Here is a 57,671-nt window from a genome sequence, read left to right as displayed (position 1 = left end):
GGCCTGATTCACCAATTGATCGTGGGAGCCGTCGTTGGATTTTTCCAATTTCCGGATGAAAGACAATCCCGTTTGATTTTGATGATGTGGATCACGACCGGCGCGTTTATGAGCTTCTTGGGTTTTCTTCCTTCGATTTTGATCTTATTCTACGGTCCGCAACCTGCGGTAGTCGCCACCTTGATTACCGAAACCGTTGCGATCGGATTTCTATCCCTCCATATCTTTTTGTCCGGTTACAAGACGCACACAAAACCGGTGAAGATTGGATTCTTCTTCAGCTTGGGATTTACAATGGTCCTCGCGGGATATCTCCTTTCTTTGAAATTCTAAAGGATAAGAATGGGGACTTCTCTCAATGGGACGTCTTCTCCTCTTTCCAGAGGGGGAAGAAAAAAGGAATTCGCAGAGGCTACCTTCCTCTGCATTTTGAGGAATCGTTTCTCTTAGAGATGTAAAAAATCTGTCCTTACCGGCATTCGGAATCTCTCCTGAAAAACAGTCGTAACAACGACAATTCTTCCGTGAAAGTCGCGCGCCCCCACCCTCATCGGGTGGAGGAGGCGGGCTCGCGGGAAAAAGTCGCAAGACTTTCCTCTATCAGAAAAACAGTTCCTTTGCAAGTAAAAACCTACGGCGCCTTTCTGTAGGAACTCCTACAAAAATCTCCTGGATTCCCAATCGCCTCTCGCTCGCCGGAATCGTACTACCGATTCGGGGAGGAATGATTTACCAACTCCGTTGGAAACCAACGGCTACGCTTCGCGGCCTTTTGGCAACATCCTCCCTTACGAGGAGGAATGATTTACCAACTCCGTTGGAAACCAACGGCTACGCTCCCGCGGCCTTTTGGCAACATCCTCCCTTACGGGGAGGATGATTTACCAACTCCGTTGGAAACCAACGGCTACGCTCCGCGGCCTTTTGGCAACATCCTCCCTTACGGGGAGGATGTTGGCTCGAAATACGCGAGGTTTTCAGGTCCTTCGTGGATCACGATTCGATCGACCTTGCCTCCGGCAGAGTGAACGCTTTCTTTGAGATAGTGGTAAAACCAGCGGGCGATATTCTCGGAAGTTGGATTGATCTTCTTAAATTCTTCCAAATCATTGATGAGAATATGATCAAGCTTTGCAACGAGTTCTTTGAGCTTTTGTTTGGAAGTCAGGAAATCAAAGCTGATCCCGTCTTCGCCGATGTTCTTTTTTCCGGAGAGAAAGAGTTCCACTTTCCAGGAATGACCGTGGATCGGTTCGTCCGATCCGTCCGGAAAATACCGATAAAGGTAATGAGAGGATTCAAATCTTTCCTCGATACGAATGTAAAATCTTCCGGTTTCTTCAAAAAACATAGCTCTTGACTTTCTTTCCCAGGTCTATATATTGGAAGCTACTGCACTGGAGAGATCGTTTCTTTTTCGAAGCGGAATCCCAGCCGGTCGATTGTGCCGTTTTAGCAGGAGCAAAATACTTCGCGAAAAAGTTTCCCTGCGAGTATTTTAGTGATAGGAGATATGCAATGACAGAAGTGGTCAAGCCAAGATTTTATAAAGAAATGACTGTGGGTGAAGCCATGTCCGTTCACCCGGAAGCCGGGCTCGTTTTTTCAAGCTATCATTTGGGCGGATGTTCTCACTGTTCCATCAACGAACTCGAAACCATCGAGCAAGTTTGTATGGGTTACGGTGTGGAAGTGGAAGTTCTTGTGGAAAGCCTGAACAACCTCCTCGAAGATTCCGAAGACTAAGATTGTTTCCCGGAGATTTTTTTTCCGGGAATTACTTCTCCTCGTTTTCCAAGTTTTCTTCTCCAGAATTTGTCTTTTTTTTCTCGTTCATTCTTCCGTTTTCCTCAATTCGTTCCACTTTGAATTTCTACGCGTCCGTTCTGGAAACGACTCTTTTCGGAAGGATCGATACCAAGACTGGTTCGTTCTTTTGAAATCGACGAGAAGTTGCACTTTTTATAATATTCTTTCCTTTCTATAGTTCGCGCTTAGGATTTGAATTTTGATGAGTGACAGAAATCTATATTCCCGATAGATAAGAATTTAAGTTTTTGATTCTACCTTGAAATTCTATTTTCACTTCCTTCTATGATCACTCAAATTCACCTTTTCAAACGATGGTTCCAATTTCAAAGAATACTCTGGGTTCTCCTGTTTTCGATTTCTTTTTCCACGATCGAAGCTTTTACGATAGAAGTTTTTGTCCCTCTCTGCAACGGAGCACAACTTGCCTGCGGAAAAGGAAAGGCCGGTGATCCTCGTTCTTTGGAAGGAAATTTATATTGGGGAGGCGCTTTCGGAGCGGAAACTTTTTTAAAAAAGGCGTCCGGATTTCGAGTGTTGGAAAGAAAAGACGGAATTTCTTCTTCTCCGATCCTAAGAGATTTAGTGTTAGAAAGAACTCCGAAAAAAGGAGAAACGAAAGTGATTCTTATCCTTCACGCGTATGCGGGAGATAAAATCGACGACGCGTTAGTCGCCTTCTTGAACTCCGCAGGCAACTCGAATTCAAATGCGGATTTAGTCGTTTGGGTGGGTCACGATCGCCTAATGGATCGACTTCCGCCTGAAATCAAAAGGCTCAAATCTGCCTCTTCCAAACCTGCCGTCGTACTTGCTTGCGAAAGCGAAAGGTATTTTGGTCCTGTATTACGTTCGCTCTTTGTTCCTCAGATCGCCATGACAAGGACGTTTATGGCGCCTGAAGCCTATCTTCTTGAAGCGTTAGCCGGCACCGTCGCTAAGTCCGGTCTGAGGGATAAAAAAGGAATTCGATCTTCTCTTGTGGCCGCTTACGCGAAATACCAAAAAATCTCTTTGCGCGCCGCAGGAACCGTTTTCTCAAAGTTGGATTAGAGTGAGAATTTTTCGGATGGAATGTAGTAATAACGGGTTCCCGCTTTTCTAAAATAGTTTCGAATCCGACTCTCCTTTCCGAAGATATCCGAATTTTCCAAAGGTTTTAGTCCTTTCCGGAACGTTCCTTCGTTAAGCTGAACAATTTCGCCTAACGCATCAAATCGATAAAATTCCAGGCCGTCTTCCCGTTTGAGTGCGAGGAGGCTCATCGTCAAAAAACTTTCGGTTCTGTATTCTTCTTCCGAAAGTCCGTAAACGGAGGCGCTCGGAAAAATTCTATGGACAAAACCCTTGTATTCCACAGTATTCTTTCTTCGATCCAGATCCTTGAGAATCGTATAAGAAGAATGATCCGTGATAAAGTAGATCGTCCCGCAACGAAACGTGATGTATTGTTTTCCCTTTTGATTCGTGGAGGACGGAAGTACAACTCCGGAGGTGATCATATCTCCGGGAGAATAATGATTCCCGGCGATTTTTTCGAGACGATTCTTCAGTGTTTCGTCCAGGAACTCCACCGAGTCCGTCCGTTTCATCTTTCCGAGTTGATGAAAGATCCGATCGAATTCGTTTTTTTCGTAACCTTTGTTTTTTACAAAGGAATCCAATTGTTTTTTTAAGGATTTGAGTCGGATCTGAAAGTAAGGAGAATCGTTTTTCCCGGCGAGATTGAACATTTCATCCCAGAGAGTTTCCAATTCCCGGATCTCGTCCTTTTGGTCAAAGGTCTTCTTTTCCACTTCCTCCAAAATGGTTTCGAACTTATGTTTTAGATCAAAGAAGAATCGAGAGTCTTTAACGGGATCCATAGGAGTATTTTTATTATCGGACGATTCGCTGATTTTTCGAGACTTAGAAATTCTCAAAATCCTCGACTGAAATTCGAGCCTGTCTTAAAATACTTCGTAAAGTTCCGATCGCGATTTCTTTATGAACCGGAACTATCGTAGTCAGGGTGCCAACTTCGGTAGCTTTTATGAATTTTATGTGACTTCCCTTTTGAGAGACTTCTCGAAATCCGGCGGCTTCTAATTTTTTTTTGACTTCTCGAAATGAGAGCGATCTAAGCGACACTCACTTCTGCCTGAAATTTTTTGATTTCTGGAAGAATCGTAGCAATCGGTGATTCAAAATGTAATTCCATCGCTTCTTTCAAATTGACCAATGCTTCTTCCTCAGTTTCTCCTTGGCTCGCAATATCCACTTCGAGGCATTGAGCAACGAATAAACCTTCTTCTCGCCAAACGCTTGCTGTAAAGGATTGTTTCATATCACTAAAATAGAAACTGATTTGGGAAAATTGTCCAATCTTTTTCCTTTTGATCCATATCTCCCGATGCGACAACGCAACAGGCCGCTTTCAATAGAGAAAAATCAGTTTGCGTGTTTGCGACTTTTGATCGAAAGAATAATTCCCACCGCCGTCATCGACATGATCAAGTGCGATCCTCCGTAACTCATAAACGACAAAGGAATTCCGGTCACGGGCATAAGTCCGATCACGATTCCGATATTGATCGCCATGTGATAAAAAAGAAGGGCAACGATTCCGGACGCAAGAAGAGACCCGAAACGGTCCTTACTTTCATAACTGATCTGGAGCCCGCGCAAGGGAATGGAAAATAAGAAGAATAACAAGAAAACGGATCCTAAAAATCCTGTCTGTTCCGCCCAAGACGCAAAGATAAAATCGGTGCTCGCTTCCGGAACGTGAGGAACTCTTCCTTCGGTCATTTCCGCGTTCATCAGTCCTTTTCCAAAAAATCTTCCCGAACCGACCGCGGGTTTGGATGCGCGCAGTTGATAACCGGCGCCCTGTTTGAATTCTTCGGGATTTAAGAATGCGGTCAATCGGACGACCTGGTTTTCTCGAAAAGGGACAGTCTTCATCACGACAACGGCTGAAATCAAACTGATCCCCAAGATCCCAAGAGGAATATAATATTGTCTTAATGTTCGGCTTCCTCTCGCGATCCGAATTCCCACCATCACAAGACTCGCGAGGAGAAAGATTCCTCCAAAGGTTAAGAGCAATTTCTGATTGGAAAATATCTTAAAGAAAAATCCGCCTTCCAGTTCCACGACCTGATCCACCACTTCTCGAAGCGCGTTTAACGTCTTCGGTGTGAGGTTCGCGGCCTTCAGATCTTTTCCGTCGAGCGCGAGCCAGATCTTTCCTCCGAGTCGGTTGACCACGGATAAAAGATCGGTCTTTCCCGTTCTCTGTAAGAAGTCGGTGATATCGTTGATAAGAGTCAGCCTGGAATATTCCACGAACATAGGAATCATGAGCGTAATTCCGCCTAACGTCAAAAGAGATCCTATGTGAAGGATGTCCGCTCCTCCGAGAAAGAGCATCGTAAAAAGAATCGGCAAAAAGGAAACGGCGGTTCCAAAGTCAGGTTGCAGAAGAATAAAAACCATCGGAACAAGCACGATTACGAACGGGATCGAAAGAACCGCAATATTCTTCATATCCTTTTCTTTTAGAACCATAAATTGTCCCAGAAGAATCACCGTGGATAACTTCGCAAATTCAGAAGCCTGGATCCCGATCGGGCCTAACTTCAACCAAGAACGCGCTCCCCTTCCGGATGGCAAGTACCCGATTCCCGGAATCAGAGTGATCATCAAAAGAAACACGGTGAAAACGTAGATCACAATGGCATATGCGCCTAACAACTGATAGTTGATCCGAGATACAAAATACATGATCACAAGACCGATGATAAAATAAAAAAGCTGTCTATACCACTTTCCCGGTCCGTCTTCGAAATTGATCTCCTGACTATACAAGGTCAACACACTACAAAGAACTACGATCACGACCGAGATCACCAAAAAGTAATCGATCTTTTCTATGGACTTATCTGGCTTCAAGAGGTCCCTCCTGTCCTGCCGTCGGCGAAGAAGGCGGAGCTACGTCCTGCGATTTTTTAAACGTTCCCGGAGGAAACGCCGCGTGAAACATTTCTCTCGCGACGGGCGCCGCACCTGCGGCTCCACCGACTCCGTATTCAACGAAAACTACGATTAACACTTGTTCGCTGGCGGGGGCGTTTGCGGGCGCGTAACCCACAAACCAAGCGTGGTTGGATCCGGAAGCGCCTCTTCTTCTGGTCTGAGCCGTTCCGGTTTTTCCAGCGATATCGGGAAGAAACGGTTTGTTCAACACGTAAGCCGCCGTCCCGCTTTTTACGACGAGCTTCAATCCTTCTTTGATCGCTTCCACCGAAGACTGATTGATTGGAATGTCCTTTAAGATCTGAGGAGACGTCCGGTTGATGATGGAGTTGTCCACCGGATCCCGAATTTCACTCACGACGTAAGGTTGATAGATTTGTCCTCGATTGAGAAGACCCATGTAAAACATAGCCATTCCCATCGGAGTAGAAGAAATAAATCCTTGTCCGATCGACAAGTTGATCGTATCCCCGTCGAACCACTTCGTTCCGTACGTTCTTTTTTTCCACGCCGAAGAAGGAACGAAACCGGTAATTTCTCCCGGAAGATCCACCTTGGACTTACTATCCAATCCGAAAAGTCGAGAGTAGTTTAGAATCGCATCCGACCCGAGTTTGTATCCAAGATTGTAAAAATAAACCGAACAGGATTTTTGAAGCGCGTGTGCGAGATCGTTCGTCCCATGACCGCCCTTTTCCCAACACATAAAAACCTGATCCGGAACTCCGGCGAACGTGGACTTGAGCACAAAACTTCCATTGCAAGAATACGAAGTCTCCGGAGTATATCCGATCTTGTGCTGGCTTTCCAAAGCCGCAAGTGCGACTAACGTCTTGTATGTGGACGCGGGAGGAAACTTAGATTGAATCGCAAGATTCAAAAAACCGCCGTTGTCTTTGACTCGTTTGAAATGACTGGTTCGATCCGCTTTGTTTTTTCCGGAAAGAATGTTTGGATCGTAGCTCGGATTGGAAGCCATCGCGAGAATTTCTCCCGTCGCAACCTTGATCGCGATCGCCGTTCCCCTACTTCCTTTGAGAGCCTTGTGCGCGGCGATCTGAATATCCTTATCGATGGTAAGAACCAAATTGTTTCCGGGAGAAGAATGTTCTACGACTCTTTCTTCTTCGATATTCCCTTCGGAGCTTCGTTTCTGGATTCGAAAGCCGTCGAGACCTCTGAGTTCGGAATCGTATTCCAATTCCAAGCCGTTCTTCCCGAGGAACTGATACGATTTGATTTCTCCGGTCACAAGATCGTCCCGAGTCGGTTTTCCGATATAACCCGTCACGTGCGCGAGAGCGGGCCCCATCTTGTAGATTCTTCTCGGAGACGGAAGAAGAATGATGTATTTGGATATATTATCGAATACTGATATTCTTTCCTGTTGAGCAGTTGTGATTCCTTCCAAAAGAACGATCGGCTTTTTCGACTTTAGGTTTCTGGAGAATCTGGGTTCGATGAGTTCGTCTTCATAATACGAAATGGGAATCGAAAGGGTTCTCGCGAATTCGTGGATAAACGCTTTTACGGTCGCAGGATCGTATTTGAAAAGAGAAGTGTTTAAGATCGCATCCAAGGAAGAATAATTGGAAACGAGTGCCATCGAAGTTTCCGGCGTGAGAAAGTTTCGATCAAACATCTGTCCCCTCGCGGCGGGCATAATCTCGCTCTTTCGAACGAACTTCTCCGCTTTGAGTGCGTTGTTCGTTCCGTTGAAGATCTGAAGATTGAAGAGTTGAAAGATAAACGCGGCTAACGTAAAAACGACGAGCCCCGAAAAGATATACAATCGAACGCGGAAATTTCTCTCAAGACGGTATTCCGTCGCGGACTGAGCTCCGCCTAACAACTTACGCGTCCCCCATGTGATCCAACTGGTAGATCCAAGTCAGAGCGTAGAAAAAAGCGGGAGCGATGAGCGCGTTGAAGATCGAAGTAAAGAATAAGGAATAACTCATATTCTCATGAAAGAAAAGGGAGAATAGATAATATGTCGCAACTCTCGTGATAAACGTGATGAGCAAAGAATAGATCGTGATCGAAAGATAATTCTCGTGATACGCAGAACGTGCAAACTTTCCGACTAAATAACCGATCAGACAAAACGTCAAAGAATGAAGTCCGATCTTGTACGCGACCACGTTCCCGGAAGTGATTTCTCCTCCGAGTCCCGAGTCCGTCAAAAGTCCTCCGAAAAATCCGATCCAAAGACCGTAGAGAGGGCCCCTTCTCAATGCAAAAAATAAAACGAGAAGAATCATAAAGTCCGGTTTGATCGCGGATCCGATCTCGAAAAGATTCGATCCGTTTAAAAAGTGTGCGATCAGGATTCCGACCGCGATAACGAGTTTTTCTAAGATCATTGCAAATCGTCCTCGCTCGGAGGAAGAGCCGGATTTTTCGGAGCGTTCGTCTGCGTCTTATTTCCGTTAGGCGACATCGGGTTTTTGGAAGAATTTTCTTTGAGAATTTTTTCTTCTCCCGGATAATTGAGTTCTCCGAAGTACGGATTTTCTATCGTGATGTTTTGTCCTTCCGGCCAAGTTTCGAGCCATTTTTCCGGAAGTTTCAAAAGGATCGTCACACTCTCGAGCATTTCAAAACGAACGAATGGTTTGAGATACGCGCTCTTAAAACTTCCGTTCCGCGGTCCTTCTTCCGTGATCACTCCTACCGGAATTCCCGCCGGAAAAACGCCGCCGCCACCGGAAGTATAAACCGGCTTTCCGATTTTACTCAAGGATTCCGTGTATTGAATCATCTCACTCGGTCCCATCGGATATTCTCCGAAGACTCTTGGATCGATGATGATTCCGCTATCGATATAATTCAAAAGAGCTTCCGTTCCTCTTCCGGAGTTTCCGGAAAGATTGGCCCAAAGATTTGTATCGGGCATCGCAACTCCCATGTTGAAGTTGGAGTTGATGAGCGGTTGCACAACAGCCGAGCCACCGGTGACTGCGATTACCTTTCCGACTAACGCTTCTATGATGGCGCCCTTTTGATCCACGGCTCTTGCGGTCACGGGCATATACGGTTTGATTCCCGCGTCGGATCCTTTGTCGATGATGATAGTTCTGTAGATGGAGTTTAAACGAACGGATAAAACTTCTGCTTTGAGACTGGAGTATTTCTGACGACTCTGAAAACGAAGTTCTTTTCGAAGAGTGTCGTTTTCACGATTTGCTTTTTCCAAATCCTGAGGAAGAAGTTTATAATCTTCCATGACCGCAACGCAAGAATCCCTTTCTTTGCGAACGGTTTCAAACGATTCTAACTTATTGTATGCGCCTTTGAAAAATCCACCGAAGGAATCGATGGATCCGGAAACGATATCGCCGACTCTTTGGAAGCTTGCGATTCCTCGAACGATTACGTTACTTCTGAATGTTAGGGAAAGAATGGAGAAAATTACACAAAAGAGGAGTGAGACCGTCTCTTTGCTTCGGCTGAGTTGAAACCATAACATCGAATCTTCTTTTGCACTCCCGGCTTTCGTTCCGGAACGGGAAATCGTTCCGGATTCTTAATCTTGTTCTTTTTGAGAACTTCTTAACGGATTCCCGGTTTGATGTATTTCAACTCGTCGAGATACTTTCCGGTTCCGAGAACCACACAGGTCAACGGATTCTCCGCGCGGAAAACCGGAACCCCCGTTTCTTTAGAAAGATACGTTTCGAGTCCTCGAAGGAGACAACCCCCTCCGGTAAGAACGATTCCTCTTTCCACGATATCGGATGCGAGTTCGGGTGGAGTTCTTTCCAGAACTCGTTTGATTCCGTCTAAGATTTCGTCTGTCGGCTCTTTCAAGGCCTTTCTGATTTCGTTGGATTCTAATTCTAAGGTTCTAGGAAGTCCTGAAATTGCATCGCGACCGCGAACTTCCATCGTCTCCGCTTTCTTTTCCGGATATGCGTTTCCAATCGTAAGTTTGATATCTTCCGCGGTTCTTTCTCCGACGACCAGATTGTATTGGTTTCTGAGATATTTGATGATCGCTTCGTCGAACTCGTCTCCACCCGTACGAATGGATTCTGCGATTACCATTCCCCCGAGAGAGATTACCGCGATTTCAGTGGTTCCACCACCGATATCCACGATCATGTTTCCCGCAGGCTCGTTGATCGGGATGTTCGCTCCGATCGCCGCGGCCAACGCTTCTTCAATTAAGAATATTTCTCTCGCACCCGCTTGTTCCGCAGATTCGCGGACGGCGCGTCTTTCGACCTCGGTGATTCCGGACGGAACTCCGATCACAATTCTTGGTTTTACAAAAGTGGTACGATTGTGCACTTTTGCGATAAAATAACGGATCATCTTTTCCACGGTTTCAAAGTCGGCGATCACACCGTCTTTCATCGGACGGATCGCAACGATCTCACCCGGGGTTCTTCCCAACATCCGTTTTGCTTCCTGCCCTACTGCGAGCACCTTTCCGGTCGCCGCGTGAACCGCAACAACCGATGGCTCGGAAAGAACGATCCCTTGTCCTTTCACATGCACCAGTGTATTTGCCGTCCCCAGGTCAATTCCCATATCATTGGAAAACAGGGCATAGAGATTATCAAATATCATTTCGTGTACCTTTCAACCGCGGAGGTTATTTATCTTTATTATCTGTTAAAACCGGGAATTCCTGCAGAACTTTCCTATTTGAACGGTTTCAATAATTTCAACGGTTGGGTTCCCGGCAACTGCAAAACAAAAAAATGAGAAAACAAATTAAGCTGGATTCGATTTTAGCGGGAAAGCAATCTGTTCAACCATGGTTCAGGAAAAACCTCTCGCCGCCATCGATCTAGGCACCAATTCATTCCACATGATCATCGTTCGGGTTCGGGCGAACGGAACTTTCGAAGCCGTTGCCCGAGAAAAAGAATCGGTACGTCTAGGCAATCGTCTGCAAGAAGGCGGCGGAATCGACTCCGAATCCTTTAAGCGTGGGATCGATTGTCTCAAACGTTTTAAGGTTCTCGCGGAAAACGCCGGAGCCGAGATCAGAGCGGTCGCAACGAGCGCGCTCCGAGAAGCTTCCAATCAGGAAGAATTCTTAGAAGCCGCCTATCAAGAAGCCGGTATATCCATCGATGTAGTGAGCGGTTACGAAGAAGCCCGTTTGATCTACTTCGGAATCCTCCAAGGCATTCCCGTTTTTGATCGTAAGATCATGATGATCGACATCGGCGGAGGTAGCACGGAAGTGCTCGTCGGACACAGAGGAAACATACTCTTTTCAAAAAGTTTTAAGTTGGGAGCCATCCGCCTCACGGAAAAATTTTTTAGAGAAGAAACGTTGTCCAACTCGGATATCCGAAAGTGCAGACTTCATATCGAAGAAATGCTCCTTCCATTTCGAAAAATTCTCCGAGATTTAAAACCGGATCTTGTTGTGGGTTCTTCCGGGACGATCCAAGCGATCGCAGGAATGATTCTTGCATCGAGAGGGGAAACGGAAGAAATCTCTTTGAACAACTTTGAATTCTCAACTCCTGAATTTAAGAAGATAAGGAACCTCATCTTAGAAGCGGACACTTCCAAAAAAAGGGCTAAGATTCCCGGTTTGGACATAAAACGCGCGGACATCATCGTAGGTGGAACTCTGATCCTCGAAGAAATCTTCGACCTCGCAAACGTACAAAGTCTTACGGTTTCGGAATTCGCACTCAGAGAAGGAATCGTCTATGATACGATTCGAAAATGGGAGCACTTCGAAAATACGGAACATTCCAAACACTTGGATGATATCCGTCAAACATCCGTTCACAACTTTATGCGCGCCTTTTCCAGGGACGAAGAATACTCAAGACACGTCGCAGAATTGAGCCTTCAGATTTTCGATCAGTTGAAAGGACTTCACAAACTCGGACAAGAACAGAGGGAACTTTTGGAAGCGGCTTCCTTGCTCCATGAGATCGGACAATCGATCTCTCATTCGGCGTATCACAAACACAGTTATTATATGATTCGAAATTCGGAAATGCTTTTGGGATTTACGTTTTTAGAAATTGAAATCATCGCTCTCACCGCGCGTTATCACAGAAAGAATACACCTCGAATCAAACACAGGGAATACAGCAGACTTTCGGAAAAGAATCAAACCCTCGTAAGACAACTCTCCGCGATTTTAAGAATCAGCTCCGCGCTGAATCGAAACCGAGGAGGACTTGTTCCGAACGTGATCTGCAAGATCGAAAAGAATCGGATCCGATTCTTGTTAAAAACGAGCAAGGGTTACGATCCTTCTTTGGAAATCTGGGCCGCCGAAGAACAAAAGTCCGCGTTCGAGGAAACCTACGGTTACTCGGTGGAATTTGCTTCGGCGCCTTAAACGAATGATCAAAGTAAGAATTTTGAAATTAGCTTTTACAAAAAAGAGAACTTTCTATAAAAAATAAGGATCGAAGATTGTTGGAATTTATATGAACCTCAAGCACGCGTCACTATTGCTTCCGCCTCTTTCCTTATTCTTGTCCTGTCTTCTGAGTCTCTTATTCATCGAATTGAGGGTATCGATTTCGGGAAAACAAAGTTACGTTTTTCTAAAGTGGAATTTGGTCTTAGCGTTGATCCCGGTTTGTATCGCCTACTTTCTCCTGTTCTATTATAAAATTCGCAAGAGATCGATCGATCTGATTTTTGTTTTCCTAATTTTAGTCTGGCTCGTTTTCTTTCCCAATTCTCCGTATATCGTTTCCGATTTTATCCACCTCAAACCGAAGTCCGGAATTCCGCTTTGGTTCGACATCTTGTTGATTTTTTCATTCGCCTGGAACGGACTTTTTTCAGGTTATCTATCGCTCCGAATCATCCACAACGTATTGGACGACAAATTCAACGCGGTGATCAACTGGATGTTCGTCTTAACGGTCGCACCACTCGCGGCTTTGGGAGTTTATATCGGCAGATTTTACAGATGGAATTCTTGGGACATCCTTACGAATCCTCTCGCACTTTATGAAGATATGATGGAGATCCTGATCGGCATCCAAGAGAATCGAAGATTGTTAGGAATTCTGATCCTGATTTCGATCTCGATCTTTTTCGGATATTTGATCGTCTACTCTTTGACCCGCTTTTCTTCTCATTTTAAAAAAAGCGAAACCTAAAAAAAGGAATTCGCTCTTCTCCGATCCTCCGGATTGGAGTGAAAATTTCCGTTCTTGAAAAATCCCTTTTTCAAAAAACGAAACGACTCCATACGTTGTGCGTTCCCGTTTTAAAATTTAGGAATCATTTCCCCAAACCAAAGGATTTCGAGAATGAAGAGCCATGAAAAGAGAATGAGCAACGAAAAAGAACCCTTGAATATAGCGAATCAAATCGATAAAATTGAAGCGGAACAATGTCTCTCCATTTCTCAAGGAACATTCAAAATCATGAATTCGATTTTAACCGATAAACTTTCCGTTCGGAGAAAAAGAAATAGAACGATACGTTCCTATGATAAACACGATCCTTCTTCTCTCGCCTTGCTTCCGGTTCTTCTCTATGGAATGGGAACAATCATCGTCGAGATGTTGAGGTTTCGGTCGGTGGACAAACTTTCGACCGTGTTCTTTATACTCGCGATCCCGACCTATGAGTTGTATGTGATCGCGGATCATTCTTTCAACTCGACACATATTTCGATGGATTCGAATCGATTTGTGATCTATGACACTCCGATCCCGATCCGTTGAAGACAAGTGGTAGAAAGAAAAGATATCAAAGCCATCTCCGCAAAAAACGATTCGACCTCCGCCTCAAAATTTTCTTACGGCGTATCCTTGGTTTTTTCAGATCGAAAGAAATCACGATCCTGGAAAAGGTCGTAAAAAAGATGCACGCAAAGGCCATTCAAAAAATCTTAGAAGAAGAATTGAAGACTTCGCTATAATTCCATCCGGAATCCGTTTCAGGAGGATCGAAAGAAGATGTGAACTTTGTTTCCATCCTTTTTCGGGCTTTATCGATTGTTCCAATCAACGTTCTTCCTAAAATTTTAGTTGAAATCGGACTTATAGTCCGGTACGAGTAAAATGACGGATATACATTTTTTAAAAGAAGAAGAATGGGAACACGTTCACTCAATTCTCTTTTGCAAAACAACTCCGAAAGAAAGAAAGGACAATCAAAGTGAATACGGCCGAGATCATGAAAGAATTGGAATCGATGGGTTCCGAAGGTGTAAAAAAAATATTTCTCAATCACGGAGCGAAAGAGCCACTGTTCGGAGTGAAGGTCGGAGATCTAAAAAAGCTTCAGAAAAAAATCAAAAAGAATCATTCTCTTTCATTAGAACTTTATAAAACAGGAAACGCGGATGCGATGTATCTTGCGGGACTGATCGCAGACGAAAAAGAAATCCAAAAAAAGGATCTTCAATTCTGGGCAAAGAATTCCGGATCACCGATGATCAGCGAAAGCACCGTCGCCTGGATCGCCGCCGAAAGTAAGTACGGATGGGAACTTGCCAAAGAATGGATCGATTCTCCCAAAGAAAGTATCGCCTCATCCGGATGGAGCACATTGACAAGCCTTCTTTCGATCACGCCGGATGAACAAATCGATTCGAAGGAAATTCAAAAACTCTTAAAGAGAGTCGAATCGAACATTCACAAATCGCAAAACAGAGTGAAGTATTGTATGAACGGCTTTGTGATCGGGGTCGGCGGATTTTATCCGAAACTTACGGAAGAGGCATTGAAAGTCTCGAAAAAAATCGGCAAGGTAACGGTTCTGATGGGAAATACCGCGTGCAAGGTTCCGGATGCGGAAGAATACATCCTAAAAATGAAGAGGATGGGAAAATTGGGAGCAAAGAAAAAAGAAGCTCGTTGTTAAGCGAAGAGCCTGGGCGCTCCTGCTCCACTCTCACTAAAAAATAAAAACTCCCGTATCAATCGCAGGCCCGGCTTGTTCCGCGCTTCGGCTAACGCCTTCGGTCTCCTCAAAGGAGGAGACCGCTAACGCGCGCTCCACATCCGTAGCGCAGAGACATCCGATTTCGAAGGAGATTCAGACAACGAATTGAAAATTTCCCGACTCAAGACCGGAACAAGTTTTTTCATCCCGCAGGTATTGAGATGAGTGTAATCGCCGAAATCCTCATCGATAAAAAATGAACTACCTAATTTCCAATAAGAAACTTCCTCTTCTATAAGAATCGATTCCCAGATCGTCATCTGTGGCAGAGAACCCAGGCGGGAATCGAAATCGGGACGAAACGGGAGCGAAATCGCAAGAACCTTCACTCCACGCGATCGGAGATATCGAAACAATTCTTTCCAAGCCATTAACGAGGAAGATCTGATCTTTTGTACTGCAAGTTCTGCGTTCGGGGGAAGAACCTGCGGTTTAGAATTCGGAACACAGATTCCGTCATAAGTCGAAAGCCGGGCCCAGTCCATGTATCCCTTATTTTTTGAATATTCTAAATCGAGAAAATGATTTCGAACCTTATTCCTGGACCATTTCAAAAATGGATTTCCGGAAACGAGTGCATCCATTTTTTTTTCGGAATAGCTGAATTCATCTCCCTCTCCTACGAGTTTGATTCCGGTAGACATGGATGCATTCAGACGAAGAAACGGAAAAATTCTTCCGAAAAGATAAAAAAGACCGGACGAAAGATTTTTAACATAAAAATTTCGAAGACTCGATTCCAGAAACAATTCGGGGTGAAATGAATCGTAGTTCAAAACCAAACTTCGATGAGCGCTCGCGACATCCATATCCGACAAGGAAAAAATAGAACCGTTGACAACGACGAGCGCAGGTTGTATTCCGATCGTTCTTTCATATTCTTTAAAACGAAGAAGCATTCCCTCCGGTTGTTCCGAAGGTCGAGGCAAAAACCAGATCGGTCGAGATAATTTCTCTCCGAGTTCTTTCGGATGGATCCCGGAGAGGATCTGACTATCCCCCAAAAAGACGATCGGAGCTTTTGAAATCGTTTGTTCCGCGCCCGTATAAAGATTCCGATCCAAACGGGAAAGTCGATCGTAGAGAAAAGAATTTTTTTCTTGGAACGGCAAAAGCAAAGGAAAAAAAAACGTCTGAAACAAAACGAGAAAGGCGAAAAAAAGAATTCCGATGAGTATTCTATTTCTATAATTCATACAACGTGAGGCATAAAACAATTCCAACCGATCTCCGGGAAGTTAAAGAATGGGAAGAGAAATGGAATCTTTTATTTGCCTCGTCTCCTCCTTTACAGATTTTGTTTTCAAGATTCTTTTTTCTTCGGACGCAGTATCGTAACGAAAGAAAAGAAAGGAATGCAAGCCAATACTTTTGGGCCGCATCAACTTCGTGTTTTGATTTCGGATTCGTGTGAAAAACATTTTCCGGTTTAATCCAATCTAAAACTGAAAGTAAAAAAATTCTTTCTTCTCAAAAACCCCGAAAAGAAAAAACAAAACTACGACCCCGAAAGAAAGAGGAATCCATCGCAAAGGCTTTGTTTCGATCTTTTCCAAAAAGGAATCGGTGCCACCGGAAAGGATCATCCAGGGTTCCACGATCAAAAGAGGAAAAAGAAGAAATAAAAGTTTTCCTGCGATCACCCAATTCCAATAAAAACCGCTCGTGACGTTCAAAACAAAATTCCAAAGTTCGTTCGGAGAATGGACCTGAAACAAAAGCAATCCGAGGGCAAACATCCAAAAAGTCAAAATCACTCCTGCCAATTTCAGACTCCATTCTAAAATCGGAATATTCAAAGAAAGGAATCTAAGCACGTATTTTTGAAAAAGATTATAACCGACTACCTGTAGACCGCAATAACAGCCCCAAACGAGGTAACCATAGGTAGCCCCGTGCCAGAGACCGCCGAGGATCCAAACGATCATCAAGTTAATATTCTGCCTAAAAACGGAAACTCGATTTCCTCCGAGAGGAATATAGAGATAATCCCGAAGCCACGTGGAAAGTGAAATATGCCAGCGCCTCCAAAATTCGGAAGGGTTGGAAGAAATGAACGGAAAATTAAAATTGAGCGTTAGGCGAAACCCAAGCATTTTCGCAAGACCTCGAGCCGCATCGGTATATCCGCTAAAATCGGCATAAACCTGAAAGGCAAAACAAAACGCTATCCAAAGGATCATTCCCGGAGCGAGCTCCATACTCGGTTCCATCGCCTTCCCCGTAAAAAGAAGGAGGTGATCTCCGATAAAAACTTTTTTAAAAATTCCCCAGAGGAACAAAATGACACCGGACAAAAATCCGTTCGGAGTGATCGTTCTTTCGTTTTCGATCTGAGGAAGTAAAGAATCCGGTCTTTCGATAGGACCCGCGAGAAGCAGGGGAAAGAAGAGATCGTAAACGCCAAACCGAATAAAATCGGTGCAAGGAAATATTTTTCCGGATCGAATATCCGAAAGATAACTGATGTTGTGAAAGGTGTAAAAAGAAATTCCGACGGGTAACAAAATTTCAGGAAGAGGAATGCCGGCTTTTGGGAAAACGGCCCCTAAGGTATCGTTCCAAATACTTAATAAAAAAAGAATGTATTTAAAAAAGATAAGAATCCCGAGGTTGATGGAAATGAGCCCTACGAAGATCCTTCTTTGGTCGGCGCCCTTTTTTCTACCGAGATAGATCCCTCCGGCAAAGTTCAGCGCGATACAAAACAAAAGCAGAAGGACCATCTCCGCTTTCCAAAAGCCGTAAAAGAGAAGGCCGCCGAAAAATAGGAGTCGATTCTGGCCGAGTTTACCGAAACGAAAATAGAGAAGTAAAAAGACGAATAAGAATACGAGAAAATTCAGAGAGTTGAATAACATTCTCTCTCATCAGGATTCTTCGAGTAATTCGAGAATTCTTTCCTTTTCCTTCGTATCCGCCGGATAACAAAGAGTATGTTGAATCACGGAAGTTTGGAAGTCTTTCGATCTACGATCGGCGTCGTTTAGTTTGTTTTTTATTTTTCGGATGAGAATCTGCGTTTCTTCTCGATCCTTTCCATCCAAAATAACCGCGTATTTTCCTTGCCCGATTCTATAATGAAAATCGGACTCGGAAAGATTCTCCTGGATCGCCTTACGAAGTTCTTCGCTATAAGAAGCGAAAAAACCGGAACCTTTTAATTTCACCATCCGTGATACATTCTGAACTTTGAATATAGTTAAACTAAAAGAGCTACCAAGTCTGGCCGCTTTTAAGATCATATCCTCGATTTTTTCTTCCACCGGGCTAAACGGGTCTTTGAATACCGAATCCCTTTCTTGGATGAGGAGAAGGCTGGAAAAAACGGGGGCCAATACCTCGGAGATTCCAACCGCGGTTTCCCGATCGCTGTCCGTCCACGGAACATCGGTCTCGTGTATGATCAACATTCCCACCAACCAATGAAGATTGATAAACGGAATGACGATAAAATCGGACATCAAGCCGAGTTCATCGTTGGAAAGTTTCTGCATTAGCTCGGGATGTTTTCTAAAATTTTCGATTCTGAATACGCCGGGAATATTGGAAACGATCCCGACGATGGAACTATCCAGAGGAAGAGTGAAAGAACCCACGTGTTCCGGAGTTAAAAGATTAGAAGCGAAAACACGGAACTCGTTCTTTGTATGACCGTCCAAAATCATGAACGTCGCCCTTCTCACCTTCAATTCCTCTTTAAAAGAGGAAATCAACTTGTCGTAGGCCTCGTCGAGAGTTCTAATCGCGCCGAAATCTCTGGCGAGAGAAATGATCAATTCGTTTGCGCGAATTACTTCTTTGAGATTCTGATTTTCCTGATGAAGTTGTTCCGTGTCGAAAATTCTGCGATAGACGGAGCCCGCGATCTCCCCGATGATTTTTAGGAATTCTAAATCCTCGATCGTATAGTCTTCACCGCTGATCGTCTTACTCAAAATGATGATCCCGAAAAAATCGTCCATGTATCGAATCGCGACGAGAAGTTCAGCGTTGGATTGTTTTAAGATTTCTTGTTCTTTTGCGGGAAGAGTCGGCTTTATAAGTTCTTTCGCGTACAAGACGGAACCTGCGTTATGCACCGCGTGATAGATTTCGTCTTCGGAAGAAATCGTCCATTCCGGATTGAAACCTTCTCCTTGATAATCCTCCAAACGAAAGAATTCCTTGTCTCCGTTTTTGGAGGAGAAGATGCCGATCGATTCTGCGCCGATCTGGCCCATAATCGAGAAAAGGAGATTTTCGAAAAAGTCCGCGAAGCCAGTGGAGACTCCGATCTCTTTGCTGATCTCGAAGACGGACATATAATTTTCTAATTTTTTACGGGAAGCGATTTGTAGATCGATTGGAGACGTCGTGAAGTTGGAATCATCGTCGAAAAGGAAATCTCCTTTTTCGGTGGAAGCGGCTTTCGAATCCACTTTCGAAGGAGTACGAGTGGCTTCTTGTTCCGCTTCTTTCACCCAATCGCTAAAAGGATCCTCGTCCAAGTTCGCCGGAAGTTCGGTTTCTTCCAGTTCCTCTTCCGATTTCACAACGGGAGCTTCCGGTTTCGTCGGAGATTCTTCTTGAGATTCTTCACCAAAAAGTTCATCGAGAGAGAGATCGTCTTCCGGTTCGGCATCATTCGAATCGGCAAGGGAAGAAAACGGATCTTCGTCTAACTCCTCTTTGGCGACACCTTCCGGTTCCACGAGATCTTCCGGAAGGTCAAGCAGATCGCCGTTATCAAAGGAGTGATCTGAGGATTCAAACGTAGAATCCGGAAACTCAGCCTGAAGATCTTCCGCTTCAAACGTAGGAGAATCTCCGTCGAGCTCAGGAAGAGAAAAGTCTTCGGTAAAGGAAGATTCTGAATCGACATCGTGATCGGTGAGTTCCGGAGTCGTGTGTTGGTCTAATATAGGTTCCGAAGAAGGTTCAAGTCTGGCGGGTTCGTTTCGCATACCGAGGGCACGCTGAAAAAAACTTTTTTTACCCTGAAACGCTTCCGACTTTTTGAGTAACGATTTTTTCTCTTCCGTAGAAATCGAAGAAGGCGTGCCTGTAGAATCGGATTTGACTAACTTGCTGACCCTCTCTAACAAACCCATTGGTCATACACCAATTTGTTTCATTAGTTTTTTATAAAGTTCGAAATAATCCGACTGGGAGAACTCTCGAATGAGATCGTCTGGAAGATTTCCGAGGAGTTCGTCCAGATACGTCATGATTCGTTTCATCTCTTCTTTCGAAGGAGTGGTTTCACCGCCCTCACCCGCCGCGGGTTGTGTCACGGTTTGATCCGGAGTTTTGCGAAGCTCTTCCATCGGAGAAAGTTCTTCTTCGTCCGCGTATTCGTCCAAAACGATGATCATTCCGTCGTCGGGAACGGTATCCGCAGTAGGAACGATCGGAGAAGAACCGGGTTGAGAAAGTGCTACGTCTTCGTCTAAGGAACCGAAGGCGTCCAGATCGGAAGACGCCGGGAGTTCGCCAAGGATCTCGCTTAAATCCTCTCCCCCTTCTACAGGGGTTTCTGAATCGGAGAGAAGGTTCCCGAGTTCGTCTTCGGATAAGGCGATCGGTCCTTCCTCCTCTTCGTGAGAAGTCTCGGATCCATCTTCCGTAAGAATATGATCAAGCTCGTCAATCGAGAGCGCGATCGGTTCCTCGTCTTCGAGAGGAACTTCTCCCGGTTCGGAAAGAGGCGCGTCCCAATCGATTTCCGAGTCCGCTCCCGGAAAATCCTCTGACGGAGCCTCTCCGTTATCTGTGAGAAGATGGTCGAGTTCGTCCGTCGAAAGGGCAATCGGTTCTTCGTCTTCTAAAGGAACTTCTCCCGGTTCGGAAAGAGGCGCATCCCAATCGATTTCGGAATCCGCTCCCGGGAATTCTTCCTCCACACTCGCTTCCGGTTGATCCGTAAGCAAGTGATCCAACTCATCGGTGGAAAGTGCGATCGGTTCATCCGCATCTTCCGCATCCAAGATCGAAGTTTCGCTCGGCTCGAAATCGAAAGCGGAAGAATCTTCTGAATCCGTGGATTCAGTCGATAAAAGATTTCCAAGTTCATCGTCCGAAAGTGCGATCGGACCTTCGTCGTCATTCTCATCCAAAACCGTAGTTTGGCTCGGCTCGAAATCGAAAGCAGAAGAATCTTCTGCATCCGAGGATTCAGTAGATAAAAGATTTCCAAGTTCGTCGTCCGAAAGTGCGATCGGACCCTCGTCGTCATTCTCATCCAAGATCGAAGTTTGGCTCGGCTCGAAATCGAAAGCAGAAGAATCTTCTGAATCCGTGGATTCAGTCGATAAAAGATTTCCAAGTTCGTCGTCCGAAAGTGCGATCGGACCTTCGTCGTCATTCTCATCCAAAACCGTAGTTTGGCTCGGCTCGAAATCGAAAGCAGAAGAATCTTCCGCATCCGTGGATTCAGTAGATAAAAGATTTCCAAGTTCGTCGTCCGAAAGTGCGATCGGACCCTCGTCGTCTTCCAGGGAAGAAGGGCTTGTGGATTCTAACGCATCCAAATCATTCGTTGGAAGTTCAAAATCGTCCAGGGCGAAGGCGTCGTCATCGACCGTAGCCGTTTCCGAAACTTCGCCTAACTCGTCCAATTCGCTGACGGGTAAAGAAATGAGGTCGTCTTCCTCTGAGGAAGCCTCATCAAATAGAGACCCCGCTTTATCGGCTTCTTTATCATCGGAGAGAAGATTTCCGAGTTCTTCTTCGGACAGAGCGATCGGTTCGTTGTCTTCCGTCTCGTCGAGTTCCTTTATCGAATCGATCGGTTCGAATGCGAAGTCGGAATGATCCGGCGACGTTTCCTCTTCCAAACCGAATTCGTCAGGGCCGCCTAAGTCTTGTTCAACGGGAAGGGTAAAAGAATCGTCTCCGCCGAACATGGAACCGGAATCTTCCGGTAAAGTATCGTCGTGTAAAAGGTCTGAAAATCCGTCTTTACTTTCCAATTCTTCCGATCCGGAATCGTCGGAGAGAAGATTTCCGAGTTCCTCTTCGGACAAGGCGATCGGTTCGTTGTCCTCCGTTTCCAAAACGGATTCTTCCGGCGGAAGCTCGAAGTCTCCGTTTTCAAAAGAATCGGGTGCGCTTTCACCTAACGGAGAAACGTCGGATTGTATGTGATCAAGCTCATCGAGAGAAAGAGAGATCGGTTCCCCGTCCTCTTCGTCGAGGGTAAAATCCGGAGCAAAAGAAGTCGATTCTTCCCCTCCGATATCGAGATCCGGAAAAGAATCGAGGGGTTCGTTCGAGTCCTCTCCCGAGTTGTCCGCGAGTAGATTTCCGAGTTCGTCTTCGGAAAGCGCGATCGGACCTTCATCATCCGTCTCCGGTTCGTCGTGGTGGGTGATAAAATCGGGAAGTTCGTCTTCTTCCGTTTGGCGGCTGATCGGCTGTGGTGTTCGTTCACTCGGAGAACTAAGAATGTCGTCGAGTTCGTTCCCGCTCAATGAGATCGGTCCGTCCTCGTCAAGATCGTCTAACGTATCGAGCGAAGGAGAACCCCAATCCGTTTTGTCATCGGAATCTAAGATCCCGTCGAGTTCGGATCCGGAAAGCGCGATCGATTCTTCTTCTCCGGCGTCGGGATGAGAGAAATCCGCGAGAGGGGATTCCGTAGCTCCGATCGCACCGAGTTCGTCTTCGGAAAGAGAAATTGGTCCTTCTTCTTCGTTTAAAAAATCGTCTTCGTCAAAGGAAAGATCTCCGTGATCAAGTCCTTCCTGTTGTTCGTCTTCGACGTGAAAGTCTTGTAAGGAGAAATCGGGTTTGACTCCTTGCAGATCGTCTTCGTGAAGAGAAATCGGACCTTCGTCGTCTAAATCCGTTAAACCGAAATCTTCCAGATCGTCCAATTCTTCTCCGAAGCTGATCGCATCCGGCTCTTCGGTAAGATAGCTGTCGAGTTCCGAAAAATCCTGATCGGAAGTTTCATTCTCATCCGCCGGGATAAAAAAGGAATCGTCGGATTCCAATTGGGAAAGATTGGCTTTGTTCGGTTTTGAAATTTCGCTGATGTCTAATAATTTATCTATTTCTGCGTCTATGAGTGGATCGGTTAATTCCAGATCCAGAGAATCGTCCCCGCTTGTATCGTTCGAAGAACTTTCTTCGGGGTGAAAGGAAAAGTCGTTTTCGAAGCTGGAAGAATAGTCTTCTCCCGAACTCGCAACGAGGCTTTCTAACGGATCGGCTTCGATCGATAAGTCGTCTAATCCGCTTTTGGAAGCGGATTCCGGTTCACCGGAAGCGAGCATAGAATCGATATCATCGAACTGCAATTCGTCCATACCGGAATCCTGGTCTCCTCCACCGGGAGCGTTATCGTCCTTTATCATGTCGTAGTCTTCCGCCATCTTCCTCTATCATTCTTTCAATTCGATGACCTGACCGTCCAGGATTTCACGGTTCAAGTCCGGTTGCGTCTGCGAAGGTTTTTTAAAGCCGCCCGCGATCTTCAATAAGTCCTCTAAGGTATCTCCCTGTTTGAGACGATAGACTCCGGGATTTTGAACGTTCCCACGAATCGCCGCGGAAATACTTTCCGGTTCGAAGAGACTCCGAACCCAATCCTGGTTTCTTCTCAAAAGATAACCTATGCTTACAAATAACACCAATAAGCCGATGATTCGGATCGTTGTTCTCATAAAGCTTCCGATCCCAATTCTCCATTGTATTCGGAGAAAAGGGAATCTCTGCTACTATTTTCGGATCGGAGGACCCCTAAAAGTTAGCGCGATGCGACTAAAATTCGGGTTTTTGCTTTTTGGAGGAGAAGATTTTTAGAATCGGAAGGGGGAAGTTTTTCAACTTCGGAGAGATTTTTTTGCTCAGCTTGGAGATCGATGTCTTCCTTCAGAGCGCCGTGATCGGTAAGAATGCTGATGGAATTTTCCTTCACTTCGATAAACCCGCCTTCAACGGAGAGAACTTTGACTTTTTCCCCCTTGCGGATTTCGAGTACGCCGATCCCAAGAACGGCTACCAGAGGAGCGTGGTTGGGAAGGATTCCGAAAAATCCTTCGCTACCCGGAACGACCAGAGAATCCACCTCTCCCTTATAGAGGATCTTTTCGGGAGAGATTACGGATACGTTCAGTTTATTCGCGGACATTTCCGATTATCCTTTGTATCCTTTCGCTTTTTCGATCGCGTCGTCGATGGATCCAACCATGTAGAACGCTTGCTCGGGAAGGTGATCGTAGTTTCCGGAAATCACTTCTTTGAAAGAACGAACGGTGTCGGCGAGTTTTACGTATTTTCCAGGAGCTCCGGTAAATACTTCCGCGACGTGGAAAGGTTGAGATAAGAATTTTTCTATCTTTCTCGCTCTCGCTACAAGAACCTTGTCGTCTTCGGAAAGTTCGTCCATACCTAAGATCGCGATGATATCTTGCAGATCCTTGTATCTTTGAAGAATTCTTTGCACTTCCCGTGCAACGGTGTAGTGCTCTTCTCCAAGAACTTGCGCGTTCATCACGCGAGAAGTAGAATCGAGCGGATCCACCGCAGGATAAATCCCTTTATCGGAGATCGCACGAGAAAGAACCGTAGTCGCATCCAAGTGAGCGAACGCGTTTGCGGGAGCGGGGTCGGTCAAGTCGTCCGCAGGAACGTAGATCGCCTGAACGGAAGTGATCGAACCTTTTTTAGTGGAAGTAATCCTTTCTTGAAGTGCACCCATTTCCGTGGAAAGAGTCGGCTGATAACCTACGGCGGAAGGCATCCGTCCCAAGAGAGCCGATACTTCGGAACCTGCTTGAGAGAATCGGAAGATGTTATCCACGAAAAGAAGGACGTCGGTTCCGATGGAATCGCGGAAGTGTTCCGCCATCGTAAGAGCGGATAACGCAACACGAAGACGAGCGCCGGGAGGCTCGTTCATCTGACCGTAACAAAGAACGGTCTTGTCGATAACCCCGGATTCTTTCATCTCTCTCCAAAGGTCGTTTCCTTCCCGAGTTCTTTCCCCTACTCCGGCGAATACGGAGAAACCACCGTGTTGTTTTGCGATGTTGTTGATGAGCTCTTGGATGAGGACCGTTTTACCAACCCCGGCACCGCCGAAAAGACCGGTCTTTCCACCCTTTATGTAAGGAGCGAGAAGATCGATGACCTTGATTCCTGTTTCGAAAACTTCCGTTTTGGAAGTGAGTTCGTCGAAAGCGGGAGCCGGTCTATGAATCGGACGAGTTTCTTTTACTGTGATCGCAGGACCTTCGTCGATTGTTTTCCCGAGAACGTTGAAGATTCTTCCCAGAGTCGCTTCTCCGACGGGAACGCTGATCGGTTTTCCGGTGTTCGTCACTTCTTGACCGCGGATCAAACCGTCCGTAGAGGAAAGAGCGATCGCGCGCACCGCTTTTCCGCCGATATGAGTCTGCACTTCCGCGATGATCGTTTCTTTTTTTCCGGAAACGGTAGCCTCGATTTCTAGTGCGTTATAAATTTCAGGAAGTTCTCCGCCTTCGAACTCGATGTCCAAAACGGATCCGATGATCTGCTTGATTTTACCTTTATTCATCCAAGTCGCTCCAATACGATGTGATTAGTTCAGTGAGTCCGCTCCGGCAACAATCTCAGAAATTTCCTGAGTAATTTTTGCCTGTCTTACACGGTTGTATCCGCGAGTGAGCAGTTTGATCATTTCCGAAGCCGCGTCCGTCGCGGACTTCATCGCAATTCTTCTTGCAATCTGCTCGGAGCAATTGGCTTCGAGGATCGCCTTTAAGAATGCGGTCTTTACGACAAGAGGAAGTAGCGATTCGAGAACAAGCGCAGGGCTCGGCTCGTATGCGATCATGTCGTTTACGTTTCCATCTTTCGACACTTCGAACGGAAGCACTCTGGTCACTTCCGGTTTTTGTGACGCGGAAGAATAATAAACCGTAGATGCGATTTCCACCGCGTCCACTTCTTCCTTAGCGAATAATTCCAAAAAGAGATTCGCGAATTCTTCGGCTTCCTTGTATCCGGCCTTGTCGTCGATGTGAGTGAAAGTCTTTTCGGCCTTCTCACCCGCAAATCGGAAAAAGGAGATCCCCTTCTTCCCGACGATAAAGAGTCTTACACCAACCCCTTCCTTCTTCCATTCTGTGACCTTCGCTTTCGCAAGTCTGTTTACGTTGGAATTGTATCCTCCGCAGAGACCTCGATTCGCGGTGATCACGAGAAGAGCTACGTTCTTAATCTTGTCCGGTCTTCTTAAGTAAGGGCTGTGAACGACTCCGCTCAGAGACGCGAGAGAAGACACAAGCTCCTTGATCTTATTGGAAAAAGGATGAGAAGCGTTCACCCGATCGCTGATCTTTTTGGACTTGGCCGTCGAGACCATTTCCATCGTCCGGGTGATCTTTCTCGTGTTCTTGACCGAGGTGATTCTTTTCTTTATTTCCCTTGGAGTTGCCAAAGCGAACCTCTATCTCAGTGCTTTCTTAAGAATTCTTCAGCGATTGCGCTTAGAACTTCGCCGAGTTTTTCTTCGTCGGAGATTTTCTTTTCTTTGCGGATTGCTTCCAAAACTTCGCTGTATTTTTCTTTGATCGTGGTTAAGAGAAATTTACCGTATTCCTGAACTTTCGCCACAGGAATCTTATCCATAAAACCGCGAGTCACCGCGAAAATTTCCACAACTTGTTCTTCTACCGGGAACGGAGAAGATACCGGTTGTTTGAGCATTTGTACGATTCGATTCCCACGATCGAGCTGTGCTTGTGTAGCAGGATCGAGCTCGGTTCCGAGCTGAGCGAATGCTTCCAAGTCGCGGAACTGTGCGAGTTCGAGTTTCATCTTTCCGGCTACTTGTTTCATCGCTTTGATCTGCGCCGCAGAACCGACCCGGGAAACCGAAATCCCTACGTCTACCGCAGGACGGTTACCGGATGCGAACAAGTTGGACTGAAGATAAATCTGTCCGTCCGTAATTGAAATTACGTTTGTAGGAATGTAAGCGGAAACCTCACCTTCCTGAGTCTCGATGATAGGAAGTGCAGTCAAAGAACCCGCGCCGTATTTGTCGTCGAGTTTCGCCGCTCTCTCGAGAAGTCTGGAGTGAAGATAGAATACGTCTCCTGGATACGCTTCCCGACCCGGAGGGCGACGAAGAAGAAGAGACATCTGACGATAAGCAACCGCTTGTTTCGAAAGGTCATCGTAAACTACGAGGGTCGCTTTCTTTTCGTTATACATAAAGTATTCCGCCATACTACATCCTGAATAAGGAGCGATGTATTGAAGCGGAGCGGGTTCCGCGGCGGTTGCGGAAACTACGATCGTATATTCGAGAGCGCCTTTGTTGCGGAGCATTTCCACGGTGGAAGCCACAGTGGACGCTTTCTGACCGATCGCCACGTAAACGCAGACAACACCGGTTCCTTTTTGATTGATGATTGTATCGAGGGCGATGGAAGTTTTTCCGGTTCCACGGTCACCGATGATCAACTCTCTCTGACCGCGCCCTACTGGAATCATCGCGTCGATCGCTTTGATACCGGTTTGCATCGGCTCGCCGACGGGTTGTCTCATCGCGATTCCAGGTGCTGGAGATTCCACCGGTCTCGTGAGCTTTGCGTTGATCGGACCCTTTCCGTCGAGGGGTTCACCTAACGGGTTTACTACGCGACCGAGAAGTTCAGGACCTACCGGAACTTCGAGAATTCGGTTGGTTCTTTTTACGGTGAATCCTTCTTGGATTTCGAGGTAGTTTCCGTAAACGACCACACCCACCGAATTTTCTTCGAGGTTGAACGCCTGTCCGAAGATTCCGTTTTGAAATTCCACCATCTCACCGGACATCACATTCTTGAGTCCGTATACTCTGGCGATTCCGTCTCCGATTTCTAAAACCGTACCGACTTCTTCGACACTGAGATCTTTCTTATAATTTAAAATTTCCTGTTTGAGAACGGACGTGATTTCGTCTGTTTTAATTTTCATAGATGGCTCCAACCGGTAATTTCTTTTCCAGCATGGCTTTCTTGATTTCCTTGAGCTGGGAAGCGATTGACTTTTCGATTTTTAAGTCATTGAATTTTACGACAAATCCACCCAGAAGAGTTTTATCTTCTGTAGCTTCCAGAATGAATTCTGATTTGAATCTTTCCGTAAGAATGGATCCGAGTTTGGTAAGTTGAGAAGGTTCTAAAGAAGGATAACTTCTTACTTGCGCACGAACTCTTCCTTTCTTCTTATCCAGCTCTTCTGTGAATTGTTTTTGGATCTCGGGAAGACTAATGAATCTTCCTTTGTTTAAAAGCACTCCGAGAAAATTCAGAGTTATTTCCGATACTTTCCCCCGGAGATTTTTTACAAGAATCGCTTCTTTTTCCTCGATCGAAACGACCGGAGAAAGAAAGAAATTCCTGACCTTATCTTCTTGAAAAAGGAGCTGAACTAAATCCGCGAGTTCCTGTTCCACTTCTTCCGGGGCATTGCTTGCTCCCAAAAGGGCGGACGCGTATATTTTCGAGACACCGGAGTCGTTCATTGTTTATGCGCTCAATTTTTTGAGTTGTTCTAGTTCTTTTTCAACAAAAGCTTTGTAGTCTTCGGCCTTCAGTTGTTTTTCAAGAACCTTGCTTGCAACGGAGATACTCATCTCGACTATCTGTGATTGCAATTGTTCCAAAGCCTTTCCTTTAGCAAGTTCGATCTCTTTCACTGCCTGATCTTTCTGAGCCTTCACTTCCGAATTGGTTTCTTCGAGAAGTTTGTTCTTCAGTTTCAGCGCATCCGACTTGGCTTCCGCAATGATCGCGTTCGCCTCATCTTTGGCAGAGTTCAACCTAGCTTCGTAATCCTTCAGGAGAGCTTCCGCTTCCGAACGGAGTTCTGAGGCCTTTTTGATGTCGTTCTGAACGGTTTCCGCTCTTTCATCGAGCGCCTTCAGAATTACATCCCAGGCAAACTTTTTCAGAACTAAGACTACGACTAGAAAGGTAACCAGAGTCCAGACTACCAGACCCGGGTTTACATCTAGGAGGCTTAATCCCTTAGCAGCTAAGAGTACCAAGTTTTACTTTCCTTTTTCTTCAGTAGCAGGTGCGGAAGCTTTTGTTTGGAATTCAACAGTAGCTTTCAAACCTTCGTTCAGAGTTCCCGCCGCTTGAAAAGCGATCACGAGAGCGAACAGAGCGGCACCTTCGATCAAGGCTGCAGCGATAATCATTGCAGTTTGAATCTTACCACCAGCTTCTGGTTGTCTTGAAATTCCTTCAGTAGCAGAACCACCGATTCTTCCGATTCCGAGTGCCGCTCCGAGAATTGCGACTCCTGCGGCGATTCCTACACCAATATATCCTAATCCAAATTCCATATTGCTCATTGCCTCCTGTGTTTATTGCAATATTCTACAATCAATGCCTATGCATGCTCAATCCCACGAATAAGGAAGTAAGCAAAACGAAAATGTATGCCTGGAGAAAAGCTACGAAGATCTCCAAAACATAAATCAAACCGGAACCGATCACCGAAACGGGAACGATTCCCCAAGATTGAAACTGAAAGATAAAACCCATCAGAGCGAGAATGATAACGTGTCCAGCGGTCATGTTTGCCAAAAGACGCACGGTAAGTGCGAAGGTTTTCGCCAACGGAGAAACGATAAATTCGAGAGGCCACATGATCAAATAAAGCGGAAGAGGAACTCCGTTTGGAACCGAATGCCAAATAAATTTCGGTCCTTGATAGATAAAACCGGCGCTGTAGATCAAGAGCATCGTAAGAAGCGCGAGAGTCATCGTTACCGAGATATCGCCGGTAACCGTAATTCCACTCCAGAGCTTGGCTACGAGAGGCATATTGTGGTGATCTACGTGAATGATTCCCGCAGATTCTCCCGCAACCGCGATCAGTTCTCCTACGGGAGGAACAAGTCCCATCAAATTACAAAAGAGAATAAAGAAGAATAACGTGAAGATGTAGTGATAGTATCCGTGACCGTGTCCATGCATACTTTCATCCACGATGTCTTTTTTGAGAAAGTTGACGAAGACTTCCACCATGTTGGCAAAACGAGACTGAACCTTGAGTGGATTTTTTGCGATGATACGAGCGGCAGGAATAAAAATCAGAAAAAGAAGAAGAGCTACGATCCACATCATCGTGACACGTTTTGTGATGTGCATGTCGAACCCGCCGACGTAGTGAAACCGTTTGCCGGTTTCGTGATCGGTGAAGATGGACGCGTTCTTCGGATCAAAGCCGGATTGTCCTTCGAATACCTGAACCCCGCCTACGTTAAAAGGAAACTCGGGGTTGTCCATCAAGTGATGGACGATGACTTCATTCAGATCAAAGGTTTCGTGAGAAGATTCCTCGGACGCAAAGATAGGGAATTGAAGTAATACAACTAAGAACGCAAAGAAGATTAACTTTTTTGTCATAAAAGAAGTCTGGTTTAGATTCATTTTTCGAGTCAAAAAGCGGAACGCTGTAATACGAACCACTGGCACAGAATTGGCGACATTCCGGTTTTCTTTTTATTGCAACGGGATCCGGAAGATTCAGCTCGCGAATACAACTATTAGAAAGTGGCTGAAATGGGCAATAAAAAAACCAATTATAAAATCAGAACCATCGTTCTGTGAAACTCCTATCCAAAGACCGATTCCGTTGCAAAAGAATGAGACTGCCATAATGCCCATCTGAATATTTACGCCGTTTTTGGGATATTTGAGAATCGCAAAGATCTTGAGGAGATAAAAAGGAAAGAGTAAGAATAGCGCGAGAATACTTCCGGAAAGAAATTTCCGTTCCGGAAAACAGACTTCGAAGACTAGGACCAAAACGAGAGTCAGGGTAAAAAGTCCGATGAGATATTTCTTCCAGTTCATCTTTGTCGTTTCCTTTGAAGAGGAGCCTCTCGCAAGAAAGACTTTCCCTTTGCTCTCGTATATTAGAATTTTATTTCTAAGAAGAGAATGTCCGAGAAAACTAAGATTCTTCTGAAAATCCGATGAAGGAGTTCCTACTTTTTTCATTGATTCGAACAAAGGAACACCGTTGCGATTTGATACGACGAAGCTACCTCAAACGAGCGTTTCGAACAAAAGAATCGAACCCTTCGAAAGAAAATGTGAGAGTTCCTACTTTTTTAGAAAGGCCTCTCGTTCTCGCAAGGAACGATTCTTTATAAAAGGGCGCGCCGAGAAGATTTGTTTCAAAGAGAGGATATCGTAGCTTAGAAAAAGAAGGAGTTCCTACCTTTTTCGTTTTTCAAAAGAGCAAATGACTCACGATTCTTGCAAAATTCTTATTTCGAATTTTCTTCCCGGGGAATCAAAGAAGGATCCAAAGCAGGACCTTCCCAGAGCATTCTTATAAAATCCGGATCGGAACGAAAGGCATTGAAATCAGAGTCATTCTCGAATTCGACCGTTTCCTTTCCGAGAAAAAGGGCGATCTTCATATATTGGAGCATTTCCTGTTTGTTCCCGTTAAGAGCGTGAAGACAGGCAAAGTTGAAAGCAAGTCTCGCATCGGTAATCGGATTGGGAATCAACCGTTGAATCAGAGGAACAAATTGAGAATCCCTCGTCTGTCCGGTGAAAGCGAGAAGATCAGCGGCAAAGTATTCTCTCGCGGAATAGACATTCTTCGATTTGATCCCTTCCAGTGTCGCCTCCCCGATGCCGAAAAACGAAACCGTCTCCTGAAAAATTCTCGCGACCCAAGAAGCCTTTTCAAATTCCTTTTTTGCCAAAGAATCATGGAATCGCCTCGCGCTCTCAAAGAGAATAAAATTCCTCAAAGTTTCTCGAAGCTCGACCGAGTCCTCCGAAGAGGATTTCAAAAAGTGGAGGATTTTTTTCTCCCGTTCTTCTCGACTTTCTGGTTTTCCCGTTTCGATTCCATTCATCACTTCCACCCAACGTTCTTGTCGATCCCTCTGCGCGAAAGAAAGACAATTCCATTCTAAGAGAATACAAAGGAGAAGGAGAGAAGTTCGAAATGATTTCATAAACATAGGTCTGCCGTATTCGTATGACAAAGCTTCCCGAGAAATTTACACGTTTTTTAAAAGAAGAGATATCTTTTTTCGATTCTTAAGGATAAAAAACCTCCTAAAAAAAGGAGGCCGGAGTTCCGTCCAAAACAAGATTATAAGATAGAACTTTAGAAAAGAAGAATTTTCTGATATAGAAGCCCTTCGTGGAAGGAAGTCCTACTTTTTGAGAGTGGTTCGATAGATAATGTAATAGATTCCGTAGGAAAACCCGAGAAGACAGGCTACGAGGAGACCGAAAGGAGAAGAATGAAACTTTCCGTCCAAAAAATTTCCGAGATAAACGGAACCTAAGACGATCACGCCGAATTCCATTCCCAAACCCGCAAATTCCCAAGGGGAAACTTCTTTCTCCGGAGGTTTGGATTCTTTCTGAAATCCGGAAGGATCCTTCTCTTTGTCGGAAGGTTCTAAATTCTTCTCCGCCATCGGCTTTATCTTAAAATCTTTCCGATTCGATTCCAGCGAATTTCCATTCTCCAGAGTCGATACCGTAAGGTTCTTTCGATCCAGCCGGCCTTGCTCTCTTCTCTCGCAAGACCGATTTCCGTTGGATGACAATTTTTCACGAGTTCTTCGCCTTGGTATCGTTCCGCAAATTCCGGACCTTTTTCGGCGAGTTCTTTTCCACTCTTGTATTCGCAGACGTTGTCTTTCCAGTTGATGGAAAAATAAATCACGAGCGCTTTTCCAAGTATGTCTTCTCTTTTTACAAAACCCCAGGCTCGCGAATCGTGAGAATCGTCTCGATTGTCCCCCACGACCATGTATTGATTTTCCGGAATTTCACAACCGATGGAAAAATTACATTCATAACCGTCGAGGCGCTTTCGATCTTCTTCGTAACCTTCTAAGACGAAGTGTTCAAAACCGGGTTTCTTTTCTAAAAATAAGGACCGTGTCGGAGCGTAGAGATTGTCGAGATCTCCTAGCAATTCTCCCTCTTCTACTTCCACCGGATCGTAACCTTGGAATGTATCCGATCCCTTTTCTTTGTACTCGATGACGGAATAGTTTACGTTTCCTTTTTTGGTGGAAAGAAATTTAGAGCTGATCCGAATCGTGTCTCCCGGAAGACCGATGACTCGTTTTACATAACGTTTCGCGAAGAATCCGTCGCGGGTATCGCCGAGATTGAGCGCTCTTTGGGGAGGAGCGAACGTAACGATGTCGCCTCGTTTCGGATTATCGATCCGAAAGAGCTCTGCTTCGGTAAAAGGCATTCGAATCGAGTATCTCATCTTGTTTACGAAGAGAAAATCTCCGATTTTTAGGGTCGGAATCATCGATCCAGAAGGGATATTATTCGCGTCCAAAACCGAGGATTTGAAGGCAAAGACCAGAATCACGATGAGAATAAAGGATAAAGTAGAGCTAAGAGGAGATTCTTCTCCATGGGAGGAATCTTTTGTTTTTACCTCGGGTTCCAGGTTCATAGGGAAAGCAAAAAGAATCTCTCCTCAGTTGTCAATCCAGCCTTAAAAATTCTATCGGTTTTTCAAAAATCACCGATACTTTCTATGTGAAAGAGCAGATAGACCGTAAACTCATCGAACTCAGAAGAACCCTCGTTTCTCTCACCGATCAGTACCCGATCTGCGGGTTGAAGGGCGGGACCGAAACGGAGGACATGGACGCGGATGAAATCCGAATTCTCCATCTGGTAGCCAAGGACCTGGTTCCGGTTACGGTGAAGATCGGCGGGCCCGAGGCGAGGACGGATATCAGAATGCTCGTCAAAGAGGAGATCGAAGGAATCTGCGCTCCTATGATCGAATCTTCTTACGCACTCAAAAATTTTATACAAACTCTCAAAAGTATGCTCACACCGGTGAACTACGGAAAAGTTTCCAAATCGATCAACTTGGAAACGATCACGGGTTATAAGAATCTGATCGAAATTGCGGATTCCCGTCCATTCGAGGACTTGGATCAAGTGACCGCGGCGCGTTCGGATCTTTCGGCTTCCATGGGTCTGATCCCGGACGATGAGGAAGTGATGCGAGTCACGAAGAATATCGTCTATCTTTCCAGAGAAAGAGGAAAGAGAACTTCCGTAGGCGGGACGATCACAAAATCGAATTTCAGAAAGATCTCCGAAATCATAGGACCGGATCTGATCAATTCCAGACACGTTGTCGTAAACGTCGCGGAATCGATGAAGAAGAATCCGGAGGAAGTCGCGGAAGCGATGTTGTTCTTTGAGATCGAACTCTACGACCTCTTCTCTGTTTTAAAACCCGAAAAGGCTTTCTCCTATAAAAATCGAATGGAAACCAATCGGGAAAGAATCGGGGCAAGAAAGGTTCTTTACTCGATCCGATAAGAATGGCGAAGGATACTCGAGATCTAATCTTAAAAACCTCCCTGAAACTTTTTTCGGAACAGGGATATCACGGAACCACGATGAGACAGGTCGCCTCGAAGGCTGGAATGTCTCTCGGTCTCGCGTATCGATACTTCGATTCCAAAGAGGCGATTTTGGAAGGGATCATAGAATCACATGATAAAATTCTAAAACGTTATATTCCGGACGAACTCGTAGCCAATTCCTCGAGGGAAGACGTGATAGCTCTCGTTTCCGAAAGTCTCATCACGCTCGTAAAGGAAAACGAAGACTATCTCCGTCTTTATTGGAATCTGATGCTCCAACCGAAGATCCACCGATTGAAACGAAGAAATATCCACCTCGTGAATATGATCTTCTTTGAGACTTCCAAAAAAACGATTCGAGTGATCAAACCGAACTACAGCGAATTTGAAATCAAAAATCTCGCGTCGACAACGATCGGTTATATGATCAACTACCTCACAAACAAAAAAGAATTCACCCTCGAGGATTTCAAAAACTACCTCGTTTATACTTTGAAGAATACGTAAACCTTCGATTCCGACTCAAGTGAGGGATTCGCAAGAAACGAGATATCCCTTTGTTATTACGGCTTTTAGGGAAATAAAATTCATCCTCCTCTTCTAAGAGATCGTTCATGAACCTTAGAAAAAAAAGAAACCTTCCTAAAGGACGTAAAGAAAAAGAGAGGACACCCGGTCAGGGAATGAAAAAAGACCAAATTCCATTTTTACTGAGAATCGATGAAAGAAGAGACTTGTCGTAGTTACGACATTTACAGTGAAAACCTCGCGCACCCCCGCCCCAATTGGGTGGAGGTGGCGGGTCCGCGGGAAAAAGTGGGAGATTGGGCTTTAGCACAAAAAAGCAATTTTCGCAAACCAAATTTTTCTCTTTTCAAGTTGTCGGAACTACGACAAACTCACGCAAAAGAGCCCGCTCTTTTTTCTCAGAGGCCGTTTTCTTTTTAGAAATAAGAGAGAAGTCATGCCACTGGGAAATGGTCGGATTCTTTTTTAACTTCGCTTCCGAACTCATTTTAGAAAGAATACAAACTTCATCGTAAGAATATAGCTTTAAAGCGGATGTTTCGTCGTGATAAAACCTTCCGATCTTTACCCGAATTTTTGAACGGAAAGGCCGGCTTCGATTTCAAGAAAATTTTATGTTCGATAGTTTGTCGGAACAATTTGATTCTGCTTCAAAAATGAATGGGAAAATTTTCCGTTTTCATTCCACCGAAAAACTCATATCGCATCCTAAGTTCGACTTCTCTAACGAAAGACGAAGACTTGCAACTAAGGAATATTCCTTGCCAGAGAATCTTTCTCCATTAGCCTCAGTCCAAGTGAAACGGATCTTATTTACAGAATTTTTTCCGGAAGGAAATTTAGAAAAATCCGTAGCGGGTCCTTGTGAAGCGCTTTTGGAGGCAGGAGAGAAACCGCCCGGACTTCCGGAGCTGGAATGGCTTTGTTCCAAGGGACTTGTCTGGATCGATCTGGATTCCACTGACGGAAGTGATCTCGATTTTCTCGCAAGAGAATGTAATTTTCATCCGCTCGCAATCGAAGATTGTATCAACAAGAATCAAAGACCAAAACTCGACGAATACGGCTCTTATATTTTTATCGTCCTCCATCACTTTCATTATGACGCAGAGAAAAAGATTCTCAGAAGCACCGAGATTCATATCTTCTTCAATGAGAAGTTCGTAGTAACGGTTCATCAAAAAGAGGAACCTCTGATCGAACAACTCAGAGCACGTTGTATGTCACAGGGAAATCCGCTTTCTCGTGGAACCGATCAGATTCTCTATCTCCTTTTTGATCAAACGGTGGATTCCAATTTTCCGATCTTGGACAAGATGAGTGAAGAAATCGTAAAGATTGAAACGCAAATTTTAGTCAATCAGGACAGCCAACAAACGATCGCAGGAATTCTTTTTCTCAAACGGAACCTAACACGCATTCGACGAGTCCTTTCCCCTCAAAGAGAAATCGTAAACAGCCTTATACGAAGGGACAGTCATTTTTTGAGCCCGAAAATACAAATCTATTTCCGGGACGTCTACGATCACCTCAGCCGTTTGTATGAAACCATCGATATGGATCGTGATCTTTTAGGCAACACGATGGACGCGTATTTTTCGGTCATTTCCCAGAGAACGAACGACGTAGTAAAAAGACTCACTCTCATCAGTTTAATCTTCATGCCTCTCACCTTTCTCACCGGTTTTTTCGGAATGAACTTCACAGCCATTCCATACGACAGCACCGCATTTCTCATCATCACCGTGTTAGGCGCGAGTCTCATTCCTCCCGGAATGATCTACTGGTTTCGAAAAAAACATTGGTTCAAAGGATAAGAATGGGTGGAAGAATTCGATCCGATTGCAAAGACGAATTTGGATTCAGAAAGGGGGATGTTTTGACTCGAGCTTCCCGATTGCATGCGTTCGGTTCCATTCTTTCAAAAACAAACGCAAACGTTTCAAAAAATAATTTCCCATAATTCCGTTCCGCGATTGGAAGTGAGACAACTACCGTTTCACCTTGGTCCGATCTTCCATCAAACAAAATTACAAAAGATCGTCAGAGGTTGATACACCGTGGAAGAGAAAGAATCTGTGGGAACTCCCTCGTTTTGATTCCGAAACGACGAAAAGTTTTTTTTCAGAAGGCTGAGGCGTTTCGTCTCTTGATATAAAATTCTAGAATAGAGAAGGAATTCCAAGAAGTTCCCCTTTATATCTTTGAATGGATCACCTTCGACAAAAATCGGATCCAAAGAAGAATGAAGAACGAAAACCGTTCCCGGCCTTTCACCTACAACGTTTGTTCCGACAAAGCGTTTTCACAAAAAGTTGCTTGTGTCAGAGATCGAAAACTTTCCTCAATGTCCGCTCTTTCAGACTCCGTTTTCTCGAAATCGCTCTCTCAGATTGGAAACATATTCCCGGCCTACGGGAAGGACGGTTTCGTCTTCGTCGTTCAAAAATACCTCGTATCCGCCGCCCGCGTTCGATTTCATTCCGGAAATATATTCTAAATTTAGAATGTATTTTTTGTGAATTCTTACGAACCGATCGGAAGGCAATTCCGCTTCCATGTCTCCTAAAAGTTTGGAGGTTTCGTGGTCTTTTTCCAAACTATGGAGAACGCATTTTTTTCCGTTCGCGGTAAGATAAAGAAGTTTGGAAAGAGAAAGCCTATGTAAAACTCCCGATTCCCGAAAGAACAAAAAGGATTCCATTTTGTTTCCTTTTTTTCGAACGGATAAAAATTCTTCCGCCCTCGTCATGGTTTCGCGAAATCGTTCTCTCGAATAGGGTTTGAGTAGATAATCCAATGCGCCCGCTTCGAATGCTTGTAGAGCATGATCTCGATAGGCGGTCGTAAAGACAAGAGCCGGAGCCAACTTTCCTTTTTCTTCAATAACTTGAATGCCCGATTTTTCCGGAAGATTCACATCCAAAAAAATGAGATCAAAATTCTTTCGATCCAAAATCTCCAGAGCCTGACGCCCGTTTCCAACGACGGCTTCGATTTTAAAGGAAGGCCATTCTTCCAAATATTTTCTCAGCAGTTCCCTCGCGGGAATCTCGTCTTCCACAATCAATACGCTAAAATTTGCCTCGATCATATCGAATACTCAAGGAGAACCGTAGTTCCTCCGGACTTCCCTTCTTCTAATTTTAATATAGCGTCCCTAAAATTATAGTCAAGCCTTGCTTGTATGTTTCTCAGTGTACTTCTTATCGCGTTCATTCCAAATCCACCTCCAGTGGGACTCGTGTATTCTCTTTTGGATGTAGAGATGGTTCCGTTGTCTTCGACTGAAATTCGAATTCTTCCGTCTTTTGTTACCGCTTTCACGTAAATTTTTCTTTGAATGTTCGCGGAACTTTCAGAATGTTTAAAGCTGTTTTCCACAAGAGGCTGAATCGAAAGCGGGGGAATCGATACGCCCGAAAAATCTCCGTGACTTTCCATCTTGAGTTCCATAAAATCCGCAAATCGGATTTTTTGTAACTCCAGATAATTTTTTGTAAACTCCCATTCTTCCTTAAATGATACTAATCTCGCGGAATGCCTCTCCGTTAAAAATCGATACGAATCCGATAAAAGAAGAATCGCTCGATCCGCTCTCAAGGGATCGATCTCCAATAACGCGTGAATCGTGTTCAAAGTATTGAACAGATAATGAGGATCCATCCTGGATTGCAAAGCCGCGTAGTGAAGATCCTTAAGCGCGCTCTCCGATTCCTTCTTCTTTTCGATCAGGATCTGCATCGACTTCTCCAGAACGGAGATAAAGAGTGCGAGTATTAACGAACTCAATAGAATATTATAAGAACCGCCGTGTTCTCTTCCGGGACTTTCATCCGATAGGGCTATTGCGTGAAGAATTCCACCGGCCGCCACTCCGATGATCGCGGCAAAACAAGAAGCAAGAATCAGAGTGATTCCGGATTTTAAGATTCCATGTTTTTGGCCGGAAGAATTCAACGATTCGACAGTCATCTCTACGATTCCGCAAACGAAATGAGTCGTAATTTGAGTCGCAAGAAAAACTTTCCAAAATGGCGAATTTGAATTATGCGCGATAAGAAGAGAATTCATCGTTCCGATCACTGTGTTGATGGAGAACCAAAAGAACAGCTTAAACCAACGAATGCGGAGGCCGGAGTTTATCATTTTCACCTGCTTAGAAGAGCATTTAAGCGCATAATTTATTTTCCGTCATTCCGGATTTACCGTCTTAATTCCCTAAAAACTGAAGTTCATTTCCAAGACAGACATATTTTCAGGAAAAGAATTGCCCTGAATCTTTTTTTTAAAGAAGAAAGATTTAGGAATGAAAACGCAGAAAAAATTGACGGAAAAAAGTTTTTTTTTCTTAGTAACGGTTCAGGGGAATCATGAAAAGAATTCAAATCTACTTTATTCTGCTTTTATCCTTATTTCTGGTCCAGAGTATGAACGCTGAGCAAGTCGTTACAACAAAAAAAGACGAACCGGACGCCTATTACGGTTTGGATGTGAGAGCCGTCATATCCCCTTCTTATGGAGCCAAAATACAGAACGAAGCGACCGCATTGTCGACTTCGGGACAAAATGCGCCGGCAAATCCTTATATGAGCCAAAACGATAAATCGGGATTCTCCACTCCCTGGACCTTGCTCATGATCTCCAAAACGTTCCAAGAGACCGGAATACAGACCGAACTCTGGGGCGAATTGATTCGCAATTCCCAGCTAACAGCGGATACACGATCCGACGGCGGAAACAAGCAAAATCCTTATATTATCAGCGTCCGACGCGCGAGCGTTAAAAAAACCTGGGAAACTTCTCTTGGAAGTTATACTCTTAATTTCGGGATGCAAGAACTTCCTCATACGTATACTCAGTGGAGCAATTATTGGAAATGGAGATATATCGATCGAGCGCCGCTTGAGTCCTTGGGTTTCTCCCCTCAACCCGCGGATTTAGGCCTAAGCGCGACCGGTAAATGGTCCGTGGTAAGTTCTCAACTGATGGTGAGTAACGGCGAAGGTTACAGGGAAGCGCAGAATATAAATTCTTCGGGAATGGACATCTCCGCAAGACTCTCCGTTGAACCGCAGTTAGACGAAAAAACCAAGGCTGGCTTTCATCTTTTTTACAGAAAGGAAAATGCCTTCGGTTCCGCCGGTTATGAATGTTATGAAGGGAAGACCGGATGTCTCCCGAACGACCTCAATCTGAATACGGTTCTCGTGAAAAACAAACGCGCCTTACAATCGGACACTGCCGGTTCGGAAGTCAATTTTGTTTGGACCGGTTCCGTGAAATGGAACTTAGGATTGGGAGCTTTTTTCAAAAGACAGAACGGAGGAGAGATCCGAGATAGAATGCAACTTTATGGAACTCCTCTGGTCTACGGCAAAGATAGCTACGGGAGAAGCGCTTACGCTTGGCTTTCTCTCGGACTAGGTGACTTTTCTCTTTTAGGAAGATACGAAAGAGGTACTGGTAGCAACGGAACATTGGGAACGACTGAAACCAGTCAAAAAGAATTCCTTCCCGGTTTCGGAGCTCCTATCGCAAACGCACCTTTATCGCCGCAGATTCAAAACTCTTTGACGGAAACGAATAACAACGGTTATTCCAGCAAGAGTTCGTTTAGAAGGGTGAGCATATTTTTAGAATGGCTTGTTTCCCCTCAGTTTAAGTTGGCACTGGGTTACGTAGAAAATAAAAATTACGATTCCAACGGCGTGGGACAAAACGTCTACGTTGATCAGGCTGGAAACGCTCGGACGCAGAGAGATTATTTGGCGCAGTTTAACGGAGTAGGCAATTTCGGCGTGGTCGCCTACTCGGCAATGGACAGGTGGATCCTTTTAAGAGCCACAGTAGAGTTTTAAATTAGGAGATTGTTATGAACCATAGGATAAAGATCGCATCGATTTTGATATCCCTCACAATGACCGGCGGATCGATCGTGCTCCTCAGTCAGGAGACCAAAACCGGAGATGCGAAAGTCGGCTTTCTATTAGGAAAAGCTCATGTTCAAAAAGCGGGAAAGAGCGCTTGGGAACCTCTCAAGTCGAACGACTTCGTAGACGAAGGAGATTTGATCTCCACGGGGAACGGATCAAGATTAACCGTAGTCTACAAAGGTTCAGAATTCAAAATTCAGCAGAACAGTAAGATCAAACTCGCAAGCCTTCACGGAGAATCCAAAGACGGAAGAATCGAGGTGAATCAAGGGTTTGCCTGGTTCAAAGTGGTCGGATTAAAAGGAAGAAAGTTCGACGTTGCGACCGCGACTTCCACAGCGGGAGTGAGAGGAACCTCCTTCTCCGTGCTATTCGATCCGAAGACAAAAGATTCTTCCTTTTGTACTTGTGAAGGAACGGTTGCCGTTTCCGATTCCGATGGAAAAGAAGTTCTCCAGGAAAAGGGAAAAGGAACTATGATCTCCGCAAAAGATTCCGAGATGAAAAAAGTTGAATATGAAGGAATCATTAAGAAGTTAAAAGCACTTTCGGGATTCGAAGCGAGACTGAAAAAGAACGCTTCCCTTAAAAATTGCCTCTCGTGCCACACTCCGGAAGGATGGACTCCTCCCAACGACGTGCAGAGAGACGAGACGTACGGCAAGCAGTAGTTTCTATAAGACCAGAACCACAACATTTGTTTTGGCCCGGTTCCCCCCGGGCCTTTTTTGTTTTTAGAACACCGACCGTATTTTCAATCGAAATCAAATGAGAATCGAGTTTCAAATTTTAGATCGATGTCTCTGTCGTTCTCGAAAGTAGAAGGAGTTGTATTCTTCTAAGTTTGGATCGTATGACAGAATCACTTGACAATCGATCGAAAGCATTTTATAGAATCCTATTCAAAAGGAAGGAGAAAGATTATGCATCCAGAATTAAATATCAACTATTTGGCGATCCTCGTCGCTGTGGTCGTAAACTTCGTCATCGGATTTCTTTGGTACGGCCCCTTGTTCGGAAAGGTTTGGATGAAAGAAATGAATATCCCTGCCGACTTCAAACCGGACCAAAAGGAAATGTACAAATCCATGGGACTGATGCTCATCGGTTCTTTTCTAACCGCTTATGTTTTATTTTTCACCACGAACGTATGGAGACCATCCTCTTGGCATTTGGGAGAAGACAGTCCGGCTTATGTCTATGGATTCTTTTCCGGAATTTATACTTGGCTCGGATTCTATCTCCCGTTGCAGATCAATAACGTGGCCTTTGAAGGTCGGTCCTGGAAATTTTTCAGCATCGGCGCGGGTTACTATTTTGTTTCCCTTCAAGCAGTCGCAATGATTCTTTCTTATTGGAGAAATTAGGATAAAATGATTCTCTCGATTCGTTTTAACCTAAGAATCAAGGTTTCCATAGAAAGCCTCAAAGTATTTGAGTCAAAACGAATCGAAGGCCTCTAATTCGAAATAAAACAACCCCGGCTCTCTTTCTTGAATTTAGAAAAATACCGGACGTATAATACATCACGAGAAACCCATTGTTCGCATATTAACTTTTCGTTATTGAATGGAATTCAATCCCACCTACCTTTCCAAAAATTTCGGGCGCTCATTGCCAATTTCCTCATCCAACGATTGCAATTTGTAAAAATAGTATTGTAGTCTTCCCGAAACAAAAAGCCATGTAAAAAGAATAAAGTAAACAAACTTGAATAACAGAAGCGCTACTAGTATCAGCCAATGAAACCCGAGAAATTGCATCAATCCATAAACATACAATAATATGATTATCAGCAAGGGAGTACCCAGGCTACGACTTTCGAGTCGGCTCGGAAAAATAACCATAGCAAATGCGCACAAGTATTCCGAAATCCTGAAAAAATCCCCAGAATCAAATTTATAACTCAATACTTCTATTCCTTTCATCAATGAACCTAAAAATAGTTCGGCCAAAAACAAAAGAAAAAACACCAAGCAGATGACAATCGGCGTAATATTCTCTTTAAATTTTTTCCCCGTATAGATCAATAAAAAGCATATTATAAAAATCGCCGTTGTTAAATTATTCAATAAATTATAGAAACTTTTATATTCTTCCGAAGCACTTTCATAGTTCTGAAAATGTAAAAAAATGTAAGAAAGCGATATATATTGAAAAAGCCAAAATACCCAAAGTAAAAACCAATAGAATCGAAACGATTTTGTAATCTCGGCAGATTCCTTTTTTTCTTCTTTCAGACTTAAGGGGCAATAAGCGATCATCAATGTCATACTAAAAATTCCTATAACGCTGATAACACTTATGATCGTAATGAGCAAAGTTTCTAAATTTTGACTCTTAAAATCCCATTGGCCAATAAATCGATTCACAACAGCCACCCAAGAATCGGGAATAAACTTCAAATAAGTTATCAAACCGCCAAAACCAGCCAGCGTTATTCCGATTTTTTTTACCCTACTAATCTCTTTTAACCAATCCCAAAATTCGATATCCATATACTTTCCTTCCAAATTTATTTTCAGGCTCCTTTTATGCTCGTTCCACTAAAACTCCATATTTTAAAGAACATGAATATACTAACTTATTCAAATTCTTGATGAAACCGTAACGAATGCGGACTTAAGACTCGAATGTTTTTGCAGATACGTTTCCAGATTATTCGGACGATAAGAAGAATCCTTAGCGTATCTTTGCAAAACCGATTCGTGAAGCGTCTCGTTCGTTTCGAAGTCCGTATTCTTCTCTTCGCCTATCGGCCTTTCAGAGGAAGGCAAATACCAGGAGGCAGAATCATGCAACGTTCCAAACGAACTAGGATTTATCTCCATCGATGCAAACGTAAGGCCGCAACTTTCTGCTTTTTCCTTTAACCACTGCAAGGCGATATCGGATAATTGAGAGTCCTTATAACCTCCTCCAACGTCCGAGTGAACTCCTACGAACCAAACCTGTTCCATTGTCTGATTGATATCCTTCTTATCTTTTTGCCATAAGGTCGGTCGAAAAGGAGATCTCCTTTCGTCAATAGCGAGAGCTTGATATGCATAAAGAATTTTAGAACTCAAGAGAGTATCATGAAATCGGTTCCTCCACCAAAGAGGATTGATCGTGTAAGTAATGGGAATGCCTAAAGCCCCTACCGTATCCCAGACTCCGATAAACCTAACCGGAGACAGGTCCGCCTCGGGCCAACTTTCTCTTTCTCTAAATCGTTTGGATTCTTCCGAATTAGGATGGTCCTTCGGCTTTCTGGATCGATATATTTCGTAGGCTTCGTTTACTTTTATTTTTAATTTCTCACCTTCTTCCATTTTCAAAATGCCGCAATTTCGGATCAAACCGGCCAAACTTCGAACCGTGAACGCACCTCGGCTAAAACCGAAAAGAAAGATCTCATCTCCAAATTCATAATTTTTGATGATAAATCGATACGCTTGCCTGATGTTCTCGGAAATTCCGGTACCGGAAAGCCCGGCAAGTATCTGCCAAAGCACATTGCCGCTAGTGCCGATTCCTTTGTCATAATAAGGACGGGGATGAATTTCCGGATTTCCGTTTTGAAACGCCAAAAAGAGCTTTCGAACATTCGTTACGGCAAGAACCCCGTCATCCGTTTGTTCCGGATCATTCCAGGTTCCGTCACAAAACAATACTATTTTTTTCATACCCAACTCACATAGTTTGTAAATAGGTTAGAATAGTATAATATTTACAATTATTATCAATAATTTATTTCTTAATGTAATTTTAATATTGTTTAGATAACAATTCGTCATAAACAGAATAGACAGAAATCGTTTCCCTTTCCTCGATTGCGGATCCTAACGACATAATACCGTAAGAGTGAAAAATATTTTTCTCTAAAAATGTGGAAGGATTAGAAATTCAAAGGAGAATCCGGACAAAATTCATTCGATTGATTCCAAAAGAATCTATCGAAAATTCATTTTATTATCAAGGGAAGCAAAGCTTATATTGGAACAAACCATAAGCCCGCAAGCCGGAAGAATTTCAAAGCGATCTCATTTTGATATTTTTGCAAGTCGTTCGCGAATGCAAAATACCCGATGTAAAACTGATTCTTCGATCACATTTCCATGAACTCGCACTCAGTCGCAACAGCAAGCATCTCAACTATATTCAATTCTTCTAAATTTATCTTTTATCATAAAAAAAGGCCGCTTTTGACTGCGGCCTTTTTTAAGAATTCTTATCGATTCCAAATCTTAAGGACAGGTAATCAATACGCCAGGATCGCTGATGGCAGGTCCGCTCGGATTGAGTTTCAATCCGCCGAACACGTATGGATAGGGTTCCGTATCAACGATCGGTAGCGTTTGAAGAATCGAATGCGTCGTCTTTGCGATAATTCCACAAGCCGTCCCGTTTGTGGGATGTGTCAACGCGGGAAGAGAGATGGATGGAGGAAGCGGAATCTCCTTTAATACGTTGTTGACAAGAGGAACGATCAAAGAAGGTACGAGTGGATCCACAACGGCCAAAATTCCCTTTGGATCCAAACCGAACGGATTCGGCGCCCCCGCACCGGAGGAACCTTCCAAGATGTCTAACGTGTAAGATAAACTCGGACCGTTGGAGATCACGATCTTTAGCGCATTCAAATTCGCATACGCCGGATTATTCGTAGGATTGGAGAACGTTACAAAGTCGAAATCGGCAAGTCCTTTCAAACTCGCTCTCGCGGTACTGATCAGATACGTGGAATTGTCCGGTCTCTTTCCTCTAATCGACAACTGGATATCCGTGAAATTTACTTCCAATTTCGGTTTCGCGGTTCCAACCACTGGTTTTAGAGTTCCATTCGGTGCGTGAATCGGACTAACGGATATGACGATATCGTCGGTTCCGTTGATCGCAGGAACAAGCACTCCCGTGGTCGGATCGATTCCGACGAGATTGTCTCTCCCGGGTGCGAGAATATTTACGATCGGTGCGACTTTGATCAAAGACTCCGTTAGCTGAAATAGAGGATCGGTCCCGGCATATTGTTTGATCGTATCGATGAATGTCTTATCGATGTTCAAGTCCAATGCTCTGTTTTTCCACAGATGATAGGCGGCCTGTGTGATCGAATCCACCGTTAGGGAAAGCAACAAACCGGGGTTAGCCGCACTCTGGGAAAACTGATAGAGATTGCTCATCGCTCCGTTCGGTTTTGTAACAACGAATCCGCTCGTGACCTGGTGTGTTCTCGGAGAACCGATCGGATTCTTAGCCGTAATTCCGAGATCGATCGATCCGACGATTCCTCTATTGGAACCCGTCACTCTCACCTGAGAATCCATTCCCAACTTAATCTTAATGTTCAACGGAAAATTCGCAAGCGGAGCAGGTAAATAAGAAGGAAGTGCGATGTCCACTCCGGGTGTTTTCAAAGATCCGATGATAGAATTCAATACCGATGGCGCTACATCTTCTATGAAGTTTCGCAACATCGATCTTGTGATGAGCGGAGTCAACGCCGGAACCATTCCATTCGCGGCCCCTTCCGTTGTTCCCGCGAGCCAACCTGCGAGTCCGCTCGTTGTCGCCTCCAACTTCACTTGGTTCACTCTTCCGTCCCTATCTTTTACGGTGAGATTATTAGACCAATCGGTCGTATCGAAATTGGAAAGAGTAGTGATCGGAGTGAATATATTCAAAGCCGTATCGCCGTTGGAATCGATCGTTAGACTCGCCTTCCCCGTCGTGTTTCTATCAGCAGGCGGAGAATCATTGTAATTCAAATACGCCGTTGTTGAAAATACGAATCTGTTTCCCGAACCGATGACGAGAAATAAGGAACCTCGACTTCTTGCGATCATCACCATGTCCACGGCGAGAGTTTTTCCTTTGAACTGAAATCCCAATTCTCCGGTGTTGTTTGCGACCATGTTGACGCCGATGTTTTTCAACGCGGGAAAGCCGGCGACTCCGGTATAAATCGTGATCCCTGTAATGTAAACGTCGATATCAAAGTCGGTGCAACTCGTAAAGATCAGAGTCGCACAACCTTCTTGAGTAAAACCTCCCGGATTCTCCCCTGCCCCTCCACAATAACCGTCTCCAAAACCCGTGGCGGAATCTCCGTAGTTCCGAATATACTGAGGCATCGCGAAACTTCCGATTCCACTGTAATCGATACAATAGGAAGATCGTCGCGTAGAAGTTTTTGGAGAATCGGCAAACTGATTGAACGTGTTTCCGTTTACCTTAAAATTCCCCGCAGTAAACCTTTCCAATACTTTGGATAAAAACGGCATCGCCTGAGCCTGATCAAGAATGATCGAACCTCCGTTTACAATCATATTGTCCGGAGTCGAGTTCACATTACCGTAGTTAAACGTAGCAAACCTCTTGAATATTTTTCCCGAGGCTACGGTGATTTCGTAGTAATAAACGTTACCGCCGATAAACGGAGGAATTGCAGACGTAGTCAGGTTCGTCGTCAACGTGGTGTTCATTGGACAAGGAGGCGCGGAGCAGATGTCGATTCCGCTCGTATTCGTATCACCCATATGTTTGAGCTTGATGGATTGAATCGAATTGCTTCCGGTAAGCGGATTCGTAAATGTAGAAGTTAAAGTCAAGGTCGGAGTCGTCGCCTTATTGAACGTGATGTCGTTCGTTCCGCCTAACGTGTTTGTCGTATTAATCTTACTCGTCATCAGATAATCCGGTTCGGTGGTAAAACTCTGAGAATAACTGGTCAGGTCCTGTCCGTCGATCGTCTTCGAATTATTGGTGAGAGAAAGAGTATATTGTTCGTTCGTCTTAAATTCCCGATACGGATCGAAAATCAAACGAGAGCTGGACGCCCAATAGAATGTACCGCCCTTTCCCGGTCCGGGAAGAATCCCCGCACTTGGAGATAAGATCAAATCGGCTTGTACTGTCGTTTTATTCATCGGATGAGAAAAACGAATTTCGATACTTTTGTAACGATCCACATCCGTAGTCGATGCGATATAAAGAGTCGCTTCCGGAGCGACCGCTCCGAAATTTGCGGGAAGACTGGTAGGAGTGTCGGTCTCCGTATACGGCGCCACCACGTTAGCCGAAACCGTGGTATCGGTAGAAAGTCCGAACAAGGAAAGGACGCTGTTCAGGGGAGAACCAGCCTTCTTATCCGAATTACATCCAACGTTTAGAGAAATCAAAACTATAAAAATTACCGCTAAGATCGATTTTCTTTTTTTGTTCATCTCTTTTTACACCAATCCTCTTTCTTTATCACTGCACCGAAAACATAAAGTTCATATCATCCCAAAGCGTCGACGTCGGCTGGTCGTCGTTCCAATTGTCATACATATAAAAACCTACCGGACTAAACTTTCTTCCCGCCTGATAGATGTCCGCCATCTGCTGAATCAAGGTTCCGGTTGCATACAGAAACGAACGGTTCGTATCTTCTTTGTTCTGAATGATATCGGATCTTAGAAAATTCTTAAGATCCGAAAACAGGTCCTTCGTAGTGAAGGCGGGATTCATAAACATTCGATTCTCGAGATAAGAGAAGAATCCGCCGCTCGTCGCGAGATAATAACCCGTACCGTAAAGTGGTCTGCCGTAAGGCGCCATCGCATCTAAAACAGGAGGAAGGCTTTGTGTAAGAATATTGGTGATCGTGTATGATCTCGTATTATCCGGATTGTAAAAAAGAGAAGAAGCCAAATTCAAGAGTTGTGTGATATCGGAGCTACTCGGAGAAATATCCAACAAAAGATCGAAGAGAAAATCCAAACTCGCCACGATGGACCAACCGGAACTTCTCGAAAGATAATCTTTGAAAAGATTGACGACGTCGTCCACTCCGACCCAAAGAGGATCGAAAATATTCGTTCCATTGACTGTCGGATAGTTTGCTACCTTGTCTCTCCATTCCGTAAACTTGGTCTCTATGTTAAATTGAGTCGCGGTAGGAGTTTCCGCCGTGAACTTAATCTCACCCATGATCAGCTTGAGTCCGTTGAAAACTTTCACTTTGACGTTCACGTTCGACGGTTGACCCAACTGTCCGACGAATTTAACGAGCCCGGTAAGAAGTTGTGTTTTCCCGATCAGATTCAAAGCACCGTCTTGAAAACGTCTCGTATTCTCCGAAAGGACACTGATGATCGTTCTGTATTCTTGCGCGCCAGAATTCGTAAGAGGAAAATATTCCATCGTGGATGCGATCGGATTTCTAAAACCGTCCGCCATACCGACGGTTCGAACTTGTGTAAAACTAGGAGGAGCCGGATTGGTCGGCAAAGTCGCAGTCGTGTCGGGTCCGAAAAAAACGAGGGGACGGGAAAGAATTTCAGCAAGATTGGTTAGGATCGTATATGGATTCTTAAATCCGGCGGTCTGCTGACCGGAAACTTGGTCGTCTAACGATTTTGCTAATGCGACAACCAAGGGCGTAAGCGTATTTCTCTGAGCCCAGTTTGCGTTTACTTGATCCGGGATCACTTTTCCGGCGGTGGTAAAACCCAGTCGTTCCAATACGGGAACGTTCAAAGAAATCACCGGAGGTAACATTCCGTAAATCAAATCCGGATTGGGAACGATCAAGGACCAGAGAGCCGGATAAACGAAAGTGACTTGAAACGCCTGCTGTCCATCTGCTCCGAAACCCCAACCTTCCAAGAGCATCACGGAATCACCCGGAGTGTTGGAAAGATATGTTAGGTTCGAACCGGCGGCGTTATACGCCTTTACATAATTTGCGTTATCGATCGTCCAACGTCCGTTGTCCGTCGCACAAGCGCTCGGCAAACAGTTCGGCTTGAGGTTAAGCATTCCCACAAGTCCGTTCCCGATCGCGGTGATAAACAGGGCTTCCTCGAAAGCGACGGTTGCGGCTAACTTAGCACGAACCGGCAAAACGGCGACGAAACGTTTTTCATACAACAACCATTGAAGATTTTTGTAAAAAGCTTCCTCGTCGCTATCGACCGCACGTTGCGCGTCCGTTTTCGGGATTTCCGTGATCGTATAGAATGTATTCGGAACGTTCGGACCGTTTTGAAAATTTCCTCTCAGACCGACATATTTTGTGTTGTTTGGTGCGGGAAGATTTAGTTGAATTTCATAACTATGCGTATTCCAACTCGGCTGAAAGAGGGTTTCGGAAAGATCGGAATTGCGTGTGATCGTCCCATCCGGAGAAAGATAATTCCCCGCGCCGTCTCTTCGATTCTTGTTGTAGTAAGGACCGTAACCGCCGAAGGTCACTCGTTTGATCCAATTCATTGCCCAGGGAAGTGTCTTATTGTAAACACGATCGAAGTTTCCCGCCGTTGGATCGGTAATGGGTGCGGTTACACCTCTCGCTTTGTCTTCCAGTAAGGAAAGAACCCTGCTGTTCATATCGAATTGATGAACCGCTCCGTCCCGATAAACCTTACCGCTACTCTTACTTAGATTTGTAATATTCTTAAAATTGAATGGACTAGAAGAACCGATCACGGACTTGAGGGAATGAATCGCATCTCCAACGGTCAGCTCTCCCCCCGTGGAACCGTCGATCCAATCGTTCGTCGTATCCGTTGTATCCCAATGAAACCCGTAGTTATTAGCGATCGTAAGAACGACAAAGAGGGTTTCCAAAGCGGACATCGATCGGCTCGTTCCGTCATACGCACGATCCTTTCCGTCTACGTCGATTCGGATGAGTTCTTTGAGGGATCCGTCCACGTTCGTAGGTTTCGCTCCGAAATCCAAAAGACTGAGATTCTCCGCAGTCTTTTGCAAAAGGTTTACTGGAGTCGCTGTGATCGCTCCCGTATCCAGAAGCGTACGAACATTTTGAAAACTCTCCATCATAAAAGCTTTGAGCTCTGCGGGATGAGCCGGATCGCTGTAATCGGCGTTGTACTGAGCACCGCCTGCAGTAAAATATTTATCCAGATTGAATACGAGTTCCTTCATCGCGGTATTCGGAGTTTTGAAATCCGAAAAACCAGCTCTTTTGAACATCATCTCACCCAAATCGTAGACGATGGAAATAAAACCGTCCTTGAGAGAACGATCCGAAACCAAAACCGGATCGAAAAATCCGTTGAGAAGACTTTCCACACCGGCTCTCGCATTTGTGTTCGCGATCAACCCCTTATAAGCGACGTCCTCGATCTCCACAAGAAGATCTCGCGTACTTTGACTTTTTAAATCCTTCGAAAAATCGTGAATCGACTGTGTAACTTGATCCTTGGTTTTGGAAAGATATTCCTGGCGAAGCACGTTAGCCGAAATTGGAACTATGTTTCGAACAACCGGCTTCGGATAATAACGAATCTTTTCAAAAAGTGGCTGAACAGCGTTATAAGCGTCCGAATTCGTGGTCTCCAATTTCTCGATCAAGGAAGCGGAATCCGTGCTCAGAGCCTGAATACTCGGTCTGCTGACAAGAAGCGCGGACTGAGTCGCGCGAAGCGTTCCTAAATTGTCGTCTCTCGTGGCTTTTGCGAGGTTGTCTCCCAATGCTTTGTTGAAGTCGACCGGTTCTAAACTTACAAAAAAACTTTTTAAGACGGGGTAGCCGTTCAGAATCGTAAATAAAGTGATTCCATCGTAGGAATCGATATTATCAAAGAAGATCTTAGAATCGTATTTTGTGGAATGAGGTTTGCATCCTAGGGAAAGGAGAAAGAGGAAAACGAACACCATTAGAATTCTATAAGATAGAAGTCTACTTTTGGAAAGCGCTATGGCACAGCTCGATTTTCGTCTTGTTTTGTTTTTCAAATTCATCCCTAAAATCCTCTTCTTCGGTTTCCCTGGAGGCACTCCCCTGTAACGATCGTTACGGGGTTTTATATATATGCTAGATTCTAATTATTTTATAAATATATGCAAATGTTTTTTTATATCAAGCGTTCAAATTTTATATCAATCGCTACAAAAATGATAACTTGCTCATATTTAATATATCGATTGTTATATTAACGAGAAAAAAGGCTTGGGCATAAAAAAGGACCGGTTCCCTTTTTCGAGCAACCGGTCCGAATTCGCAGGAAAAGCGAATTCTAAAATTACGGTCCGGAAGTGGCCGGAGCGAATTTTTTCTTATAAACCGCGTATCCGATCGCGCCCAAAAGAAGAACCAACCAGATATACCAGAATTTCACGAGAAGAATCGTGATCGCCGTAAGGACAAAGGCAATCACACCAAGAACCACCTTGATCAGACCTCCGCCTAAATCCCCCACAAAAGGAATGAAACTCAGAAGAGACGTAAGAGGTCCTGCCATCAGAGTAAAACTACTAAACATCGCAATGAATCCGACAAACCGTCCCACCCATTTCATCGTGTTGTCGTCCGATTGAATGTCTTTCATCGTTTCCGCAAAACCGCCGATGCTCGCACTTAAAAATTTATTTCCTTCCGCTGAAATAAATTTACCGACCTTTGTCCCTTTGATGTCTCCGATAAAAGTCATCTCACCTTCTGGAATCGGAGTTACGGAAACTTTCACTCTTTCACAACCTTCTTTCTCGGCTTCGGCACAGGACTTGGAACTAAAAAGATATCCGTCTCCCAAAACAAATCCGTTCGTCTTGATCTCATCCTCATTCGCGTCTCTGGAAGAAACTTGAGAAGTGAAATCCACGTCGGAAAGATTTACGGAATACGATTTTCCGTCCGAAAGAACCGATCCACCGGAAGCGGATTCAGATTCGTCTTTTACGGATTTTCTATGGAAGGCTTTGGCGCGACATCCGGACAATTTAAAATTGGAGGGATTCTCCGGAGAAGAAGTCCATTCAAGAACACAATTGCGTACTTCCTTTTTGTTACTTCCGGATCCTTCGGTTTTGGTTTCTTCGTCCCAAGCATATACTTCGGAGCTCGCAGAATAGGAAATGTAAGGTCCACTCTTTACAAAACTTCCACTGAGCGGATCCGCTTTTAGAGTTCCGGTAATGTAAGAAGGTTGCCCTTCTTTTGCAGTTCCCACGGGCGCGGCATTTTTGAGCGCGGCGCTTGCTTGTTCACAGGTTTCTACGTTGTAGATGATTATAAACGAAACCGGTAACAACACAATTCCTGTGAGAATACTCTTAAAAGAATTTCCCATCTGTGATAGGAAACCTACACTTTCTGTTGAGGACATTCCGTCCGGGCTTTCAAACGCCATTGAACTTTCTCCTTTCTGAATTACAACTTGCTCCAATCCGATCCTTATCTTTTTCTCAACGACAAATCGAAAGATTTCGACTTATAGAAAGACAGGAATTATAAGAGGCCTGGAGAGTTTCCGGGAAATCGGATGTTTGTAAATAATTTTTTATCTAATTTCAGGTTGGAAAGAATGGGAATCGAACGCGAAAACACGTAAAAAGGAAAGAAATCTCTAATTTAAAAGGAATCCAATCGATCGATCGTTCAGGGCTAAAAATCGGGAGTTCATTCCTTGGCGTCGATTCGATTCGTTTGAGAGGAAGAAGGCATCGTCATACCGACGTAAGCATATTCCGTCACGGACTCTATAAATTCCTTCATCTCTTTGTCCGTTTTCTTCGGTTTAATTCTTCCTTCGAGAAAAAGCATCGCGATCCCGTGAATCATCGACCATGCCGCGATGGTCTTCTCGCGAGTATTACCTGGTCGAATCGCCCCCAAACGTTGTCCCAATCGAATGATCTCGTGCAATTGCCTATACGTTCTTCTTGAAACCGCGGAAAGCGCCGGATGTAAGTCCACTCCTCCGAACATAATTCTTGCGAATTGCTGATTATTTAATATGAATTGAATATAGGTCCAACCAAGAGCGCGCATTCTTCCGATAAAATCGTTGTCCGTTTTTTTCAGTTCCTTCTGATACGAAGAGAAATATTTTTGAAATCCTTTTTCAGCTACCGCCGCGAGGAGCGCGTTCTTATTTTCAAAATGGTGATACGAAGCGACGTGGCTCACCCCCGCCAAAGCGGCGACCTTTCGAAGGGAGATTTCTTCAAGTGGGGTTGTCTTTAATAGTTCGGCCGCGGCCAAAATTAAATCCTCCCGGACCGTAACTCCGTCCTTTTTGAAAGGCCTTCCTACCCCCAAGTGCTGACGACGCGAAACCTTTTTCTTTACGGGCATATCCACTATATACCGCAGGATTTATTTTTCGGCAAGACTATAATTACCAGTGGTAATTTAATTCTTGATCTGGATTTCATTTATATTACCAGTGGTAATTAATTAAAAGATCTACGGAGATCGATCATGGAAAAGGCGTTTCAACCCGTTCAAATAGGAAAATCAACCATCCCCAACCGTTTTATCATGGGATCTATGCACCTGGGCCTCGAAGGAAAAATCGGAACGGCGGAAAGAATGGCGGCTTTTTATGGCAAACGTTTCGAAGGAGGCGTCGGCCTGATCGTTACTGGCGGAATCGGAGTCAACGAAGAAGCGAGGGGATCGAAACACTTCTTTAATATTCAAACGACAGAGCACGCTAACGAATTAAAAAAGATGAACTCTCTTTTAAAAGGAAAAGGGATCATGTGTGCGCAACTTTTCCACGCCGGAAGATACGCCTTTGATAGAAACTGCGTGGCTCCATCCGCAATTCGAGCGCCGATCAATCGATACGTACCACGAGCGCTCACCGAAGAAGAATGTTGGAAAACCGTAGAGGATTTCGGTAAAGCCGCAAAACTTTCTTTAGAAGCGGGTTTCGGTGCCGTTGAAATTATGGGAAGCGAAGGTTATCTCATCAACCAATTCTTCTCCGCAGTGACCAATCAAAGGGACGATCATTTCGGAGGAGATTTGCAAAGAAGAATGAATATGGCTGTGGAAGTTCTTCGCTCCGTGATAAAAAATCTACCGGAAGGATTTCCCGTGATCTTTAGAATGTCCGGGATCGATCTGATTCCCGGAAATCCGACGTTCGAAGACGTTTGTCTTCTTGCAAATACATTAAAAAAAGAGAATGTTTCCGCTCTGAACATCGGCATCGGTTGGCACGAATCGCGAATTCCCACGATTAGTCAATTGGTTCCAAGAGGCGCCTGGGCCAACATCGCAGGAAGAATCAAAGAAAAAACTCCCGGTGTTCCGATCATCGCTTCGAACCGAGTCAACGATCCCGTCACGGCGCAAACCATTTTTGAAAAAGGCCAGGCGGATATCATATCGATGGCTAGACCCTTTCTCGCCGATTCCGATATCGTAAACAAAATTCAAACCGGGATGTCGAGTCGTATCAACACTTGTATCGCGTGCAATCAATCCTGCCTAGACCACGCTTTTATCGATAAATCCGTTTCGTGTCTTGTCAATCCCAGAGCGGTCAACGAATTGGAATACGAAATACACTCTCCCGTAAAATCACAAAAGGTCGTAGTGATCGGCTCTGGTCCCGGCGGGCTCGAAGCCGCGAGAGCGAGCGCGTCTCTGGGACATAAGGTAATTCTAATAGAGAAATCGGACCAACTCGGAGGACAATTCAATCTCGCGTCCAATATTCCGGGAAAATCCGAATTCAAGGAAACGATCCGGTATTTTAAAAACGAACTTACGGCGCTCGGCGTCGAGATTCGTTTGAATACGAATTGTGATCTCAAATTGTTAAACGAAATCGATGCGGACACGATCATCTTTGCTACCGGGGTTAAGCCGAGAGAATTCGATCTTCCCGGAATCGATCTTCTTCCGCACGGAAATTATACGGATTATCTGACAGGGAAATTTTTACCCGGAAAAAAAGTCGCGGTGATCGGCGGCGGCGGAATCGGCGTGGATGTCGCGCACAAACTTACGGAAGATCACGATCCGACGTTGGAATCTTATTCTAAAAAATACAATATCGATTCTTATACGAATGCCGTCATTCAACCGCACCGTTCGAAACGAGAAGTCGCGATCTTTCGTAGAAACGGAAAACACGGAGCGGGTTTGGGGCCGACCACATTTTGGGCTCTCAAGCAGGAACTGGAAGCATCGGGAGTGGAATTTTTTCAGGGACTCAACTACAAAGAAATCACGAAGGATGGAATCAAAGTGATTCTCAAAAACGGAGAGGAGGTTTTATATCCCTGCGATTCCCTCGTTCTTTGTGTGGGCCAGGAAAAGGAAAACGCAGTCTATGAAACGTATCGATCCTTACATCCCCAAAAACAAATCTTTCTCATCGGTGGAGCAAAAGACGCAAAGGGAATCGACGCGGAAAGAGCCTTTCTCGAGGGACTCAACGCGGCATTTGCGATCGGAAAAGAAAATCGAGTTTCCCAAAGCGCATAAGGAATTGGAACGAAGAAAATGATAGCCAACAATTATTTCACCGATGACGAAGATCTAAAACTATTTTTCGAACATTTGATCGACTGGTCTTCGATCGTAAAAGCGACGGAAGGCGAAGAATTCTTCGATCACGAACACTATAAAAAGACCGCCGATCCGAGATTGGAAATGGCACCTTCTAACGTGCCAGAGGCGATCGAACTTTATAGATCCAGTTTGGAATCCTTGGGGGAATTTTTCGGCAAAGAGGTTTCTCAACTTTCACAAACCATGGATAGAAAACACCTCCGTTACGAAAACGGAAAAGTGATCTTTCCTGAAGAGACCGTATTCATATACGAAAAGTTTCGGGAAACGGGATTGATGTCCTATTCCATTTCAAGAGAAGCGGGAGGACTTGCGTTACCCGCAACCGTAGGTGCCTTTTTTGTTATGATTATGGCAAGAGGAGACGTTTCCTTTTGTATGACCGTCACTCTTTTAAACCTAGCTCAGATCGTCGCGAGATTCGGAACCAAGGAACAAATCGAGGAATTCGCCGCAAAAGCCGCGTTAGGTGAGACGCTCTTTGCTATGGCTCTTACCGAACCCGATTTCGGATCGGATCTAAATAACGTAAGAACGACCGCGACAAAGACCGAGGACGGAAGTTATCGGATCAACGGAACCAAACGATTTATCTCTCAAGGATGCGGCCTCGGTCCCTATCCATCGAGCCTTTTGACTCTTGCAAGGACCGGAAAACAAAACGGAGGCGCAAGGGGTTTATCCGTTTTCCTAGTCAAAAGTTCGGACGTTACCGTCGCCGGAATCGAAACGAAAATGGGGATTCACGCGTCGCCGACCTGCGAGATTGTCTATGAAAATAGTTTCGCCGAATTGTTAGGCGAAGAAGGACTTGGACTTACTCGGTACACCGCTGGAATGACGAATTTTATGAGACTGGGAAGTGCGGCCGGAGGTCCCGGTGGCGGAGCCGGAGGATTCTACGAATCCAAAAAATACGCGGAGGAGAGAATTCAATTCGGAAAACCGATCGCTGAAATTCCGGCGGTTTCCGAAATGCTTCACAAGATCCAAAGAGAAGTCAACGCAATGAGACTTCTTACCTTCGAAACGGCGAGAGTTGTGGATATGTATCAGCATCATCAGATTCGAATGGAAAAAGCGAACAAAGAAGAACGTGAAATTCGAAAAGAGGAAAGGGTGAAAACCTGGGGAAATCTCGCCTCCATCCTTACCCCGATCGCAAAATATTATTGCTCCGAAGAAGCGCATAAGTGTGCAAACCTTGCGATTCAGATTCACGGGGGAGCGGGTTATACGGAAGACTATGACGTTTCCAGAATGTTTCGAGATTCGAGAATCAATACGATCTACGAAGGAACGAGTCAGATTCATGTAAGAATCGCGACGGGAGCGATCGTCGCCGGAATGACGGCAGACGGAAATTTCAGAAAATATCTGGAGACGATACAAAAAGAAGTAAAAGAACCTTCTTCCTTTCTTCTCGAACAATGGAACCTTCTCGAGAGTGCGATCAAAATATTCAAATCCATCGAACGAGACGAAACAAAGGAAAGAGTTGCAGAAAATCTAATGGTCCTTACATCCCGATATCTTTGCGGTTTATTGTATGAAAGGGCTATCTTAAAACTCAAGGAACAAGAACACGAATCCTTACACCGATGGACGGGCGACTGTCGAGCCTACCTAATCGATAGCACTGCGATTGCAAAGTCGTGCATCTACAGGATCGAAAACGCAGAATAAACAAAGGAACGATTCGATCGAAAGAACGATCGAAAATCCGGAAGACTTTTTTTTCGAGAGAATTTAGAATCGAAGAATTCATCTTGGACTAAAA

At 44.7% G+C, this 57,671-nt stretch carries 50 protein-coding genes (1 of these 50 only partly in view); 16 read left to right on the top strand and 34 right to left on the bottom strand.

Annotated elements, in window-relative coordinates; genetic code table 11:
- Both DLM75_RS20180 and DLM75_RS24310 read left to right on the top strand, forming a co-directional pair.
- On the top strand, positions 1-333 hold the 3' portion of the coding sequence (locus DLM75_RS20180) for a hypothetical protein (protein WP_118970295.1). Its footprint begins 72 nt before the window's first position; 333 of the gene's 405 nt are visible here — the last part of the coding sequence; its start codon lies off the left edge, out of view; its stop codon occupies positions 331-333.
- Positions 334-724: 391 nt separating this feature from the next.
- On the top strand, positions 725-880 hold the full coding sequence (locus DLM75_RS24310; protein ID WP_158586495.1) for a hypothetical protein: 156 nt from the start codon (positions 725-727) through the stop codon (positions 878-880).
- 60 nt (positions 881-940) lie between these two features.
- Here the strand turns inward: DLM75_RS24310 and DLM75_RS20175 are convergent, their stop codons facing one another.
- Positions 941-1,351, bottom strand: a complete 411-nt coding sequence (locus tag DLM75_RS20175) for a 6-pyruvoyl trahydropterin synthase family protein (RefSeq protein ID WP_118970294.1) — start codon at positions 1,349-1,351, stop codon at positions 941-943.
- A gap of 167 nt (positions 1,352-1,518) precedes the next feature.
- On the opposite strand from DLM75_RS20175, the gene DLM75_RS20170 reads away from it, so the two are divergent.
- Together DLM75_RS20170 and DLM75_RS20160 are read left to right on the top strand one after the other, a co-directional pair.
- Positions 1,519-1,746: a DUF1858 domain-containing protein gene (locus DLM75_RS20170; RefSeq protein WP_069607990.1), complete on the top strand. Its 228-nt coding sequence runs from the start codon at positions 1,519-1,521 to the stop codon at positions 1,744-1,746.
- Between the two features lie 348 nt (positions 1,747-2,094).
- Complete coding sequence (locus tag DLM75_RS20160; RefSeq protein ID WP_118970292.1) at positions 2,095-2,862, top strand: hypothetical protein; 768 nt, start codon at positions 2,095-2,097, stop codon at positions 2,860-2,862.
- Here DLM75_RS20160 and DLM75_RS20155 read toward each other — a convergent pair.
- The 8 genes from DLM75_RS20155 to DLM75_RS20120 form a co-directional block, all read right to left on the bottom strand.
- Positions 2,859-3,674 (bottom strand): hypothetical protein, encoded by an 816-nt coding sequence (locus DLM75_RS20155; protein ID WP_118970335.1) that lies wholly within the window; start codon positions 3,672-3,674, stop codon positions 2,859-2,861. The genes DLM75_RS20160 and DLM75_RS20155 overlap by 4 nt on opposite strands.
- A 43-nt stretch (positions 3,675-3,717) precedes the next feature.
- Positions 3,718-3,939: a type II toxin-antitoxin system HicA family toxin gene (locus DLM75_RS20150; RefSeq protein ID WP_118970291.1), complete on the bottom strand. Its 222-nt coding sequence runs from the start codon at positions 3,937-3,939 to the stop codon at positions 3,718-3,720.
- On the bottom strand, positions 3,929-4,135 hold the full coding sequence (locus DLM75_RS20145) for a type II toxin-antitoxin system HicB family antitoxin (RefSeq protein ID WP_118970334.1): 207 nt from the start codon (positions 4,133-4,135) through the stop codon (positions 3,929-3,931). The genes DLM75_RS20150 and DLM75_RS20145 overlap by 11 nt, the downstream gene beginning before the upstream one ends.
- 104 nt (positions 4,136-4,239) lie before the next feature.
- Positions 4,240-5,745 (bottom strand): rod shape-determining protein RodA, encoded by a 1,506-nt coding sequence (rodA, locus tag DLM75_RS20140; RefSeq protein ID WP_118970290.1) that lies wholly within the window; start codon positions 5,743-5,745, stop codon positions 4,240-4,242.
- Positions 5,732-7,681, bottom strand: coding sequence for a penicillin-binding protein 2 (mrdA, locus tag DLM75_RS20135; RefSeq protein ID WP_118970289.1), 1,950 nt, complete (start codon positions 7,679-7,681; stop codon positions 5,732-5,734). Before mrdA ends, rodA begins: the two co-directional genes overlap by 14 nt.
- 1 nt (position 7,682) lies before the next feature.
- Complete coding sequence (mreD, locus tag DLM75_RS20130; protein ID WP_118970288.1) at positions 7,683-8,195, bottom strand: rod shape-determining protein MreD; 513 nt, start codon at positions 8,193-8,195, stop codon at positions 7,683-7,685.
- A complete protein-coding gene (gene mreC / locus DLM75_RS20125; RefSeq protein ID WP_118970287.1) occupies positions 8,192-9,301 on the bottom strand; it encodes a rod shape-determining protein MreC in 1,110 nt (369 codons plus the stop codon). Before mreC ends, mreD begins: the two co-directional genes overlap by 4 nt.
- Before the next feature lie 83 nt (positions 9,302-9,384).
- Positions 9,385-10,407, bottom strand: a complete 1,023-nt coding sequence (locus tag DLM75_RS20120; RefSeq protein WP_010574148.1) for a rod shape-determining protein — start codon at positions 10,405-10,407, stop codon at positions 9,385-9,387.
- Positions 10,408-10,597: 190 nt separating this feature from the next.
- Here DLM75_RS20120 and DLM75_RS20115 point away from each other — a divergent pair, with 190 nt between their 5' ends.
- The 4 genes from DLM75_RS20115 to DLM75_RS20095 all read left to right on the top strand — a co-directional run bounded on the left by DLM75_RS20115 (position 10,598) and on the right by DLM75_RS20095 (position 14,655).
- Positions 10,598-12,160, top strand: a complete 1,563-nt coding sequence (locus DLM75_RS20115) for a Ppx/GppA phosphatase family protein (RefSeq protein WP_118970286.1) — start codon at positions 10,598-10,600, stop codon at positions 12,158-12,160.
- Between the two features lie 91 nt (positions 12,161-12,251).
- Complete coding sequence (locus DLM75_RS20110) at positions 12,252-12,938, top strand: DUF1361 domain-containing protein (protein ID WP_118970285.1); 687 nt, start codon at positions 12,252-12,254, stop codon at positions 12,936-12,938.
- Between the two features lie 153 nt (positions 12,939-13,091).
- Positions 13,092-13,511 (top strand): hypothetical protein, encoded by a 420-nt coding sequence (locus DLM75_RS20105; RefSeq protein WP_118970284.1) that lies wholly within the window; start codon positions 13,092-13,094, stop codon positions 13,509-13,511.
- A gap of 454 nt (positions 13,512-13,965) precedes the next feature.
- Positions 13,966-14,655, top strand: coding sequence for a DNA alkylation repair protein (locus DLM75_RS20095; protein WP_174715100.1), 690 nt, complete (start codon positions 13,966-13,968; stop codon positions 14,653-14,655).
- 122 nt (positions 14,656-14,777) lie between these two features.
- Here the strand turns inward: DLM75_RS20095 and DLM75_RS20090 are convergent, their stop codons facing one another.
- The 17 genes from DLM75_RS20090 to lepB form a co-directional block, all read right to left on the bottom strand.
- Entirely contained in the window at positions 14,778-15,932 is a 1,155-nt protein-coding gene (locus DLM75_RS20090; protein ID WP_241547997.1) for a hypothetical protein, read from the bottom strand.
- Positions 15,933-16,175: 243 nt separating this feature from the next.
- The gene (locus DLM75_RS20080) at positions 16,176-17,597 is read right to left on the bottom strand and encodes an MBOAT family O-acyltransferase (protein ID WP_118970280.1); all 1,422 of its coding nucleotides are present in this window, start codon (positions 17,595-17,597) and stop codon (positions 16,176-16,178) included.
- Between the two features lie 9 nt (positions 17,598-17,606).
- On the bottom strand, positions 17,607-19,829 hold the full coding sequence (locus DLM75_RS20075) for a GAF domain-containing protein (protein WP_118970279.1): 2,223 nt from the start codon (positions 19,827-19,829) through the stop codon (positions 17,607-17,609).
- A gap of 3 nt (positions 19,830-19,832) precedes the next feature.
- Positions 19,833-23,096 carry a midas domain-containing protein gene (locus DLM75_RS20070; protein ID WP_167731792.1) on the bottom strand — a complete coding sequence of 1,088 codons (3,264 nt, stop codon included), beginning with the start codon at positions 23,094-23,096 and terminating at the stop codon, positions 19,833-19,835.
- Between the two features lie 9 nt (positions 23,097-23,105).
- On the bottom strand, positions 23,106-23,387 hold the full coding sequence (locus DLM75_RS20065; protein WP_118970278.1) for an SLBB domain-containing protein: 282 nt from the start codon (positions 23,385-23,387) through the stop codon (positions 23,106-23,108).
- 83 nt (positions 23,388-23,470) lie between these two features.
- Positions 23,471-23,854 (bottom strand): ATP synthase F1 subunit epsilon, encoded by a 384-nt coding sequence (gene atpC / locus DLM75_RS20060; protein WP_118970277.1) that lies wholly within the window; start codon positions 23,852-23,854, stop codon positions 23,471-23,473.
- A gap of 6 nt (positions 23,855-23,860) precedes the next feature.
- Positions 23,861-25,264, bottom strand: a complete 1,404-nt coding sequence (gene atpD / locus DLM75_RS20055; protein ID WP_118970276.1) for a F0F1 ATP synthase subunit beta — start codon at positions 25,262-25,264, stop codon at positions 23,861-23,863.
- A 24-nt stretch (positions 25,265-25,288) separates the two neighbouring features.
- Positions 25,289-26,149: an ATP synthase F1 subunit gamma gene (gene atpG / locus DLM75_RS20050; protein WP_118970275.1), complete on the bottom strand. Its 861-nt coding sequence runs from the start codon at positions 26,147-26,149 to the stop codon at positions 25,289-25,291.
- Between the two features lie 14 nt (positions 26,150-26,163).
- Entirely contained in the window at positions 26,164-27,675 is a 1,512-nt protein-coding gene (atpA, locus tag DLM75_RS20045; RefSeq protein WP_118970274.1) for a F0F1 ATP synthase subunit alpha, read from the bottom strand.
- A complete protein-coding gene (gene atpH, locus DLM75_RS20040) occupies positions 27,665-28,225 on the bottom strand; it encodes an ATP synthase F1 subunit delta (RefSeq protein WP_118970273.1) in 561 nt (186 codons plus the stop codon). Before atpH ends, atpA begins: the two co-directional genes overlap by 11 nt.
- A gap of 3 nt (positions 28,226-28,228) precedes the next feature.
- The gene (locus DLM75_RS20035) at positions 28,229-28,750 is read right to left on the bottom strand and encodes a F0F1 ATP synthase subunit B (RefSeq protein ID WP_118970272.1); all 522 of its coding nucleotides are present in this window, start codon (positions 28,748-28,750) and stop codon (positions 28,229-28,231) included.
- Between the two features lie 3 nt (positions 28,751-28,753).
- A complete protein-coding gene (locus tag DLM75_RS20030; RefSeq protein ID WP_069608010.1) occupies positions 28,754-29,053 on the bottom strand; it encodes an ATP synthase F0 subunit C in 300 nt (99 codons plus the stop codon).
- Positions 29,054-29,093: 40 nt separating this feature from the next.
- On the bottom strand, positions 29,094-30,146 hold the full coding sequence (atpB, locus tag DLM75_RS20025; protein ID WP_118970271.1) for a F0F1 ATP synthase subunit A: 1,053 nt from the start codon (positions 30,144-30,146) through the stop codon (positions 29,094-29,096).
- A gap of 96 nt (positions 30,147-30,242) precedes the next feature.
- Positions 30,243-30,572 (bottom strand): hypothetical protein, encoded by a 330-nt coding sequence (locus DLM75_RS20020; protein ID WP_118970332.1) that lies wholly within the window; start codon positions 30,570-30,572, stop codon positions 30,243-30,245.
- 419 nt (positions 30,573-30,991) lie between these two features.
- A complete protein-coding gene (locus DLM75_RS20010) occupies positions 30,992-31,699 on the bottom strand; it encodes a TPR end-of-group domain-containing protein (protein WP_118970269.1) in 708 nt (235 codons plus the stop codon).
- A 204-nt stretch (positions 31,700-31,903) separates the two neighbouring features.
- Positions 31,904-32,173: an AtpZ/AtpI family protein gene (locus tag DLM75_RS20005; RefSeq protein WP_118970268.1), complete on the bottom strand. Its 270-nt coding sequence runs from the start codon at positions 32,171-32,173 to the stop codon at positions 31,904-31,906.
- A 5-nt stretch (positions 32,174-32,178) separates the two neighbouring features.
- A complete protein-coding gene (lepB, locus tag DLM75_RS20000) occupies positions 32,179-33,180 on the bottom strand; it encodes a signal peptidase I (RefSeq protein ID WP_118970267.1) in 1,002 nt (333 codons plus the stop codon).
- A gap of 86 nt (positions 33,181-33,266) precedes the next feature.
- On the opposite strand from lepB, the gene DLM75_RS19995 reads away from it, so the two are divergent.
- The 3 genes from DLM75_RS19995 (at position 33,267) to corA (ending at position 36,462) form a co-directional block, all read left to right on the top strand.
- Positions 33,267-34,070 carry an HpcH/HpaI aldolase family protein gene (locus DLM75_RS19995; protein WP_118970266.1) on the top strand — a complete coding sequence of 268 codons (804 nt, stop codon included), beginning with the start codon at positions 33,267-33,269 and terminating at the stop codon, positions 34,068-34,070.
- Between the two features lie 2 nt (positions 34,071-34,072).
- Complete coding sequence (locus tag DLM75_RS19990; protein ID WP_118970265.1) at positions 34,073-34,624, top strand: TetR/AcrR family transcriptional regulator; 552 nt, start codon at positions 34,073-34,075, stop codon at positions 34,622-34,624.
- 818 nt (positions 34,625-35,442) lie between these two features.
- Positions 35,443-36,462: a magnesium/cobalt transporter CorA gene (corA, locus tag DLM75_RS19985; protein ID WP_118970331.1), complete on the top strand. Its 1,020-nt coding sequence runs from the start codon at positions 35,443-35,445 to the stop codon at positions 36,460-36,462.
- Positions 36,463-37,004: 542 nt separating this feature from the next.
- Here corA and DLM75_RS19975 read toward each other — a convergent pair.
- A complete protein-coding gene (locus DLM75_RS19975) occupies positions 37,005-37,739 on the bottom strand; it encodes a LytR/AlgR family response regulator transcription factor (RefSeq protein WP_118970263.1) in 735 nt (244 codons plus the stop codon).
- Positions 37,736-38,794: a sensor histidine kinase gene (locus tag DLM75_RS19970; RefSeq protein ID WP_346725317.1), complete on the bottom strand. Its 1,059-nt coding sequence runs from the start codon at positions 38,792-38,794 to the stop codon at positions 37,736-37,738. Before DLM75_RS19970 ends, DLM75_RS19975 begins: the two co-directional genes overlap by 4 nt.
- A 224-nt stretch (positions 38,795-39,018) precedes the next feature.
- Here DLM75_RS19970 and DLM75_RS19960 point away from each other — a divergent pair, with 224 nt between their 5' ends.
- The 3 genes from DLM75_RS19960 (at position 39,019) to DLM75_RS19950 (ending at position 41,948) form a co-directional block, all read left to right on the top strand.
- Positions 39,019-40,506, top strand: a complete 1,488-nt coding sequence (locus DLM75_RS19960; RefSeq protein ID WP_118970260.1) for a hypothetical protein — start codon at positions 39,019-39,021, stop codon at positions 40,504-40,506.
- A gap of 14 nt (positions 40,507-40,520) precedes the next feature.
- Positions 40,521-41,252, top strand: a complete 732-nt coding sequence (locus DLM75_RS19955; RefSeq protein ID WP_118970259.1) for a FecR family protein — start codon at positions 40,521-40,523, stop codon at positions 41,250-41,252.
- 252 nt (positions 41,253-41,504) lie between these two features.
- Positions 41,505-41,948 (top strand): DUF1761 domain-containing protein, encoded by a 444-nt coding sequence (locus DLM75_RS19950; protein WP_118970258.1) that lies wholly within the window; start codon positions 41,505-41,507, stop codon positions 41,946-41,948.
- Positions 41,949-42,167: 219 nt separating this feature from the next.
- Here DLM75_RS19950 and DLM75_RS19945 read toward each other — a convergent pair whose 3' ends face one another.
- The 6 genes from DLM75_RS19945 to DLM75_RS19920 all read right to left on the bottom strand — a co-directional run bounded on the left by DLM75_RS19945 (position 42,168) and on the right by DLM75_RS19920 (position 53,653).
- Positions 42,168-43,079 carry a hypothetical protein gene (locus DLM75_RS19945; RefSeq protein WP_118970257.1) on the bottom strand — a complete coding sequence of 304 codons (912 nt, stop codon included), beginning with the start codon at positions 43,077-43,079 and terminating at the stop codon, positions 42,168-42,170.
- Positions 43,080-43,169: 90 nt separating this feature from the next.
- Entirely contained in the window at positions 43,170-44,249 is a 1,080-nt protein-coding gene (locus tag DLM75_RS19940; RefSeq protein WP_118970256.1) for a T6SS phospholipase effector Tle1-like catalytic domain-containing protein, read from the bottom strand.
- A gap of 561 nt (positions 44,250-44,810) precedes the next feature.
- A complete protein-coding gene (locus DLM75_RS19935; protein ID WP_118970255.1) occupies positions 44,811-47,789 on the bottom strand; it encodes an Ig-like domain-containing domain in 2,979 nt (992 codons plus the stop codon).
- Positions 47,790-47,817: 28 nt separating this feature from the next.
- Entirely contained in the window at positions 47,818-51,318 is a 3,501-nt protein-coding gene (locus tag DLM75_RS19930; RefSeq protein ID WP_118970254.1) for a hypothetical protein, read from the bottom strand.
- A gap of 281 nt (positions 51,319-51,599) precedes the next feature.
- Entirely contained in the window at positions 51,600-52,706 is a 1,107-nt protein-coding gene (locus tag DLM75_RS19925; RefSeq protein ID WP_118970253.1) for a TMEM43 family protein, read from the bottom strand.
- A gap of 269 nt (positions 52,707-52,975) precedes the next feature.
- A complete protein-coding gene (locus DLM75_RS19920; protein WP_118970252.1) occupies positions 52,976-53,653 on the bottom strand; it encodes a TetR/AcrR family transcriptional regulator in 678 nt (225 codons plus the stop codon).
- Between the two features lie 126 nt (positions 53,654-53,779).
- Here DLM75_RS19920 and DLM75_RS19915 point away from each other — a divergent pair, with 126 nt between their 5' ends.
- Together DLM75_RS19915 and DLM75_RS19910 are read left to right on the top strand one after the other, a co-directional pair.
- The gene (locus DLM75_RS19915) at positions 53,780-55,804 is read left to right on the top strand and encodes an oxidoreductase (RefSeq protein ID WP_118970251.1); all 2,025 of its coding nucleotides are present in this window, start codon (positions 53,780-53,782) and stop codon (positions 55,802-55,804) included.
- 18 nt (positions 55,805-55,822) lie between these two features.
- Entirely contained in the window at positions 55,823-57,577 is a 1,755-nt protein-coding gene (locus DLM75_RS19910) for an acyl-CoA dehydrogenase family protein (RefSeq protein ID WP_118970250.1), read from the top strand.
- Positions 57,578-57,671 lie beyond the last annotated feature (94 nt).

Source organism: Leptospira stimsonii, assembly GCF_003545885.1.
Classification (GTDB): domain Bacteria; phylum Spirochaetota; class Leptospiria; order Leptospirales; family Leptospiraceae; genus Leptospira; species Leptospira stimsonii.
The sequence above is the reverse complement of the archived record's forward strand: the minus strand, read 5'-3'. Positions and strand labels throughout refer to the sequence as shown.

Excerpts from the sequence above, each read along its gene's own strand:
- atpB (WP_118970271.1), bottom strand. The coding sequence starts at position 30,146 with ATGAATCTAAACCAGACTTCTTTTATGACAAAAAAGTTAATCTTCTTT.
- DLM75_RS19915 (WP_118970251.1), top strand. The coding sequence starts at position 53,780 with ATGGAAAAGGCGTTTCAACCCGTTCAAATAGGAAAATCAACCATCCCC.
- lepB (WP_118970267.1), bottom strand. The coding sequence starts at position 33,180 with ATGAACCTGGAACCCGAGGTAAAAACAAAAGATTCCTCCCATGGAGAA.
- DLM75_RS20030 (WP_069608010.1), bottom strand. The coding sequence starts at position 29,053 with ATGGAATTTGGATTAGGATATATTGGTGTAGGAATCGCCGCAGGAGTC.
- DLM75_RS20010 (WP_118970269.1), bottom strand. The coding sequence starts at position 31,699 with ATGAAATCATTTCGAACTTCTCTCCTTCTCCTTTGTATTCTCTTAGAA.
- DLM75_RS20115 (WP_118970286.1), top strand. The coding sequence starts at position 10,598 with ATGGTTCAGGAAAAACCTCTCGCCGCCATCGATCTAGGCACCAATTCA.
- DLM75_RS19940 (WP_118970256.1), bottom strand. The coding sequence starts at position 44,249 with ATGAAAAAAATAGTATTGTTTTGTGACGGAACCTGGAATGATCCGGAA.
- DLM75_RS19945 (WP_118970257.1), bottom strand. The coding sequence starts at position 43,079 with ATGGATATCGAATTTTGGGATTGGTTAAAAGAGATTAGTAGGGTAAAA.
- DLM75_RS20120 (WP_010574148.1), bottom strand. The coding sequence starts at position 10,407 with ATGATATTTGATAATCTCTATGCCCTGTTTTCCAATGATATGGGAATT.
- DLM75_RS20005 (WP_118970268.1), bottom strand. The coding sequence starts at position 32,173 with ATGGCGGAGAAGAATTTAGAACCTTCCGACAAAGAGAAGGATCCTTCC.
- DLM75_RS19990 (WP_118970265.1), top strand. The coding sequence starts at position 34,073 with ATGGCGAAGGATACTCGAGATCTAATCTTAAAAACCTCCCTGAAACTT.
- DLM75_RS20110 (WP_118970285.1), top strand. The coding sequence starts at position 12,252 with ATGAACCTCAAGCACGCGTCACTATTGCTTCCGCCTCTTTCCTTATTC.
- DLM75_RS19970 (WP_346725317.1), bottom strand. The coding sequence starts at position 38,794 with ATGATAAACTCCGGCCTCCGCATTCGTTGGTTTAAGCTGTTCTTTTGG.
- DLM75_RS20170 (WP_069607990.1), top strand. The coding sequence starts at position 1,519 with ATGACAGAAGTGGTCAAGCCAAGATTTTATAAAGAAATGACTGTGGGT.
- DLM75_RS19950 (WP_118970258.1), top strand. The coding sequence starts at position 41,505 with ATGCATCCAGAATTAAATATCAACTATTTGGCGATCCTCGTCGCTGTG.
- DLM75_RS19920 (WP_118970252.1), bottom strand. The coding sequence starts at position 53,653 with ATGCCCGTAAAGAAAAAGGTTTCGCGTCGTCAGCACTTGGGGGTAGGA.
- DLM75_RS20175 (WP_118970294.1), bottom strand. The coding sequence starts at position 1,351 with ATGTTTTTTGAAGAAACCGGAAGATTTTACATTCGTATCGAGGAAAGA.
- DLM75_RS20160 (WP_118970292.1), top strand. The coding sequence starts at position 2,095 with ATGATCACTCAAATTCACCTTTTCAAACGATGGTTCCAATTTCAAAGA.
- atpA (WP_118970274.1), bottom strand. The coding sequence starts at position 27,675 with ATGAAAATTAAAACAGACGAAATCACGTCCGTTCTCAAACAGGAAATT.
- DLM75_RS19910 (WP_118970250.1), top strand. The coding sequence starts at position 55,823 with ATGATAGCCAACAATTATTTCACCGATGACGAAGATCTAAAACTATTT.
- atpD (WP_118970276.1), bottom strand. The coding sequence starts at position 25,264 with ATGAATAAAGGTAAAATCAAGCAGATCATCGGATCCGTTTTGGACATC.
- DLM75_RS20075 (WP_118970279.1), bottom strand. The coding sequence starts at position 19,829 with ATGGGTTTGTTAGAGAGGGTCAGCAAGTTAGTCAAATCCGATTCTACA.
- DLM75_RS20155 (WP_118970335.1), bottom strand. The coding sequence starts at position 3,674 with ATGGATCCCGTTAAAGACTCTCGATTCTTCTTTGATCTAAAACATAAG.
- DLM75_RS19935 (WP_118970255.1), bottom strand. The coding sequence starts at position 47,789 with ATGAACAAAAAAAGAAAATCGATCTTAGCGGTAATTTTTATAGTTTTG.
- DLM75_RS19955 (WP_118970259.1), top strand. The coding sequence starts at position 40,521 with ATGAACCATAGGATAAAGATCGCATCGATTTTGATATCCCTCACAATG.
- DLM75_RS20080 (WP_118970280.1), bottom strand. The coding sequence starts at position 17,597 with ATGTTATTCAACTCTCTGAATTTTCTCGTATTCTTATTCGTCTTTTTA.
- DLM75_RS19925 (WP_118970253.1), bottom strand. The coding sequence starts at position 52,706 with ATGGCGTTTGAAAGCCCGGACGGAATGTCCTCAACAGAAAGTGTAGGT.
- DLM75_RS19975 (WP_118970263.1), bottom strand. The coding sequence starts at position 37,739 with ATGATCGAGGCAAATTTTAGCGTATTGATTGTGGAAGACGAGATTCCC.
- mreC (WP_118970287.1), bottom strand. The coding sequence starts at position 9,301 with ATGTTATGGTTTCAACTCAGCCGAAGCAAAGAGACGGTCTCACTCCTC.
- atpC (WP_118970277.1), bottom strand. The coding sequence starts at position 23,854 with ATGTCCGCGAATAAACTGAACGTATCCGTAATCTCTCCCGAAAAGATC.
- DLM75_RS20020 (WP_118970332.1), bottom strand. The coding sequence starts at position 30,572 with ATGAACTGGAAGAAATATCTCATCGGACTTTTTACCCTGACTCTCGTT.
- DLM75_RS20105 (WP_118970284.1), top strand. The coding sequence starts at position 13,092 with ATGAAGAGCCATGAAAAGAGAATGAGCAACGAAAAAGAACCCTTGAAT.
- DLM75_RS24310 (WP_158586495.1), top strand. The coding sequence starts at position 725 with ATGATTTACCAACTCCGTTGGAAACCAACGGCTACGCTTCGCGGCCTT.
- DLM75_RS20065 (WP_118970278.1), bottom strand. The coding sequence starts at position 23,387 with ATGAGAACAACGATCCGAATCATCGGCTTATTGGTGTTATTTGTAAGC.
- DLM75_RS20145 (WP_118970334.1), bottom strand. The coding sequence starts at position 4,135 with ATGAAACAATCCTTTACAGCAAGCGTTTGGCGAGAAGAAGGTTTATTC.
- DLM75_RS19930 (WP_118970254.1), bottom strand. The coding sequence starts at position 51,318 with ATGAATTTGAAAAACAAAACAAGACGAAAATCGAGCTGTGCCATAGCG.
- DLM75_RS20095 (WP_174715100.1), top strand. The coding sequence starts at position 13,966 with ATGAAAGAATTGGAATCGATGGGTTCCGAAGGTGTAAAAAAAATATTT.
- atpH (WP_118970273.1), bottom strand. The coding sequence starts at position 28,225 with ATGAACGACTCCGGTGTCTCGAAAATATACGCGTCCGCCCTTTTGGGA.
- mreD (WP_118970288.1), bottom strand. The coding sequence starts at position 8,195 with ATGATCTTAGAAAAACTCGTTATCGCGGTCGGAATCCTGATCGCACAC.
- DLM75_RS20090 (WP_241547997.1), bottom strand. The coding sequence starts at position 15,932 with ATGAATTATAGAAATAGAATACTCATCGGAATTCTTTTTTTCGCCTTT.
- DLM75_RS19960 (WP_118970260.1), top strand. The coding sequence starts at position 39,019 with ATGAAAAGAATTCAAATCTACTTTATTCTGCTTTTATCCTTATTTCTG.
- DLM75_RS20070 (WP_167731792.1), bottom strand. The coding sequence starts at position 23,096 with ATGGCGGAAGACTACGACATGATAAAGGACGATAACGCTCCCGGTGGA.